At 67.1% G+C, this 54770-nt stretch carries 56 protein-coding genes and 1 tRNA gene (1 of these 57 cut by a window edge); 30 read left to right on the top strand and 27 right to left on the bottom strand.

What is annotated here, in order from left to right; translation table 11 throughout:
- Window positions 1-303: 303 nt before the first annotated feature.
- From ACFPN1_RS13240 to ACFPN1_RS13250, 3 genes are all read left to right on the top strand, one after another.
- The gene (locus tag ACFPN1_RS13240; protein WP_386755588.1) at window positions 304-555 is read left to right on the top strand and encodes a hypothetical protein; all 252 of its coding nucleotides are present in this window, start codon (window positions 304-306) and stop codon (window positions 553-555) included.
- A 68-nt stretch (window positions 556-623) separates the two neighbouring features.
- Window positions 624-1562: an ABC transporter ATP-binding protein gene (locus ACFPN1_RS13245; RefSeq protein ID WP_386755725.1), complete on the top strand. Its 939-nt coding sequence runs from the start codon at window positions 624-626 to the stop codon at window positions 1560-1562.
- Between the two features lie 2 nt (window positions 1563-1564).
- Window positions 1565-2326 carry an ABC transporter permease gene (locus tag ACFPN1_RS13250; protein WP_386755727.1) on the top strand — a complete coding sequence of 254 codons (762 nt, stop codon included), beginning with the start codon at window positions 1565-1567 and terminating at the stop codon, window positions 2324-2326.
- 24 nt (window positions 2327-2350) lie between these two features.
- On the opposite strand, the gene ACFPN1_RS13255 is transcribed toward ACFPN1_RS13250, so the two are convergent.
- Together ACFPN1_RS13255 and ACFPN1_RS13260 are read right to left on the bottom strand one after the other, a co-directional pair.
- Window positions 2351-2608: a DUF3297 family protein gene (locus ACFPN1_RS13255; protein WP_386755589.1), complete on the bottom strand. Its 258-nt coding sequence runs from the start codon at window positions 2606-2608 to the stop codon at window positions 2351-2353.
- Between the two features lie 166 nt (window positions 2609-2774).
- Window positions 2775-3059 (bottom strand): DUF4031 domain-containing protein, encoded by a 285-nt coding sequence (locus ACFPN1_RS13260; protein WP_386755591.1) that lies wholly within the window; start codon window positions 3057-3059, stop codon window positions 2775-2777.
- Window positions 3060-3117: 58 nt separating this feature from the next.
- Between ACFPN1_RS13260 and ACFPN1_RS13265 the strand changes: the two genes are divergently transcribed.
- On the top strand, window positions 3118-3906 hold the full coding sequence (locus ACFPN1_RS13265) for an NRDE family protein (RefSeq protein ID WP_386755592.1): 789 nt from the start codon (window positions 3118-3120) through the stop codon (window positions 3904-3906).
- A gap of 345 nt (window positions 3907-4251) precedes the next feature.
- Here the strand turns inward: ACFPN1_RS13265 and ACFPN1_RS13270 are convergent, their stop codons facing one another.
- From ACFPN1_RS13270 to ACFPN1_RS13295, 6 genes are all read right to left on the bottom strand, one after another.
- Window positions 4252-5475 carry an RtcB family protein gene (locus ACFPN1_RS13270; protein ID WP_386755593.1) on the bottom strand — a complete coding sequence of 408 codons (1224 nt, stop codon included), beginning with the start codon at window positions 5473-5475 and terminating at the stop codon, window positions 4252-4254.
- A 55-nt stretch (window positions 5476-5530) separates the two neighbouring features.
- Entirely contained in the window at window positions 5531-6655 is a 1125-nt protein-coding gene (locus ACFPN1_RS13275) for a slipin family protein (RefSeq protein WP_386755595.1), read from the bottom strand.
- A 480-nt stretch (window positions 6656-7135) separates the two neighbouring features.
- Window positions 7136-7203 (bottom strand) — tRNA-Gly (locus ACFPN1_RS13280).
- A 447-nt stretch (window positions 7204-7650) separates the two neighbouring features.
- Window positions 7651-7893: a hypothetical protein gene (locus tag ACFPN1_RS13285; protein ID WP_386755596.1), complete on the bottom strand. Its 243-nt coding sequence runs from the start codon at window positions 7891-7893 to the stop codon at window positions 7651-7653.
- 79 nt (window positions 7894-7972) lie between these two features.
- Entirely contained in the window at window positions 7973-9691 is a 1719-nt protein-coding gene (locus ACFPN1_RS13290) for a sialidase family protein (protein ID WP_386755597.1), read from the bottom strand.
- A gap of 96 nt (window positions 9692-9787) precedes the next feature.
- The gene (locus ACFPN1_RS13295; protein WP_386755599.1) at window positions 9788-10051 is read right to left on the bottom strand and encodes a hypothetical protein; all 264 of its coding nucleotides are present in this window, start codon (window positions 10049-10051) and stop codon (window positions 9788-9790) included.
- A 120-nt stretch (window positions 10052-10171) separates the two neighbouring features.
- Here ACFPN1_RS13295 and ACFPN1_RS13300 point away from each other — a divergent pair, with 120 nt between their 5' ends.
- Entirely contained in the window at window positions 10172-11215 is a 1044-nt protein-coding gene (locus ACFPN1_RS13300) for a class I SAM-dependent methyltransferase (RefSeq protein WP_386755600.1), read from the top strand.
- A gap of 58 nt (window positions 11216-11273) precedes the next feature.
- On the top strand, window positions 11274-11978 hold the full coding sequence (locus tag ACFPN1_RS13305; protein ID WP_386755601.1) for a pseudouridine synthase: 705 nt from the start codon (window positions 11274-11276) through the stop codon (window positions 11976-11978).
- A gap of 93 nt (window positions 11979-12071) precedes the next feature.
- On the opposite strand, the gene ACFPN1_RS13310 is transcribed toward ACFPN1_RS13305, so the two are convergent.
- Genes ACFPN1_RS13310 through ACFPN1_RS13320 form a run of 3 tightly spaced genes read right to left on the bottom strand, consistent with a single transcriptional unit; the run spans window position 12072 to window position 13530 of the window.
- Window positions 12072-12635 (bottom strand): DUF1415 domain-containing protein, encoded by a 564-nt coding sequence (locus ACFPN1_RS13310; protein ID WP_386755602.1) that lies wholly within the window; start codon window positions 12633-12635, stop codon window positions 12072-12074.
- Window positions 12632-13024 (bottom strand): VOC family protein, encoded by a 393-nt coding sequence (locus ACFPN1_RS13315; protein WP_386755603.1) that lies wholly within the window; start codon window positions 13022-13024, stop codon window positions 12632-12634. Before ACFPN1_RS13315 ends, ACFPN1_RS13310 begins: the two co-directional genes overlap by 4 nt.
- Before the next feature lie 23 nt (window positions 13025-13047).
- Entirely contained in the window at window positions 13048-13530 is a 483-nt protein-coding gene (locus ACFPN1_RS13320) for a YajQ family cyclic di-GMP-binding protein (RefSeq protein WP_386755604.1), read from the bottom strand.
- 110 nt (window positions 13531-13640) lie between these two features.
- Here ACFPN1_RS13320 and ACFPN1_RS13325 point away from each other — a divergent pair, with 110 nt between their 5' ends.
- The 4 genes from ACFPN1_RS13325 (at window position 13641) to ACFPN1_RS13340 (ending at window position 17173) form a co-directional block, all read left to right on the top strand.
- Entirely contained in the window at window positions 13641-14693 is a 1053-nt protein-coding gene (locus tag ACFPN1_RS13325; RefSeq protein ID WP_386755606.1) for an NAD(P)-dependent alcohol dehydrogenase, read from the top strand.
- A gap of 3 nt (window positions 14694-14696) precedes the next feature.
- A complete protein-coding gene (locus ACFPN1_RS13330) occupies window positions 14697-15221 on the top strand; it encodes a DUF1453 domain-containing protein (RefSeq protein WP_386755607.1) in 525 nt (174 codons plus the stop codon).
- 162 nt (window positions 15222-15383) lie between these two features.
- Complete coding sequence (locus ACFPN1_RS13335) at window positions 15384-16265, top strand: DMT family transporter (RefSeq protein ID WP_386755609.1); 882 nt, start codon at window positions 15384-15386, stop codon at window positions 16263-16265.
- Window positions 16266-16351: 86 nt separating this feature from the next.
- Window positions 16352-17173: a hypothetical protein gene (locus ACFPN1_RS13340; protein WP_386755610.1), complete on the top strand. Its 822-nt coding sequence runs from the start codon at window positions 16352-16354 to the stop codon at window positions 17171-17173.
- Between the two features lie 18 nt (window positions 17174-17191).
- Here ACFPN1_RS13340 and ACFPN1_RS13345 read toward each other — a convergent pair whose 3' ends face one another.
- Entirely contained in the window at window positions 17192-17926 is a 735-nt protein-coding gene (locus tag ACFPN1_RS13345; protein WP_386755611.1) for a DNA-formamidopyrimidine glycosylase family protein, read from the bottom strand.
- A 22-nt stretch (window positions 17927-17948) separates the two neighbouring features.
- Window positions 17949-18143, bottom strand: a complete 195-nt coding sequence (locus ACFPN1_RS13350; RefSeq protein ID WP_386755612.1) for a hypothetical protein — start codon at window positions 18141-18143, stop codon at window positions 17949-17951.
- Between the two features lie 254 nt (window positions 18144-18397).
- On the opposite strand from ACFPN1_RS13350, the gene ACFPN1_RS13355 reads away from it, so the two are divergent.
- The 12 genes from ACFPN1_RS13355 (at window position 18398) to ACFPN1_RS13410 (ending at window position 30264) form a co-directional block, all read left to right on the top strand.
- A complete protein-coding gene (locus ACFPN1_RS13355) occupies window positions 18398-19846 on the top strand; it encodes a dihydrolipoyllysine-residue acetyltransferase (RefSeq protein ID WP_386755614.1) in 1449 nt (482 codons plus the stop codon).
- The gene (locus tag ACFPN1_RS13360; RefSeq protein ID WP_386755615.1) at window positions 19846-20490 is read left to right on the top strand and encodes a hypothetical protein; all 645 of its coding nucleotides are present in this window, start codon (window positions 19846-19848) and stop codon (window positions 20488-20490) included. The genes ACFPN1_RS13355 and ACFPN1_RS13360 overlap by 1 nt, the downstream gene beginning before the upstream one ends.
- Window positions 20491-20545: 55 nt before the next feature.
- The gene (gene lpdA, locus ACFPN1_RS13365; protein ID WP_386755616.1) at window positions 20546-22348 is read left to right on the top strand and encodes a dihydrolipoyl dehydrogenase; all 1803 of its coding nucleotides are present in this window, start codon (window positions 20546-20548) and stop codon (window positions 22346-22348) included.
- Between the two features lie 556 nt (window positions 22349-22904).
- The gene (locus ACFPN1_RS13370; protein ID WP_386755617.1) at window positions 22905-23273 is read left to right on the top strand and encodes an ATP synthase subunit I; all 369 of its coding nucleotides are present in this window, start codon (window positions 22905-22907) and stop codon (window positions 23271-23273) included.
- Between the two features lie 10 nt (window positions 23274-23283).
- A complete protein-coding gene (gene atpB, locus ACFPN1_RS13375; RefSeq protein WP_386755618.1) occupies window positions 23284-24117 on the top strand; it encodes a F0F1 ATP synthase subunit A in 834 nt (277 codons plus the stop codon).
- Between the two features lie 67 nt (window positions 24118-24184).
- Window positions 24185-24460 carry a F0F1 ATP synthase subunit C gene (atpE, locus tag ACFPN1_RS13380; protein ID WP_187713084.1) on the top strand — a complete coding sequence of 92 codons (276 nt, stop codon included), beginning with the start codon at window positions 24185-24187 and terminating at the stop codon, window positions 24458-24460.
- 111 nt (window positions 24461-24571) lie between these two features.
- Window positions 24572-25030 (top strand): F0F1 ATP synthase subunit B, encoded by a 459-nt coding sequence (locus tag ACFPN1_RS13385; protein WP_386755619.1) that lies wholly within the window; start codon window positions 24572-24574, stop codon window positions 25028-25030.
- 5 nt (window positions 25031-25035) lie between these two features.
- On the top strand, window positions 25036-25563 hold the full coding sequence (locus ACFPN1_RS13390; RefSeq protein WP_386755620.1) for a F0F1 ATP synthase subunit delta: 528 nt from the start codon (window positions 25036-25038) through the stop codon (window positions 25561-25563).
- 82 nt (window positions 25564-25645) lie between these two features.
- Complete coding sequence (atpA, locus tag ACFPN1_RS13395) at window positions 25646-27196, top strand: F0F1 ATP synthase subunit alpha (protein ID WP_386755621.1); 1551 nt, start codon at window positions 25646-25648, stop codon at window positions 27194-27196.
- A gap of 144 nt (window positions 27197-27340) precedes the next feature.
- Complete coding sequence (gene atpG / locus ACFPN1_RS13400) at window positions 27341-28204, top strand: F0F1 ATP synthase subunit gamma (protein WP_386755622.1); 864 nt, start codon at window positions 27341-27343, stop codon at window positions 28202-28204.
- 59 nt (window positions 28205-28263) lie between these two features.
- On the top strand, window positions 28264-29664 hold the full coding sequence (gene atpD / locus ACFPN1_RS13405) for a F0F1 ATP synthase subunit beta (RefSeq protein WP_386755623.1): 1401 nt from the start codon (window positions 28264-28266) through the stop codon (window positions 29662-29664).
- A 174-nt stretch (window positions 29665-29838) separates the two neighbouring features.
- Window positions 29839-30264: a F0F1 ATP synthase subunit epsilon gene (locus ACFPN1_RS13410; RefSeq protein WP_386755624.1), complete on the top strand. Its 426-nt coding sequence runs from the start codon at window positions 29839-29841 to the stop codon at window positions 30262-30264.
- A gap of 96 nt (window positions 30265-30360) precedes the next feature.
- Here the strand turns inward: ACFPN1_RS13410 and ACFPN1_RS13415 are convergent, their stop codons facing one another.
- On the bottom strand, window positions 30361-30744 hold the full coding sequence (locus ACFPN1_RS13415; RefSeq protein ID WP_386755625.1) for a GtrA family protein: 384 nt from the start codon (window positions 30742-30744) through the stop codon (window positions 30361-30363).
- Window positions 30741-32747 carry a hypothetical protein gene (locus ACFPN1_RS13420; RefSeq protein WP_386755626.1) on the bottom strand — a complete coding sequence of 669 codons (2007 nt, stop codon included), beginning with the start codon at window positions 32745-32747 and terminating at the stop codon, window positions 30741-30743. The genes ACFPN1_RS13415 and ACFPN1_RS13420 overlap by 4 nt, the downstream gene beginning before the upstream one ends.
- An 82-nt stretch (window positions 32748-32829) precedes the next feature.
- Between ACFPN1_RS13420 and glmU the strand changes: the two genes are divergently transcribed.
- Window positions 32830-34203, top strand: a complete 1374-nt coding sequence (glmU, locus tag ACFPN1_RS13425) for a bifunctional UDP-N-acetylglucosamine diphosphorylase/glucosamine-1-phosphate N-acetyltransferase GlmU (RefSeq protein ID WP_386755627.1) — start codon at window positions 32830-32832, stop codon at window positions 34201-34203.
- A gap of 166 nt (window positions 34204-34369) precedes the next feature.
- Here the strand turns inward: glmU and ACFPN1_RS13430 are convergent, their stop codons facing one another.
- The 9 genes from ACFPN1_RS13430 to ACFPN1_RS13470 all read right to left on the bottom strand — a co-directional run bounded on the left by ACFPN1_RS13430 (window position 34370) and on the right by ACFPN1_RS13470 (window position 43118).
- The gene (locus ACFPN1_RS13430; RefSeq protein ID WP_386755628.1) at window positions 34370-35689 is read right to left on the bottom strand and encodes a sensor histidine kinase; all 1320 of its coding nucleotides are present in this window, start codon (window positions 35687-35689) and stop codon (window positions 34370-34372) included.
- 337 nt (window positions 35690-36026) lie between these two features.
- A complete protein-coding gene (locus tag ACFPN1_RS13435; RefSeq protein WP_386755629.1) occupies window positions 36027-37373 on the bottom strand; it encodes a sigma-54-dependent transcriptional regulator in 1347 nt (448 codons plus the stop codon).
- 67 nt (window positions 37374-37440) lie between these two features.
- A complete protein-coding gene (locus ACFPN1_RS13440) occupies window positions 37441-37851 on the bottom strand; it encodes a PDZ domain-containing protein (protein WP_386755630.1) in 411 nt (136 codons plus the stop codon).
- A gap of 53 nt (window positions 37852-37904) precedes the next feature.
- A complete protein-coding gene (locus tag ACFPN1_RS13445; RefSeq protein WP_386755631.1) occupies window positions 37905-39128 on the bottom strand; it encodes an ABC transporter permease in 1224 nt (407 codons plus the stop codon).
- 8 nt (window positions 39129-39136) lie between these two features.
- Window positions 39137-40450: an ABC transporter permease gene (locus ACFPN1_RS13450; protein ID WP_386755728.1), complete on the bottom strand. Its 1314-nt coding sequence runs from the start codon at window positions 40448-40450 to the stop codon at window positions 39137-39139.
- 19 nt (window positions 40451-40469) lie between these two features.
- Entirely contained in the window at window positions 40470-41192 is a 723-nt protein-coding gene (locus ACFPN1_RS13455) for an ABC transporter ATP-binding protein (RefSeq protein WP_386755632.1), read from the bottom strand.
- Window positions 41193-41350: 158 nt separating this feature from the next.
- Window positions 41351-41551 (bottom strand): hypothetical protein, encoded by a 201-nt coding sequence (locus ACFPN1_RS13460; protein ID WP_386755633.1) that lies wholly within the window; start codon window positions 41549-41551, stop codon window positions 41351-41353.
- A 32-nt stretch (window positions 41552-41583) separates the two neighbouring features.
- The gene (locus tag ACFPN1_RS13465; protein ID WP_386755634.1) at window positions 41584-41820 is read right to left on the bottom strand and encodes a hypothetical protein; all 237 of its coding nucleotides are present in this window, start codon (window positions 41818-41820) and stop codon (window positions 41584-41586) included.
- Between the two features lie 2 nt (window positions 41821-41822).
- On the bottom strand, window positions 41823-43118 hold the full coding sequence (locus tag ACFPN1_RS13470) for an efflux RND transporter periplasmic adaptor subunit (RefSeq protein WP_386755635.1): 1296 nt from the start codon (window positions 43116-43118) through the stop codon (window positions 41823-41825).
- A gap of 257 nt (window positions 43119-43375) precedes the next feature.
- Here ACFPN1_RS13470 and glmS point away from each other — a divergent pair, with 257 nt between their 5' ends.
- The 6 genes from glmS (at window position 43376) to ACFPN1_RS13500 (ending at window position 51805) form a co-directional block, all read left to right on the top strand.
- Complete coding sequence (gene glmS, locus ACFPN1_RS13475) at window positions 43376-45217, top strand: glutamine--fructose-6-phosphate transaminase (isomerizing) (RefSeq protein ID WP_386755636.1); 1842 nt, start codon at window positions 43376-43378, stop codon at window positions 45215-45217.
- A 579-nt stretch (window positions 45218-45796) separates the two neighbouring features.
- Entirely contained in the window at window positions 45797-46852 is a 1056-nt protein-coding gene (locus ACFPN1_RS13480; RefSeq protein WP_386755637.1) for a lysozyme inhibitor LprI family protein, read from the top strand.
- Window positions 46853-46917: 65 nt separating this feature from the next.
- Window positions 46918-48393, top strand: a complete 1476-nt coding sequence (locus ACFPN1_RS13485) for a hypothetical protein (RefSeq protein WP_386755638.1) — start codon at window positions 46918-46920, stop codon at window positions 48391-48393.
- An 849-nt stretch (window positions 48394-49242) separates the two neighbouring features.
- On the top strand, window positions 49243-49593 hold the full coding sequence (locus tag ACFPN1_RS13490; protein WP_386755639.1) for a hypothetical protein: 351 nt from the start codon (window positions 49243-49245) through the stop codon (window positions 49591-49593).
- Window positions 49594-49701: 108 nt separating this feature from the next.
- Complete coding sequence (locus ACFPN1_RS13495) at window positions 49702-51075, top strand: XVIPCD domain-containing protein (protein WP_386755640.1); 1374 nt, start codon at window positions 49702-49704, stop codon at window positions 51073-51075.
- Between the two features lie 262 nt (window positions 51076-51337).
- On the top strand, window positions 51338-51805 hold the full coding sequence (locus ACFPN1_RS13500) for a hypothetical protein (protein WP_386755641.1): 468 nt from the start codon (window positions 51338-51340) through the stop codon (window positions 51803-51805).
- A gap of 403 nt (window positions 51806-52208) precedes the next feature.
- Here the strand turns inward: ACFPN1_RS13500 and ACFPN1_RS13505 are convergent, their stop codons facing one another.
- From ACFPN1_RS13505 to ACFPN1_RS13515, 3 genes are read right to left on the bottom strand one after another with little or no spacing between them, the layout of a single operon-like run.
- On the bottom strand, window positions 52209-52937 hold the full coding sequence (locus ACFPN1_RS13505) for an abortive infection family protein (protein ID WP_386755642.1): 729 nt from the start codon (window positions 52935-52937) through the stop codon (window positions 52209-52211).
- Window positions 52938-52980: 43 nt separating this feature from the next.
- Window positions 52981-53901 (bottom strand): hypothetical protein, encoded by a 921-nt coding sequence (locus tag ACFPN1_RS13510; RefSeq protein ID WP_386755643.1) that lies wholly within the window; start codon window positions 53899-53901, stop codon window positions 52981-52983.
- Window positions 53902-53905: 4 nt separating this feature from the next.
- The gene (locus ACFPN1_RS13515) at window positions 53906-54235 is read right to left on the bottom strand and encodes a DUF2026 family protein (RefSeq protein WP_386755645.1); all 330 of its coding nucleotides are present in this window, start codon (window positions 54233-54235) and stop codon (window positions 53906-53908) included.
- A gap of 12 nt (window positions 54236-54247) precedes the next feature.
- On the opposite strand from ACFPN1_RS13515, the gene ACFPN1_RS13520 reads away from it, so the two are divergent.
- On the top strand, window positions 54248-54770 hold the 5' portion of the coding sequence (locus tag ACFPN1_RS13520; RefSeq protein ID WP_386755646.1) for a S1 family peptidase. It continues 272 nt past the right edge of the window; 523 of the gene's 795 nt are visible here — the first part of the coding sequence; it begins with the start codon at window positions 54248-54250; the stop codon falls past the right edge of the window.

Raw genomic sequence — 54770 nt, forward strand, 5'->3', positions numbered from 1 at the left:
CGTGAACGTGATGGATGCGGTGCGGCGGATGGTAGGTGGCCGGCCGCGCACGGTGGGGCGAAGTTCACCACGGACTTCGGGAAATTTGACCGGTTTCGCCGTTCCGCGCGCCGCGGGGTTGGCCCGTATTCATGCTGGCCGCGCGGTTCCCGCATTCCGGCGCGCATGGAACGCGCCGCCTGAACGGTTCGCGCGGATTGCCCCGTGCCCGGGACGATTCTTCCCTCGAATCGCGGCTTATCGGCGCCGCGGGCGATGGCTAGCCTGTACGCCTTCTTCCGCACACCTCGCACGGGACGCGCCATGCCCACGCCTCGCCACGCCGGATTCGCCTTCGTACCGCTGATGCCGATCGTCGCCCTCGGCGTGATCGGTCTGGCCTTCGCCGCGATCGGGTACACGGGTGGTACCGACCCCGCGCCGATCTGGCCAGGCGCCCGTAACGCGGCCCTGGTTGCCTTGCCGGTGGCGGTCACGCTGGTATTGCGCGGGCTGGCGCGGCGGACGGCGCGCGCGGCGGCGCGGCGCCGGCGTGGCCCGGGCGAAATGGGCTGATCGTGGCTCACGGCTTCGCCTCGCGCGTCGATTACGATGCGCCGGTTGCCCTGGTGGAAGAACTCCGCGTGGATGCCGTCGTTTCCATCCGCGACGTGAGCAAGACCTATGCGTCCGGCCACGTCGCGCTCAAGCACGTCGACCTCGACATCCGTCGCGGCGAGATCTTCGCCCTGCTCGGACCCAACGGCGCCGGCAAGACGACGCTGATCAGCATCGTCTGCGGCATCGTCAACGCCAGCACCGGCACCGTGCTCGCCGACGGCCACGACATCGTGCGCGACTACCGCGCCGCGCGCGCCCGGATCGGGCTGGTGCCGCAGGAACTGTCGACCGACGCCTTCGAGACCGTGTGGGCGACGGTGAGCTTCAGTCGCGGCCTGTTCGGCAAGGCGCCGGATCCCGCGTACCTGGAGAAGGTGCTGCGCGACCTGTCGCTGTGGGAGAAGAAGGACAGCAAGATCATGACGCTCTCCGGCGGCATGAAGCGGCGCGTGCTGATCGCCAAGGCGCTGGCGCACGAGCCGCGGATCCTGTTCCTGGACGAGCCCACCGCCGGCGTCGACGTCGAACTGCGTCGCGACATGTGGCAGCTGGTGCGCACGCTGCGCGAAAACGGCGTGACCATCATCCTGACCACGCACTACATCGAGGAAGCCGAGGAGATGGCCGATCGCATCGGCGTCATCAGCAACGGCGAGCTGATCGTGGTCGAGGACAAGCACGTGCTGATGCGCAAGCTCGGCAAGAAGCAGCTGACGCTGCAGTTGCAGGAACCGCTGGCCGCGGTGCCCGAGGCGCTGGCGTCCTTCGGTCTCGAACTGGCCGACGAGGGGCACGCCCTGGTCTACACCTTCGACACCCAGCGCGAACAAACCGGCATCGCCACGCTGATGCGCCGCCTCAACGAACAGGGCATCGACTTCAAGGACCTGCATTCCAGTGAAAGCTCGCTGGAAGAGATCTTCGTCAGCCTGGTGCATGGCAGCAACGGAGCACGCACATGAGCATGAACGTGCACGCGGTCCGTGCGATCTACCGCTTCGAAATGGCGCGCACCTTCCGCACCCTGCTGGAATCGATCCTCTCGCCGGTGCTGTCGACGTCGCTGTACTTCATCGTGTTCGGCGCGGCGATCGGTTCGCGCATGGGCGAGGTCGACGGCGTGGGCTACGGCGCCTTCATCATTCCCGGCCTGGTGATGCTGTCGCTGCTCAACGAGAGCGTGTCCAACGCCTCGTTCGGCATCTATCTGCCGAAATGGTCGGGCACGATCTACGAACTGCTGTCGGCACCGGTGTCGACCGTCGAGATCCTGCTGGGCTACGTCGGCGCGGCGGCGACCAAGTCGCTGATGCTCGGGACGCTGATCCTGGTGACCGCGCGCTTCTTCGTCCCCTACGAGATCGTCCATCCGTTCTGGATGGGCTGCTTCCTCGTGCTGACCGCGCTGAGCTTCAGCCTGTTCGGTTTCATCATCGGCATCTGGGCCGGCAGCTTCCAGCAACTCCAGGTCATCCCGCTGCTGGTGCTGACGCCGCTCACGTTCCTGGGCGGCGCGTTCTACTCGATCGGCATGCTGCCGCCGTTGTGGCAGAAGATCGCGCTGTTCAATCCGGTGGTCTACCTGATCAGCGGCATGCGCTGGAGCTTCTACGGTGTCAGCGACGTCGACATCGTGATCAGCACGGCGGCGATCCTCGGCTTCCTCGCCCTGTGCATGGCGCTGATCGCGTGGATCTTCCGCACCGGGTACAAGCTCAAGGCGTAGTGTGGGGCAAGCCCACCGCGCGCCTTACTCGCCGTCCTGCTGCGCCGGCGTCAGGAACCACGCCTCGACCGCGCCCTTCACCTTCATCGTCATCGGCTGGCCGTGGCGGTCGAGCGCCTTGCCCACGGGCAGCTTCACCCACCCTTCGCTGATGCAGTATTCCTCGACGTTGTGGCGCTCCACGCCGTTGAAGCGGATGCCGACGCCGCGCTCGAGCAGGGCTTCGTCGTAGAACTTGCTGCGCGGGTCGTTGGACAGGCGATCGGGAGGCGTATCGGACATGGCGGTCGTGCAGGTGGGAAACGAGGGCGCATTGTAGGCGCCCGCGCCGCCGCTTGCCTGCATCGCCCCGCTTTCACGCGGTGGCCTGATTGCAGGCGTCAAGGGCATCGGCGACCTCACCACGCTGCCGGCGCGGCAGCGGAACCGCCGGCGCCTTGATCCGGGCCTACGATGCCTCGCCGCGCCCCTGGGCCTTGGCGCGCGCAATCACCGCCTTCACCAGTTCACGTTCGCGATGCCGCGAGATGGGCACGGCGCCCAATGTGATGGCGCGTTCGCGCAGTTCCGCGGTGACGTCGTAGTGCGCGCCGCTGGTCTTGTTCTGGAACGCGCGGCGCGGAATATCCAGGCGCGCCGCCATCGCATGCAACTCGGCGAGCGTGTCCGCCATCAGGTGCGCCCAGCGCTGGCCGCGCCACGGATGCACGGCATCGTCGACATAGACCGTCATGGCCACAGTGTGCCACCGGCGGCACGCCGGCGCGGCAGCGCGCGCCTATCATGCGTGCATGTGTCTGATCGCGGTCGCCTGGCAACACCACCCGCGCTATGCATTGGCGCTGATCGCCAATCGCGACGAATTCCACGGGCGTCCGACCGCGCCCGCCGGTGTCGATCCGGAAGCGCGCGGCGTGTACGGCGGCCGCGACCTGCAGGCCGGCGGCAGCTGGTTGCAGGTGTCCACGCGGGGTCGCCTGGCGGCGGTGACCAACGTACGCGCGGGACGCAATCCCGAAACCGCACCGCGCTCGCGTGGCGCGCTGGTGCGCGATTTCGTCCGCGGCGAGAACGATGCTGCCGCGTACGCCGCGCGGCTCGCGCCGGTCGCGCCGGAACACGGCCGTTACAACCTGCTGACGTGGGATGGGCGGGCGCTGGTGTTCGCCACCAATTACCCGCAGGCCGGATCGCGGCCGGTCAGTCCGGGGATCCATGCGATGTCCAATGGCGCGTTCGACGCGCCCTGGCCGAAGAGCGGCCATGCCACACGGGCACTGCGCGCGTGGCTCGACTCGCCGGCGTCCGCGCGCGAGATCGACGCGGCCGCGCTGGAGCCGCTGTTCGCGGCGCTGGCCGACACGACGCCGGCGCCGGATGCGGCGCTGCCGGACACGGGCGTGGGCCTGGAAATGGAGCGCTGGCTGTCGCCGCCGTTCGTGCGTGGTGAGCGCTACGGCACGCGTTGCAGCACGGTGGTGCTGGTGGAAGCGGAGCGGATGCTGTTCGCCGAACGGCGCTTCGGGCCGGATGGGGTGCCGCAGGGGGAGAGTTTCCGTGTGCTGCAGCGCGCCGCCTGACCTCTTCTCCCCGCGTGCGGGGAGAAGATGCCCGAAGGGCAGATGAGGGGGAGCGAGCGCAGCGAGCTGCTTTTGCTTTCGTTCGGGAACAACCGCAACCGCAACAGCAAAAGCAGCTCGCTGCGCATCGCTCCCCCTCACCCGCCCCGTTGGGGCACCCTCTCCCCGCGCGCGGGGAGAGGGAACGCGTCGCTTCGGCTGTCAGTCGCGTCGGCCGCGTCAGTCGCTTCGGCTGCGTCGGCGGTGCCATCCATGGCGTAGCAACTCGGCTTCGGAGCGCCCGGCCCGGCCCTCGATGGCCGGGCGTTCGTCAGGACGCGCGCCATGGCGCGCAAGCCTCCTTCCTCACCCCTTGATGCACACCATCTGCCGCAGCGTGTGCACGATGTCGACCAGGTCGCGCTGCGCCGCCATCACCGCGTCGATGTCCTTGTACGCGGCCGGCGATTCGTCGATCACGCCCGCGTCCTTGCGGCATTCGACGTGCGCGGTGGCCTCGCGGTGCTGCTTCAGGGTGATCTGCGCGCGCGCGGCGGTACGGCTCATCACGCGACCGGCGCCGTGGCTGCAGCTGTGGAAGCTGTCCGCGTTGCCCTTGCCGCGCACGATGTAGCTGCGCGCACCCATGCTGCCCGGGATGATGCCGAGCTCGCCCTCGCGCGCGCTGACCGCGCCCTTGCGCGTGACCAGCAGCGACTGGCCGAAATGCTGCTCGCGTTGCACGTAGTTGTGGTGGCAGTTCACCGCTTCCTTGTCGAGCTGGAACTTCGGGAGGCGGTGGCGCATCTCGTGCAGCACCCGCGCCAGCATCGCCTCGCGGTTGACGCGGGCGTAGTCCTGCGCCCACGACACCGCTTCGACGTAGTCGGCGAACAGCGGCTCGTCTTCGAGGAAGAAGGCGAGGTCGCGGTCGGGCACGTGGAAGCCGAGCACGCGCGTTTCCAGTTGCCTGCGCGCCAGCTCGATGAAGTACGTGCCGATCAGGTTGCCGGTGCCGCGCGAGCCCGAGTGCAGCATCACCCACACCCGATCGCTCTCGTCGAGGCAGATCTCGATGAAGTGGTTGCCGCCGCCGAGCGTGCCGGCCTGCTTGTCGACCTTGTCGGGCCGGATCTTGGGGTGCTTGTCGCGGATGCGTGCGAGCCGCGCCATCAGTGCCGACTGCGCCAGCTTCGTCTCGATGCTGTCGGGAATGCGGCGGTGGTCGCCACCGGGGCCGTTGCCGACCGGAACGCCGCGCTCGATCGAGTTGCGCAGCTGCGCCAGATCGTCGGGCAGATCGCTCGCCGTCAGCGTGGTCCGCACCGCGGCCATGCCGCAGCCGATGTCGACGCCGACCGCGGCGGGAATGATCGCGCCGCGCGTGGGCACGACCGAACCGACCGTGGCGCCGATGCCCAGATGCACGTCGGGCATCACCGCGACCCAGGGGCCGACGAAGGGCAGGGCGGCGATGTTCTGCAACTGCTGCCGCGCCTTGTCCTCGACCGGCACGCCGTGCACCCAGCCCTTGATCGGCGTGGCCGCGTGCCCGGCGTGGAGCAATTCGTAGTGTTGTTGCGTACTCATGATTGGAATCCGTTCTGAAAGGCTCCGCGTGGCGAATCCGTTCGCCACGCGAAGGTTACTGCTTCAAGCTGACGAGCTGCTTCATGACGCCGTCCAGGCCGCCGAACACGGTCAGCTTGTCGATCTTCTCGGTGATCTTCTCCAGCGCCTCCAGCTCCTTGAGGCGCATGAGCACCGGGCTCTCCTCGATCAGCCTGGCGGTGTTGAGCAGGGAACGCGTGGCGTTCGCCTCCTCGCGACGACGGATCACGTTGGCCTGGGCCGCCTTCTCCGCCTGCACCACGCTGTTGAGGATGTCCTTCATCTCGCCCGGCAGGATCACGTCCTTCACGCCGACACCGAGCACCTCGATGCCGAGTTCGCCGACGCGGCCGCGCACGTAACCGAAGATGTCGGCGTCGAGCGAGACCTTGTCGCCGAGCAGCTCGTCCAGCGTCTTGGCGGCGATCGCCTTGCGCAGGCCGAACTGCAGCTCGCGGTACACGTAGTCGCCGTACCTGGCGACCCTGGTGCGCGCGGCCACCGGATCGGTGACGCGGATGCTCGCGGCCAGGTTCACACGCAGGCTCACCTTGTCGCGGGTCAGCAGTTCCTGGCCCGAGACCTCCATCGACTGCACGCGCAGTTCGACGGTCTCGACGCCGACGTTCTTCTGGAAGTTCCAGAAGGCGTAGGCGCCCGGCGCGAGCGTGCGCACCAGCTTGCCGTCGACGAACAGCAGGCCCGCGTTCTCTTCCGGCACGGTGACCGCGACGGCGATGCGCTCGAGCACGCCGAGCTGACGCAGACGCTTGCTCACGGCGGCCTCGAGCTCCAGGCCCTTGCCGAGCGACACCGCCTGCACCGCGACGGCCACCAGGCCCTTCCAGTACAGCTTGCGCGTGCCCGGCGCCAGAACGTCCTCGAGCTTGCCGTTCTTCAGCACCAGACCGACTTCGTCGGTGCCGAGGTTGGCGAGCACGAAGTACGCGTCGAGCCGCTCGCCCAGTGCAGCGATCAGCACGTCGGTGTCGTTGCCGGCGTATTCGGCCCTGGCGATGTTGTGCGTGTTCACCTCGATCCGACCCAGCGGGTCGAACCACCTGTACACGCCCGGCGCGAGCACGCCGGCGAATTGACGGTTGCGATACACCAGGCCGCGCTCGCCGTCACCGATCACGACCCTCTTGGTCCAGAACATGGGAACTTCTCCTTTGTTGGCTCTGGTGGTCCGACCCGCTTGGTATTGCGCGCGATGGATCGGTTGTCGCGCTTTTGCTGTGAAGCCCCTCTCCCGGAGAGGGGTTTGGGGCGAGGGTGCAGCGAAGCAGCAGACACCCGAGGGTCGACTGCCTTGCCGAAGTCGCCTCCGGCGCATCGCGCCACAGGGCCTTCTCCCGGAGGAAGCAGGCAAAAAAGGTGGAAGCACCCCTGACGCCAAAGCCGCGGAGCATTGCGCGCTCTGTGCACGGCGACGATCGCGTTACGCCAGCGACGGCGATGCATGCCCGTGCGCTGCCTTCGTGCGATCGCCGGTGTGCCTCGAGGGCGCAGGCCCGGCGACTCCACCGCTGCGGGGTTCCGTTGCACGCCGCACACACGATGCGGCGCCTGGCGAAACGCCGCACGGGGCGCTTCCTGGTGGGGCTTTCGCCCGTTGTAACGACGTGACAGGTCGTTGTTGGAGCGGGACTCGAACCCGCGACAGCCGAATTGGAAGTTCGGTGCTCTACCCGACTGAGCTATCCAGTGGTGACGTGCCGGACTCGAACCGGCATGGCGACCGTGAGGTCGTGCCTTACCTTTCAGCCAACGTCGCTTCGCGAAACACCTTCTCCCGATCCTCGGCATACGCCACGGCAGGGCCGCGCGCACCGGGCAGGAATGGGGAACCTGCGCCGCTGCGAACCGTTCGATCGATGTTCCGCATTGGCCTCTTGTCGAAAAGGCCAATCCGTGCGCGACTGCATCCGCTGCCGCCCGTGCCGAAGCATCCAGGCACAGCGCATGAAGCGCCTTCGCGGAAGTTCCCTGCCTCGGGCCAGCACGCCCGGATGCTTCGGGATGCGCGATGCAATCGCGATAAACCTCGGAAAAATCCCTTTGCGAACGCCAAAACAAAACGCCCCCGGGTGGGAACCCGAGGGCGTTCGCGTTGCCTCGGGAGATCGGGGTGACCGATCTCCGCGAGCGGGATCAGTCGTGTGGGACGAAGTCCTTGCGCGCGCGTTCGTCGCGCGGCAGGCCGCACGCGGCCGTGCCGTGGCGGTTGGGCCGCAGCGCAGTCGGGTTGGCGATGGAGAATGAGGACTTCATGGAAATACGGTTCTGCAAGTGATCGCCGCAACGGCGAAGGTCGCGCACCTTACGCGCGACGTAGCGGATGTGCAACCACCGTTCGTCGGGTATCGACGGCATGCGGTGCACGATGCGCCGCATCGTGGACGTTCCGATGCGCGCTGTCGCACGCAACGAAACGCGTCGGAACATCCCACTTCCGTTCGCAGCAGCAACGTCGTTACGGCGATGGCGGCGCCCGCATCGTGCGTTCGCCCCAGTGCGGAATGCGCCAGCGCAGGTTGCGTTCGAGGCGATCGCTGACGTCGCGGGCGAGCGCATCGGTCATGCGGAAATCCGCGGGCACGGCGCGCGATGCGATGTCGCGGCGCTGCTGCCGCCGCGCGAGCATCGCCTGCACCGCGGCGCGCAGGCTCGCCGGCGCCGCGGCGGTCACCGGCACCGACACCGCCGGTGCGGCGTAGACATCGGTGCGATTGGTGAGGTCGCCGCTGCTGGTCTTCACGAAGAACGGCACGAAGGTGTCGCCGCGGCTGGCAAGTGCCTGGTAGTCGCCGAGGAAATACGCGCCGCCGGCCGGCGGCGCGGTGGTCAGATCGAAGGACGCGGCGACGTGCGTTTCGCTCCAGCTGACGCCGCCGTCGGACGAGCGCGCCAGCCAGTAGTCGGTGAGCAGGCTCGCCGCGGCGGTGTTGTTGCGGAAGTCGTAGTAGGTGACGCCGACGTCGCCGTTGGGGCGCACGTGCACGGACGGCGTAAACGCAGGTACGCCCGCGGCGCTGACCCGCGTCGGCGCCGACCAGGTCGCGCCGTTGTCGGTCGAGCGCGAGAGAGCGATCGAATCGAACGTGCCGTTGTTGAAGCGCGCGTCCTGCCACACCACGAACAGGTGTCCGCTCGGCGCGACGGCGATCTGCGCGAGTTCGGAGCCGTCGCGCACCGGCACGTTGCTCTGCGGATCGCGCGTGCCCACCGCGAGCAGGTCGGCGATGCGCACCGGCGCGCTCCAGTTGACGCCGCGATCGGTCGAACGGATCACGGCGAGGTGCGCCTGCGTGGTGTTCGGCGCGACGCGGTCGATCTGCGTGAACAGGTTGACCAGCGTGCCGTTGGGCGCGACCACGATGACGTTGCCGAGCGTCTGGCTCGACGGACCCGGATCGTAGATGGCGCGCGCGGCCTCCCAGCTGGCGCCGCCGTTGCTGGTGCGCGTGAAGTATGTCGGCCCGCCGGCATCGCCGGCCACCAGCCGGTCCCAGGTCGCATAGACGAAGGAGGCGTCGAGGGGGTCGGCGGTGATGGTGTTCTTGTCGTTGAAGAAGCCGGCGCCGTCGCGGATCAGCGTGGTCGGCGCGCTCCAGCTCGCGCCGCGGTCGGTGGAGCGCACGACGAGCATGGCGTTGACCGAACCGGCTTCGAAGGAGCCGCCGGTGGTGACCAGACCCATCGCATAGGCCGTGCCGTCCGGCGCGAAAGTCACCCACGGATCGGTGGCGCGCGCGTAGTCGCCGCCGTTGGCGAAGGTGCCGCCGCCGCAGCGCGACACGGGCAGCGGCATGCGCGTCCAGGTCTGGCCGCCGTCGCCGGAGCGCGCGCTCATCAGTCCGCGCGCCGATCCGTTCGACCAGCGATCCTGCTGCCACACACCGATCAGGTTGGACGGGTTGGTCGGATCGACCGCGACGTACGGCTCGACTTCCGCGTTCTGGAAGAACGTGCCGCTGACGGGAACGCCGTCGCAGTTGGCGGTGAACGGCGAAGGCCCGGAGGCGCGGTACTGCGCATCCAGTCCCGGAGGCGGCGGTGGGGGAGGCGGCGGAGGCGGGGGAGGGGTGCCGCCGCCGGAGCCGCCACCGCCACCTCCGCAGGCGGCCAGGCCCAGCAGGAGCAACGGGACGGACACCAGCCGCATCGAACGCACCACTGCCTGCGCGCGCATCGCCGCTCTCCTTCGCAAGAGGTGGCCAAGTCTAGTCAGCGCGGCGCGGGCGCGGCGCCGCGCGCGGTCTTGCCGACAAGAAACGTCAGCCTGCGATCAGCGCGCCACCAGGGCCGGCGTGGCGTGGAAGCGGCGCGGGTAATTGCGCTCGTCGCTGATGGTGCTGACGACCTCGTCGGCGAGGTCGGGCGCCGCGTAGACGACGTAGGCGATGTCGCCTTCGTCGCGCACGCCGACGTGGTGCAGGCGATAGCGGGCGTGGCCGCCGCCGGTGTTCTCGGGGTAGTGCAGCGGCGGGCGGTCGGTTTCCAGATCCAGTTCGCTGTTGTCGACGGAACCGCCGACGAAGAGGGCGCGCATTCCAGCACTCCTGGCTTGAAGGGCGGGTCCCGGATGATGCGCGCGCCGGCGTTGGCCGCGCGTTAATGCGCGAGCGCGCCGCGTAGAATCCGCGCTGGTTCATGTCACTGAAGGCTGCGCGTGTCCGTCGAGGGTCCCGACTTCGCGCTCGAAACCCTGCTGCTGCCGCTGCTGGACGGCCCGCTGTCGTGGCCGCGCGAAGGCGGCGCGCTGTTCCTGCGCGCGCGCGATGGCTGGCCGCTGCACCAGCGCGCATGGCCCGGGCTGGTATGCGAACAGAGCTTCCGGCCCGCGGCCGATGCCCTGCAGCGCTCGGGCCTGACGCTCGTCGACGCGGCGGACGCGAGCCTGCATCCGCTGGTGCTGGTGTTGCCGCCGCGGCAACGCGACGAAGCGCGCGCGCTGTACGCCCGGGCCATCGCGCGCACGGCGCCCGGTGGCCGCGTGCTGGCCTGCGTGCGCAACGACGAAGGCGCGAAATCGGGTGAAGCCGACCTGGCCAGGCTCGCCGGACCGCTGGGCCAGTTGTCGAAGAACAAGTGCCGCGCGTTCTGGACCGCGCCGCTGCACGGCGCGATCGATCCGGCGCTGTTCGCGCAATGGCGCGAACTCGACGCGCCGCGCCCGATCGCCGACGGACGTTTCCTCAGCCGTCCCGGCGTGTTCGCCTGGGATCGCATCGATGCCGCTTCGGCATTGCTCGCCGCCCATCTGCCGACGGACCTGCGCGGGGCGGCGGCCGATCTGGGCGCGGGTTACGGGTATCTGTCGAGCGAGCTGCTGGCGCGTTGCCCGGGCATCGTGTCGCTGGACCTGTACGAAGCCGAGCATCGCGCGCTCGACCTCGCCCGCCTCAACCTCGCGTCGCAGGCGGCGCGCATCGCCATCGGCTGGCACTGGCACGATGTCACCGTCGGCCTGGACCGCCGCTACGACGTGATCGTCAGCAACCCGCCGTTCCACGCGCAGGGTCGCGCCGACCGTCCCGACATCGGCCGCCGCTTCATCGCCGTCGCCGCTGCGGCGCTGCACGCCGGCGGTCGCCTGTGGCTGGTCGCGAACCGTCACCTGCCGTACGAAGCCGAACTCGCCCGGCACTTCGCGCAGGTGCGCACGGTGGCGCAGGACCAGGGCTTCAAGGTGTTCGAGGCGATCCGCGGCTGACTTTCACCGCAACCCGCCGCATCGGCAACCGTCAAACCAACCGCTTTCCGGATTCTTCATGAAGCTCGTCAAACTCATCGCCAACCTCGGTTACGGCAGTCGCAAACAGGTGGCGGCGATGTTCCGCGCCGGGATGGTGACCGACGCGCAGGGCGAGGTGCTCTACGCCGACGACCAGGTCGCGCACGCGGACATCCGCATCGAGGGCGAGCCACTGGATCCGCCGGCGGGTCTGCTGCTGATGCTGCACAAGCCGGTCGGCTACACCTGTTCGACCAAGGATCCCGGTCGCATCGTCTACGACCTGCTGCCGCCGCGCTTCCGCCTGCGTTCGCCGATGTTGTCGACGGTGGGGCGGCTGGATCGCGACACCAGCGGCCTGCTGCTGATGACCGACGACGGCGCGCTGCTGCACCGCATCGTGTCGCCGAAGACGCACCTGCCGAAGGTGTACGAAGCCACGCTCGCGCACGAGCTGCGTGGCGACGAAGCGGGGGTCTTCGCCAGCGGCACGCTGCTGCTGGAATCGGAAACGACGCCGCTGGCGCCGGCGCAGCTGGAGGTCGTAAGCCCCCGCACGGCGCACCTGACCCTGACCGAAGGCCGCTACCACCAGGTGCGGCGCATGTTCGCCGCGGTCGGCAATCACGTCGAAAGCCTGCATCGCAGCCGCATCGGTGGCCTGGCGTTGGGCGAACTGGCGCCGGGGCAGTGGCGGCTGCTGGACGAGGCCGATCGCGAGCGCCTGTTCGCGCGCGATTAGCCGCTGCGGCGGGCTGCCGCGTCGCGTTACGCGCGGTTCTGCGACGGCTGCAGGAAAGCCAGGTCGGGATGCGGGCCGCCGAACGGCGCCGCGTTACTCGCCATCCGCCGACGGCGCAGTGCCCAGCAACCGCGCCCAGCCCGCGTGGCCCAGTTTCTCCAGCGTCGCGATGTTCCGCGCCACGATCGCATCCGGATCGGGAAACGCGGCGACCGCGCGCGCCACGCTGTCCTCGCGCAGCAGATGCAGCGTCGGCCAGGGCGAACGGTTCGTGCAGTTTTCGATCGCGTCCGGCGCCGTGCCGGCGAAACGGTAATCGGGATGGAAACTGGCGACCTGCAATTCGCCTTCCAGGCCGAGTTCGGCGATCAGCGTGTCGGCGAGATCGAGGAAGTCGTTGTACTCGAGGAAGTCGCCCAGCACGTGCGGATGCACGATCAGCGTCGTGTCGGTCTGCTGCGGATCGGCGGCGTGCAGCCACCGCAGTTCGTCGCGCAGCTGCTGCAACAGGTCCTGTGGATCGCGCGCGTCGCTGAGCACGAAGCGCACCTGCTGCTTGACGTACACCGCCTTCGCGAACGGGCACAGATTGAGCCCGATCACCGCGCGCTCCAGCCAGCGGCGGGTGTCGGCGATGGGGTCGTCGGTACGCGTCATGCCTGCGGCCGGCGCGCGTAGCTGACGGTGAGCAGTTCCCAGACGTGGCCGTCGGGGACGTTCCAGTAGACGAGGCGGCCGCCGTTCCACGTGCCGACCTGCATGTCGTCGGCGCCGTGCGGTGCGCCGCGGTAGGGAATGCCGGCCGCGCGGATGCGCCCGAGGATCGCGTCGAAGTCGTCGGCCGAGACGCGGAACGCGTAATGCTGAACCGGGAACTCCTCTTCGGCCTGGTCGAAGTCGAGCGTCAGGCCGTCGTTGACGTACACCGGGCAGAATGGGCCGACGCCGTGGTCCGACCACGGTACGCCGAGCAGTCCGGCGAGCTGTTTCGCGGCGGCGAAGCGATCGTGCGAGGGCACCAGCAGATGGTCGAGCTCGATGTCCATGGGCGATCCTCCGCCGCGGCGCGTCAGTCGCGGAAGTTGTCGAACTGCAGCGGGCGTTCGAAGTTGCCCGCGCGCAGCAGCGCGATCGCTTCCTGCAGGTCGTCGCGCTTCTTGCCGGTGACGCGCAGCTTGTCGCCGTTGATCTGGCTGTCGACCTTGAGCTTGGCGTCCTTGAGCGTGGCCTGGATCTTCTTCGCCAGGTCGCGCTCGATGCCCTGCTTGACGGTGATCTTCTGCCGCGCGCCGGCGAGGTTGGTTTCCACCGCGCCGAATTCCAGGCAGCGCACGTCGATGCCGCGCGCGATCAGGCGGGCGCGCAGGATGTCCTCCATCTGCTTGAGCTGGAAATCGCTCGGCGCCGACTGGCTGATCACCTGGTCCTCGAGCACGAATTTCGCGTCGACGCCCTTGAAGTCGAAGCGGTTGGACAACTCGCGGTTGGCCTGGTCGACCGCGTTGGTCAGCTCGTGCTGGTTGACTTCGGAGACGACGTCGAAGGAGGGCATGGGAACTCCGGGAAAAGCGGCGCGTTGCCTGTATGGGGGGCGCAAGGGTAGCGCATGCGGTGTGGGCGCTGGATAGACTGGCGGTCCGGATCGCCGTGGGAGAACGCGTCATGCTTCGTACGCCCGCCTACGCCGCCGCCACGGCCGGCGCGCCGCTGGCGCCATTCACCATCGAGCGTCGCGCGCCGCGTGCGCGCGAGGTGCTGATCGACATCCTCTACTGCGGGATCTGCCATTCCGACGTACATTCGGCGCGCGACGAATGGGGCGGCGGGCTGTTCCCGATGGTGCCGGGGCACGAGATCGTCGGCCGTATCGCCCGGATCGGTGCCGACGTGGCGAGCTTCGCGGTCGGCGATCTCGTCGGCGTCGGCTGCTTCGTCGATTCGTGCCGCCAGTGCGAACCCTGCCGCGCCGGCGAAGAACAGTACTGCGAGCGCGGCATGACCGCGACCTACAACTCGCGCGAACGCGACACGCAGCTGCCGACCTACGGCGGCTATTCCACCCGCATCACCGTCGATGCCGACTACGTGCTGCACATCCCCGACGGGCTGCCGCCGGATCGTGCTGCGCCGCTGCTGTGCGCGGGCATCACCACGTATTCGCCGCTCAAGCGCTTCGGCGCGGGCGACGGCCGCGAGGTCGCGGTGATCGGTCTGGGCGGCCTCGGTCACATCGCGGTGAAGATCGCCCGGGCGATGGGCGCGCGGGTGACGGTGCTGAGCAGTTCCGAGGCCAAGCGCGACGCCGCGCTGGCACTGGGCGCGCACGACTTCGCCGCCACGCGTGATGCGAGGACGTTCAAGCGGCTGGCGCGGCGCTTCGATCTCGTGCTCGACACCGTGTCCGCCGCGCACGACTACAACGCCTGCCTGGGCCTGCTGCGCCTGGACGGGACGATGGTGCTGCTGGGCATCCCCGAACGACCGGCGCCGCTGGCGGCCTACGTGCTGATCGGACGGCGCCGGCGCCTGACCGGCTCGCTGATCGGCGGGATCCGCGAAACCCAGGAAATGCTCGACTTCTGCGCCCGCCACGGCATCGCCGCCGACATCGAGCTGATCGACATCGCGCGCATCAACGAGGCCTACGACCGCATGGTGCGGTCCGACGTGCGCTATCGCTTCGTGATCGACATGGCCAGCCTGCGCGGCGGCTGAGCGATGCCGCTGCTCCTGCTGCTGCCGTTGCTGCTGCTGGCGATGCTCGTGCTGTGGCTGCTGTCGCTGCCGCTGGTGCTGTGGCAGCGCTATCGCGCCGGGCGTGCGCGGCGGCGCGCGGTGCCCTGGGTCATCGCGCTCAACGCGTGGACGCTGCTGGTCTCGGCCCTCGTGTTCGCCGGCAGTGCCTGGCTCAGCGGATTCTGGATCGACGCCGCGCTGCGCCACGCCGTCGCGGGTCTGGCGATCGGCGTTCTGCTGGGGATGCTGGGCCTGGCGCTGACGCGTTTCGAAACTACGGCGCAGGGACTGTTCTACACGCCGAACCGCTGGCTGGTGCTGGCCCTCACGCTGGTCGTTGCCGGGCGTCTCGGCTTCGGCGTCTACCGCCTGCAACAGGCGTGGACGGCCGGCGCGCACGCGGACTGGCTGGCGCAGCAGGGCAGCGTGCTGGCGGTGGGCGGCCTGCTGCTCGGGCATTACCTCGCCTATGCCTGGGGCCTGCGCCGGCGCGTGCGCGGGCGGTAAGCGGCGGCCGATGGCGTCGCGCTCCCGCTGGGGACGCTTCGTTCCAGTCGCTCTTCCCGGCGCCGGACATCGCGCTGGCAAACTCGCTGCCCGACGACCACCTCCCGCAGGTCCGGCGCGCGTCGGCGCGCCTCGACCGCCCTAGCCGCAAGGAACTCCGCCGTGAGCCCACCCCACGCACATCTGCGTGCCGTCGCCTACATGCTGGCCGCGGTGCTGATGTTCTGCCTGATGGATGCGGGCCTGAAGACGCTCAGTGCGCACTATCCGCCGTTCCAGGTGTCGGCGATCCGCGGCGCCTCGTCCTTGCCGCTGGTGCTGGTGTGGGCGCTGTGGACCGGCGGGGCGCGGACGCTGCTGCGCGTGCGCTGGTCCTTGCATCTGCTGCGCGGCGCGCTGGGCGTGATGATGATGGCGGGCTTCGTCTTCGCGCTGCGCACGCTGCCGCTGTCGGAGGCGTATTCGATCTTCTTCGTCGCGCCGCTGCTGATCACGGCGCTGTCGGTGCCCTTCCTTGGCGAACGGGTCGGTCCACGGCGCTGGACCGCGATCGGCATCGGCCTGCTGGGCGTGCTGGTGGTGCTGCGTCCCTCGGGCGAGGGCGTGCTGAGCCTGGCGGGGCTGGCGGTGCTCGTCGCCGCCTTCGGCTACGCGGTATCGGCGATCACGGTGCGCCTCATCGCGCGCACCGACAGCACCCAGGCGCTGATGGTGTGGCTGCTGTTCTTCATGGCCCTGGGCGCGGGCGTGCTCGCGATCCCGGACTGGCTGCCGGTGCGCGGTGTCGATGCCTGGGTCATCGCCGCCGTCGGCATCGCCGGGGCCCTGGGGCAATACGCGATCACCGAGGCCTTCCGCCTCGGCGAGGCCTCGCTGATCGCGCCGCTCGAATACACCGCGCTGCTGTGGGGCGTGCTGCTGGACGCGACCCTGTGGGGCGTGCTGCCCGATGCGGTGACCTGGCTCGGCGCCGGCATCATTGTGGCCAGCGGCCTGTACCTGCTGCGCCGCGAGCGCGTGCATGTCGAGGCCGAGCACCCCTGAGGCGCGGGCGTCCCCCGATCGGGTGACCCGTACCCGCGCGCGTTTGCGTAATACCCGGTGCCATCACGCCATAGGAGGCACCGGCAATGCGTTTGAACCCCTATCTGATCACCGCGGGCGCCATGGGTCTGGCACTCGCCGCGGTATTCGCCCAGGCACGGCAGGCACCGCCGCGGCCCGAGGCCATCGACAGCCACTCGGCCGATCTGGTCTCGCCGCAACTGCGGCGCGGCCTGAGCCTGAGCAAACCGCTGTCGCCGCGCGCGGACGCGGTCAGCGTCGAAGACGTCGGCGATGTCGACTCGTTCGGTCGCAACCTGCGCTGGCTGGGCGTGACCCAGGCGGACATCGCGCTGACCACGGACTGCTCGACCTGGACCGGTCCCGGTTGCCAGGTGATCACGCCCGGCGCGCTCACCAGCTTCAGCTTCACCGACCTCGGCCACATCCGCCTGCCGCCCAAGGCCAGCAAGTCGCTGCTGTGCTACTGGCTCTCGCCGCTGGTGACGGTGAGCTACGACAATCCGGGCGCGTCGATGGTCAACGGACTGGTGCGCTACAGCCCGACGCTGACCATCGAGAATTCCGTGCTCGACGATCCGGCGCTGATCAATCCGATGACGGGCCTGCCCTTCGCCGGCCGCCTGGACACCAGCATGACTTCCTCGGAGTTCTACGAGGTGCCGCTGCCGCCGGGCGCGGCGTTCACCCAGCGCAGCCGCGACTCGGCGGTGTGCATCGCCGGTTTCCTGAGCAAGCGCACGCTGGTCGACAGCTTCGGGCTGACCGAGGCCCAGGCCAATGCGTTCTTCCAGCAGGAAACGACGGTCCGCCTCAACGTGAGCGGCACCATCAATCACGTCAGCGATGCGAGCCTGATCTTCGGTCTGCGCATCATCGGCGACTGAGCACCCGGCGATAAGCCGTCAGCGATACAGCCGCTGGCAGTGCCCGCACCAGAAGGCGCGGCGCTGCCGGCGGCCCAGTTTCGCGCGGTAGGACAGGCGCGTCCCGTCGCGCGGGCAGTGGGTCTTCGCATGCACCTGCCAGTGCCTGCGCAGCACGAAGGCCTTCTTCCATGCGTAGAAGTCGAAGCTGTACTCGCGCGCCTGCTTCACCAGTTCGCCGCGCTTGCGCGGCGACAGCGCGCCGACTTTGCTTTCGGGATGCACCCGGATGCGGTGCAGCACTTCGTTCTTGATGATGTTGCCGCAGCCGGCGAACACGTCCTGGTCGAGCAGCACGTCGCAGGCCAGCGCCTCGGGCATGGCGCGCAGCTTGCGGTGGGCCGCGCGCGGGTTCCACTCCGGCGCCATCACGTCCGCGCTCCAGTCGTAGACGGCATCGAGGTCGCCCTCGATGTACTTGAGCGAGCAGGCGTAGAAATTCAGTTCGCCGCGCGCGAAGCGCAGGCTCAGGCGCGGATCGGCTTCGCGGCGCTCGTTGATGCGGTAGCTGCCGAACAGCATGAAGTGCACGCGCATCGCGAAGCCATCGAAGCACAGCAGGAAATGCTTGCCCCAGCTGCGCAGCGCGCGCAGGCGTCGATCGCGCATGCGGGTCAGGTCGAGCCGGCTGTTGCCGGCGACCTCGCGGACCACCTTGCCGGCGAAACCGGCCGCCTGCTCGCGGAGGATGACGATCGACGGGCCTTCGGGCACGGCTGGCGGCCCGGGTCGCGGATCAGCCGCCGGTGCTGGCGCCCAGGGCCGCGCTCAGTGCGGTGTCGCCGCTGATCAGGTCGCGCCAGCGCAGCTCCTGGCCGTTGCGCCGGCCCTTTTCCACGATCTTCAGGCCGTCGCCGTCGATGGTCAGGGTGTAGGGCTTCTCGTCGATTTCGATCTCGCGGCGGATGGGCTTGTCGAGCTTGGTGGTCATCGCGAAGGCTCCAGCGAAATGAAACGGCGCAGGCAGGCTAGCCCGCAGGCGGAAAGACTTTGTGAAATACGCATTCAGACACATGCGGCAAACCATGCGCGGGCGTACCGGGCGGCGAAGGGGCGTGGCGGTCGCCCCGCGCAGGGCAGTCGTACCGGGAATACGAAATCAGTACCGCTCCAGCGGCCGCGTTCCGGTTGGCGCATCCCCGCCCAGCGGACACAATAGGGACTTTCGCGCTTGCGGAGCCCTCCATGGCTGAGTTGAAGGAAGCACGCGTCCCCGACATCGGGGGCTACGACGACGTGCCCGTGATCGAACTGCTGGTCGCCGTGGGCGACACGGTGAAACCGGACCAGGGTCTGGTCACGCTGGAATCCGACAAGGCCACGATGGAGGTCCCCGCGCCGTTCGCCGGCGTGGTTCGCGAGCTCAAGGTCAAGGTCGGCGACAAGCTGTCCGAGGGCAGCGTGGTGGCGATGATCGAAGCCACCGACGACGCGCCCGCGGCGAAGGAAGAAGCGCCGCGCGCCCAGCCCGTCGCCCAGGCCGCCACGCCGGCGGCCGAGACCGCGACCCGGGTCGAACCCGTCGCCGTGCCGGCGCAGGCCGACCGCATCGCGCAGCAGTCCATGGTGCGTCAGCCCGCCTCGCCCGTGCCCACCGCACCGGCGGCCCTCGACAACCGCCCGGGCATCGACCCCGAAGCCGCGCCGCCGCGCACGCCGCCGGTGGCCTTCACCGCGGACGAACTGATGCCCGACAAGGTGCCGTACGCGAGTCCCGCGGTGCGCCTGTTCGCGCGCGAACTCGGCGTCGACCTGTCGCAGGTGCAGGGCAGCGAACGCGGCGGCCGCATCAGCAGGGAAGACGTGCAGAAGTTCGTCAAGTCGGTGATGACCGGCAGCGGCGTCGCCGCGGGCGCACCGGCGGCCGCGGCGGGTGGCGGCCTCAACCTGCTCCCCTGGCCCAAGGTCGACTTCGCCAGGTTCGGCGAGATCGAGACGCGCGAACTCTCGCGCATCCAGAAGATTTCCGGCGCCAACCTCGCGCGCAACTGGGCGATGATTCCGCACGTCACCCAGCACGACGACGCCGACATCACCGATCTGGAAGAGTTGCGCGTCGCGCTCAACAAGGAAAACGCCGCTCCTGATAAGGGCGGGGCCGGCATCAAGCTGACCATGCTCGCGTTCCTGATGAAGGCCTCGGTCGCCGCGCTGCAGAAGTACCCGACCTTCAATGCGTCGCTCGACGCCAGCGGCGAGAACCTCACGCTGAAGAAGTACTTCCACATCGGCTTCGCCGCCGACACGCCCAACGGCCTGGTCGTGCCGGTGGTGCGCGATTGCGACAAAAAGGGCGTGCTGCAGATCGCGCAGGAAACCGCCGAACTGGCGAAGAAGGCGCGCGACGGCAAGCTCGGCCCGGCCGACATGCAGGGCGGCTGTTTCTCGATCAGTTCGCTGGGCGGCATCGGCGGCACCAAGTTCACGCCGATCGTCAATGCACCGGAAGTCGCGATCCTGGGCGTGTCGAAGTCGGCGATCCGGCCCGTGTGGGACGGCAAGCAGTTCGCGCCGCGCCTGATCCTGCCGTTGTCGCTGAGCTACGACCATCGCGTGATCGACGGCGCGGCCGCGGCGCGCTTCACCGCGTATCTCGCGCAGTTGCTGGGCGACATGCGGCGGGTGCTGTTGTGATGCGCGCCGCCGCACTCGTGATGGCGCTGTTGCTGGCGCCGACCGCGCAGGCCGACGACGAATGCAAGCTCGCGCTGGGTCGCGGCTGGCCGCCGGCGACGGAGAACTACGGCGCGGCGGTGGAGCAGTTGTTCGCCGGTGGCGCGCAGCCGGGCTGGAGTTTCACCCTGCTGCCGACCGCGGGCGCCGAAAGCGGCGTGCTGCTGATTCCCGGCAGCGAGGGCGGCGACTGGACCCTGCGTCGCGCCGTCGCCGACGAGCGCGTCCACTTCTGGGGGCCGACCCGGCTCGAACTGCGCACCGCGCAGACGCCGGAACTCAACGAAGCCCCCATCCCTGCCGCCGTCGCCACGCGTCTGGTCGCGGACTGGCGCCGCGCGCTGTCGGCCGCCGCGCCCGAAGGCAGCACCGCGCCCTTCGCCGACCAGGACGCCTGGGTCTTCGCCATCGGCGACCTGCGCGTCAGCGGCCTGAAGCCGCAGTGCGAACTCGGCGCGCTGCTGCGCGACCAGATCGATCTGCTGGTCGAGGCCAGCGACGAGGGCGACGAGAAGCGCGCCAAGCGCTGGCGCCAGCTCGGCGAATCGCTGGACCGCATGCGCGACGTGCTCGACACCATGGGCGCGCCGTCGGCCGCGCCATAAAACCTTTCGCGCGCGGCGGGTCCGCACGCGCCCCACGCATTGAACGGAAGCGGTCATGGCCAACATCGAACTCAAGGTTCCCGATATCGGCGGTTACGACGACGTACCGGTGATCGAAGTGCTCGTCGCCGTCGGCGACGTCGTCAAGAAGGACCAGGGCCTGGTCACGCTCGAATCGGACAAGGCGACGATGGAAGTGCCCGCGTCCGCCGCGGGACGCATCGTCGAACTGAAGGTGAAGGTCGGCGACAAGCTGTCGGAAGGCAGCGTCGTGGCGATCCTCGAAAGCGAAGAGGCTGGCACCGCGCCGGCACCTGCCGCTGCACCGGCGCCGGCCGCCGCACCGCAGCCCGCGCCTGCCGCCGCATCGCCGGCTGCCGCGGCTGCACCCGCCAAGGCCCCGCAGCCCGCGGCGGCGAGCGGACGCAAGGCCGACGTCGAATGCCGCATGCTGGTGCTCGGTTCCGGCCCCGGCGGCTACACCGCCGCGTTCCGTTCCGCCGATCTCGGCCTGGACACCGTGCTGGTCGAACGCTACGCCTCGCTCGGCGGCGTCTGCCTCAACGTCGGCTGCATCCCGTCGAAGGCGCTGCTGCATGCGGCCGCCGTGATCGACGAAGCCGCGCACGCCAGCGACTACGGCATCGACTTCGGCAAGCCGAAGATCACGCTCGACAAGCTGCGCGAATACAAGGACAAGGTCGTCGGCCAGCTGACCAAGGGGCTGGCGGGCATGTCGAAGCAGCGCAAGGTGCGCGTGCTCGAAGGCGTGGGCACGTTCGTCTCGCCGAACGAGATCGAAGTGGCCGGCAAGAGCGGCACCCAGCTGGTGCGTTTCGAGCAATGCATCATCGCCGCCGGCTCGCAGGCGGTGAAGCTGCCGGGTTTCCCGTGGGACGACAAGCGCGTGATGGATTCGACCGACGCGCTGGAACTCGCCGACGTGCCGAAGAGGCTGCTCGTCGTCGGTGGCGGCATCATCGGCCTGGAAATGGCGACGGTGTATCGCGCGCTGGGTTCGGAAGTGACGGTCGTCGAGTTCATGGACCAGCTGATGCCGGGCGCGGATCCCGACCTGGTCAAGCCGCTCGCCGATCGCCTGAAGAAGCAGGGCGTCGCCGTGCACCTGCGCACCAAGGCGGCCGGCACCGAGGCGCAGAAGAATGGCCTGAAGGTGTCGTTCGAGAGTGCCGACGCCGGCAAGCCCGCGTCGATCGAAGCGCAGGTGTTCGATCGGGTGCTCGTCGCCGTGGGGCGCGCGCCGAACGGCAACAGGATCGACGCCGGCAAGGCCGGCGTGAACGTCGCCGATCGCGGTTTCATTCCGGTCGACCGGCAGATGCGCACCAACGTGCCGCACATCTTCGCCATCGGCGACATCGTCGGTAACCCGATGCTCGCGCACAAGGCGACGCACGAGGGCAGGCTCGCCGCCGAAGTCGCCGCCGGCGAGAAGAAGGAGTGGGTGGCGCGGGTGATTCCGTCGGTGGCGTATACCGATCCGGAAATCGCCTGGGTCGGCGTGACCGAAGCCGAGGCGAAGGCCAAGGGCCTGAAGGTCGGCGTGGGCAAGTTCCCGTGGGCCGCGTCGGGTCGCGCGATCGGCCTGGGGCGCACCGAAGGCTTCACCAAGCTCGTGTTCGACGAGGCCACGCACCGCATCGTCGGCGCCGGCATCGTCGGCGTTCACGCGGGCGATCTCATCGCCGAACTCGGACTGGCGATCGAGATGGGCTGCGAAGTCGCCGACATCGGCCACACCATCCATCCGCATCCGACCCTGAGCGAGTCGGTCGGCATGGCGGCCGAGGTCTACGACGGGACGATCACGGATCTCTACATCCCGAAGAAGAAGTAGGGCGGCGAAAGATACGCTCTTCTTCCTGCAACGCATCACGCAGCGAAAGATCCTCTCTTCTCCCCGCCTGCGGGGAGAAGATGCCCGAAGGGCAGATGAGGGGCGGCGAGCGCAGCGAGCCTGCTGTTGCTTTGCCCGCCACGAGACCCACAAGCCGCTCGCTTCGCTCGCCCTCATCCGGCGCTCCGCGCCACCTTCTCCCCGCAGGGCGTGAGAGGGAAACGGGTAGGCGGAAAAGGCGAAGCCCCGGCCTCGGAACCGGGGCTTCGCAGGCCTGCGTTGGGTCGACGAGGAAGAAGCAGGCCTATCGGGTCCGACCCGGGCCTCCCGCGAAGGTTCCGTGAACAGCCGGAGTGAATTTTCCGCCCGTTTCCCGGGCCCGAAACCGCCCCTTCCGGCCGCCCCCGGCAAGCCCGCCGACCCGGCGCGACCCCCCGTCTCCCCAGCCTTTCGCGGTTGCTGCCGAAAAGTTCCCGCTGCTATACTTCCGCGGCTTCGCAGGGCGCTTTTCTGCCCCTCTAGTCCATCCCAATGCTCTCCGTACGGAGCCTGTCGCGTGTCGAATCCAATCGCCGCGGGCCGGCGGCTGGCGCAGCGAGCGGTCGCCTGGCAGGCCATCGCCACCGTGCTGGTGGCGCTGGCCTTCCTCGTAAAAGGCCTGCCGTGGTTTCTGGCGGCGCTGGTCGGCGGTGGTGCGGTCACCCTGGCTGCCTGGGTTTCGGCGGCGGTGGCGCTGGGAGGCGGAGTGGGTCCTGCGGGTGTCGCGTTCGCGCGGCTGTTGATGGGGATGGCGTTGAAGTGGCTGCTGGTGCTGGTCGCGATCGTGATCGCGCTGGGGCTGTTCCGCCTCCCCGGAATACCCCTGATGGCCGGTGTCATTGCGGCCACGCTGGCCCTGGTGCTGGCCAATTCGATCAGACGATAGGTGTCGTTTCGTGAGTGAATCTAGTGGCGGCGGTTTGACCGGATACATCCAGCACCACCTGACCCACAATCAGGCGGTCCACGGTGCTCCGGCCGATCCTTCCAACTTCAACTGGGACTCCTGGGCCGTCGCACTCGGACTGGGCCTGCTGTTCGTCCTGTGGTTCGGCCGCGCCGCGCGCAAGGCCACGGCCGGCGTGCCGAGCAAGGCCCAGGCCTTCGTCGAGCTGATCGTCGAATTCGTCGACGGCCAGGTTCGCGACACCTTCCACGGCGACCGCCGCTCGGTCACGCCGCTGGCGCTCACCATCTTCATGTGGATCGTGTTCATGAACACCATGGACCTGATCCCGCTCGACCTGCCGGGGATGCTGGTCACCCTGGTCGGTGGCGAGGAAGCCGCGCACCACACCTTCTTCCGCATCGTCCCGACCGCCGATCTCAACACCACGCTCGGCATCTCCTCGTCGGTGTTCCTGATCCTGATCGGCCACGCCTGGTCGGCCAAGGGCGGCATGGGCTTCGGCAAGGAACTGCTGACCGCACCCTTCCACGCCCACGGCTTCGGCGCGATCGTGCTCGCCCCGGTCAACCTGGTGATGAACATCATCGAGTGGCTGGTCAAGCCGATTTCGCTGGCCATGCGACTGTTCGGCAACATGTACGGCGGCGAGCTCGTGTTCATGCTCATCGCCGGCCTGATGGCGGGCTGGGTGACCTTCCTGCCGGGCGTGATCGCCAACGCCGCGTGGGGCATCTTCCACATCCTGATCATCCTGCTGCAGGCCTTCATCTTCATGATCCTCACCGTCGTCTATATCGCCGGTGCGCGCGAAGGCCATTGACGCAATCCCGTAATCCCGTTTTTCCCTTCCACCGCTTCACCCCTTAGACAATCGCTGGAGAACCACCATGGAATTCATCGCTCACGTGCAGGGCCTGACCGCCGTCGCCATCGGCATCATCATCGGCCTCGGCGCCCTCGGCGCGTGCCTCGGCATCGCCATCATGGGTTCGAAGTTCCTCGAATCCGCTGCGCGCCAGCCGGAGCTGATCCCGGTGCTGCAGGGCCGCATGTTCCTGCTGGCCGGCCTGATCGACGCGGCGTTCATCATCGGCCTCGCCGTCGCCCTGTTCTTCGGCATCGCCAACCCGCTGCTCAGCGCGCTGCAGAACGCTGCTGCCTAAGCAGGCCGGAGGTGCTGCGCTTCGCAGGGAGCGCAGCACCGAAGTAGTTCCTGGTGCGGCGTTGCCGCACTGGTTTGAGAAATCCGTCGAGGACGCGTCGTGAATATCAACATGACTTTCTTCGGCCAGATGCTTTCCTTCGCGATCCTGGTCTGGTTCACGATGAAGTTCATCTGGCCGCCGCTGAATGCGGCGCTCGAAGAACGCCAAAAGAAAATCGCCGAAGGTCTGGCCGCGGCCGACAACAGCCAGCGCGCGCTCGCGCAGGCGCAGGAAACCGCCGAAGGCGAACTGCGCACGGCTCGCGCCAAGGCCAACGAGATCATCGAGCAGGCCCACCAGCGCGCCAACCAGATCATCGATCAGGCCAAGAACGACGCCATCGCCGAAGCCGCCCGCCAGAAGGCGGTGGCCGAAGCCGAAATCGTCGCTGCCGCCAACCGTGCCAAGGAAGACCTGCGCAAGCAGGTGTCCAGCCTGGCCGTGACCGGCGCCGAGAAGCTGCTGCGCCGTGAGATCGACGCCAACGCCCACAAGGCGCTGCTCGACGAACTCGCCGCCGAGATCTGAGACCGATGAGCCAGGCCCTCACCCTCGCACGTCCCTACGCCCGCGCCGCCTTCGGCATCGCGCGGGACGCCGGCGACTACGCTTCGTGGTCGAGCGCGCTCGCGTTCGCCGCGCGCGTCGCCGCCGATCCGCAGGTGGCCGAACTGCTCGGCAGCCCGCGCCTGACGCACGCCGACGCCGTGTCGCTGCTCGCCCTCGATGGCGCCAGCGACGCGCAGCGCAACTTCCTCGCCCTGCTGGCGGACAACCGCCGCCTCGCGCTGCTGCCGGAAATCGCCGGCCTGTTCGAGGAACTGCGCGCGGAAGCCGAGCGCGTGGTCAAGGCGCGCGTCACCTCCGCGACGGCGCTGGGCGACGGCGAGCTCGAGGGCATCAAGGCCGCGCTGAAGAAGCGCTTCGGCCGCGACGTGCAGATCGAGACGGCGGTCGACGCCTCGCTGATCGGCGGCGCCGTGATCGACGCTGGCGACGTGGTGATCGACGGCTCGCTCAAGGGCAAGCTCTCGCGCCTGCAGGGCGCACTCGCAAGTTGATTTGTGTAGGGCGGGTCTCCCGCCTCTGACGCGATTCGAAAAGCTAAACGGCGGGTCGAGACCCGCCCTACAGGAAACTCAGATGGCTACCACGCAGCTCAACCCGTCCGAAATCAGCGAACTGATCAAGACCCGCATCGAGAAGGTCAAGCTGGCCGCCGAAGCGCGCAACGAAGGCACCGTCACCTCGGTGTCCGACGGCATCGTGCGCATCCACGGCCTCGCCGACGTGATGCAGGGCGAAATGATCGAACTCCCCAACGCCACCTACGCGCTGGCGCTGAACCTGGAGCGCGACTCGGTCGGCGCCGTGGTCCTGGGCGACTACGAGCACCTGCGCGAAGGCGACGTCGCCAAGACCACCGGCCGCATCCTCGAAGTGCCGACCGGCCCGGAACTGCTCGGCCGCGTCGTCAACGCGCTGGGCGAAGCGATCGACGGCAAGGGCCCGATCGACGCCAAGGTCCATGCCCCGGTCGAGACCATCGCCCCGGGCGTGATCTGGCGCAAGTCGGTCGACCAGCCGGTGCAGACCGGCTACAAGTCGGTCGACTCGATGATCCCGATCGGCCGCGGCCAGCGCGAGCTGATCATCGGCGACCGCCAGACCGGCAAGACCGCGATGGCCATCGACGCGATCATCAACCAGAAGCACTCGGGCATTAAGTGCATCTACGTCGCGATCGGCCAGAAGAACTCGACCATCGCGAACATCGTGCGCAAGCTGGAAGAGCACGGCGCGATGGCTTACACCACCGTCGTCGCGGCTTCGGCTTCCGAATCGGCCGCGATGCAGTACATCGCCGCCTACTCGGGCTGCACCATGGGCGAGTACTTCCGTGATCGCGGCGAAGACGCGCTGATCATCTACGACGATCTGTCCAAGCAGGCCGTGGCCTACCGCCAGATCTCGCTGCTGCTGCGCCGTCCGCCGGGCCGCGAAGCCTACCCGGGTGACGTGTTCTACCTGCACTCCCGCCTGCTCGAGCGCGCTGCGCGCGTCTCCGAGGAGTACGTCGAGAAGTTCACCAACGGCGCGGTGAAGGGCAAGACCGGTTCGCTGACCGCGCTGCCGATCATCGAAACCCAGGCCGGCGACGTGTCCGCGTTCGTGCCGACCAACGTGATCTCGATCACCGACGGCCAGATCTTCCTGGAAACCGACCTGTTCAACGCCGGCATCCGCCCGGCCGTGAACGCCGGTATCTCGGTGTCGCGCGTCGGTGGCGCCGCCCAGACCAAGATCATCAAGAAGCTGTCGGGCGGCATCCGCATCGCGCTCGCCCAGTACCGTGAGCTGGCTGCGTTCGCGCAGTTCGCTTCGGACCTGGACGAAGCCACCCGCAAGCAGCTCGAGCGCGGCCAGCGCGTCACCGAGCTGATGAAGCAGAAGCAGTACGCGCCGATGTCGATCGCCGAACAGGCGCTGTCGATCTACGCCGTCGACAAGGGCTACATGGACGACGTCGCCGTCGCCAAGATCGGCTCCTTCGAAGCCGGCCTGCACGCGCACTTCGCCAATACCCAGGGCGCCCTGATGGCCGACATCGCCAGGACCGGCAACTGGAACGACGACATCGAAGGCAGCTTCAAGAAGGGCATCGAAGAGTTCAAGGCGACGGGGACCTGGTAAGGCAAATCGGAAAGCAAAGGCGGGAATAGGGAAAAGGGAACGAGAGCTCTACGCAGCGTCCAGATCGCAGCGACCTTACGTTCCCCATTCCCGCTTCATCATTCCCCATTCCCGGTTTTAACAGCGAGCAACGCGAGCAAAACAATGGCAGGCGGACGCGAAATCAAAACCAAGATCAAGAGCGTGCAGAACACCCGCAAGGTGACGCGCGCGCTCGAGATGGTCTCGGCCTCCAAGATCCGCAAGGCGCAGGATCGGATGAAGGCGTCGCGTCCGTACGCGCGCGCCATGAAGCAGGTGATCGGCCACCTCGCGCAGGCGAACACCGACTACCAGCATCCGTACCTGGTCGGGCGCAAGGACGTGAAGCGCGTCGGCTACCTGATCGTGTCGTCCGACCGCGGCCTGGCCGGCGGGCTCAACAACAACATGTTTCGCAAGCTGCTCGGCGAGATCCGCAAGTGGCAGGAACAGGGCGTCGAAGTCGACGTGGTCACCGTCGGCCAGAAGGCCTCGGTGTTCTTCCGCCGCGTGAAGGTCAACATGCTCGCCACGGTCACGCACCTAGGCGACACGCCGCGGCTGGAACAGCTGGTCGGTGTGATCAAGACCATCACCGACGCGTACAGCGAAGGCAAGGTCGACCAGGTCTTCCTGGCCTACAACGACTTCGTCAACACGATGGTCCAGCGCGCGACGTTCGACCAGTTGCTGCCGGTGCCGCCAGCGGAAGCGCAGGTCGCGCACCACGACTGGGACTACATCTACGAGCCGAACGAAAAGACCGTGCTCGACCATGTCCTGACCCGCTACATCGAGTCGGTCGTGTACCAGGCGGTGCTGGAGAACCTCGCCTCCGAGCACGCCGCGCGCATGGTCGCGATGAAGTCGGCGTCGGACAACGCCACCAAGCTGATCGGCACGCTGCAACTGGTCTACAACAAGGCCCGCCAGGCGGCGATCACCCAGGAAATCTCCGAAATCGTCGGCGGCGCGGCTGCGGTCTGACGACTGCGACTGCACGCGCCACCAACCAGTAATTCAAGAGTTATCAAGAGGCTATGGCAATGAACCAGGGCAAGATCGTTCAGATCATCGGCGCGGTCGTCGACGTCGAATTCCCGCGCGAGAGCGTGCCGAAGGTGTATGACGCACTGAAGGTGCAGAACACCGACATCACGCTCGAAGTCCAGCAGCAGCTGGGCGACGGCGTCGTGCGCACCATCGCCCTCGGTTCGACCGACGGCCTCAAGCGCAACCTGGTCGCCGACAACACCGGCCGCGCCATCTCGGTGCCGGTGGGCAAGGGCACGCTGGGCCGCATCATGGACGTGCTCGGCAACGCCATCGACGAAGCCGGCCCGGTGCAGGCCGACACCACGTGGGAAATTCACCGCGCGGCCCCGTCGTACGAAGACCAGTCCTCGGCCAACGAGCTGCTGGAAACCGGCATCAAGGTCATCGACCTGATGTGCCCGTTCGCCAAGGGCGGCAAGGTCGGCCTGTTCGGCGGCGCCGGCGTGGGCAAGACCGTCAACATGATGGAACTCATCAACAACATCGCCAAGGCGCACTCGGGCCTGTCCGTGTTCGCCGGCGTGGGCGAGCGTACCCGCGAGGGCAACGACTTCTACCACGAGATGAAGGACTCCAACGTCCTCGACAAGGTGGCGATGGTGTACGGCCAGATGAACGAGCCGCCGGGCAACCGCCTGCGCGTCGCGCTGACCGGCCTGACCATGGCCGAGTACTTCCGCGACGAGAAGGACGCGTCGGGCAAGGGCAAGGACGTGCTGCTGTTCGTCGACAACATCTACCGCTACACCCTGGCCGGTACCGAAGTGTCGGCGCTGCTCGGCCGCATGCCGTCGGCGGTGGGTTACCAGCCGACGCTCGCCGAGGAAATGGGCGTGCTGCAGGAGCGCATCACCTCGACCAAGACCGGTTCGATCACCTCGATCCAGGCCGTGTACGTGCCCGCGGACGACCTGACCGACCCGTCGCCGGCGACCACCTTCGCCCACCTCGACGCCACCGTGGTGCTGTCGCGCCAGATCGCCTCGCTCGGTATCTATCCGGCCGTGGACCCGCTCGACTCGACCTCGCGCCAGCTCGACCCGAACGTCATCGGCAACGAGCACTACGAGACCGCGCGCCGCGTGCAGGCCACGCTGCAGAAGTACAAGGAACTGAAGGACATCATCGCGATCCTGGGCATGGACGAGCTGTCTGAAGAAGACAAGCTGGCCGTGGCCCGCGCGCGCAAGATCGAGCGCTTCTTCAGCCAGCCGTTCCACGTCGCCGAAGTGTTCACCGGCTCGCCGGGCAAGTACGTGTCGCTGAAGGACACCATCCGCGGCTTCAAGGGAATTGTTGAGGGCGAATACGACCACCTGCCGGAGCAGGCGTTCTACATGGTCGGTTCGATCGAGGAAGCGGTCGAGAAGGCGAAGAAGATCGCGGCTTGAAGCAGGTAAAAGCGGGAATGGGGAATAGGGAAGTGGGAACGAAAGACTCCCGCTCCTGCCTCACTCCCGCTCCGGAAGGCGACCTACGCAAAGCCGTAGCAACGCGTCGTTCCCTCTTCCCCCTTCCCGCTACTCACTCCCGCCTTTCCATCCTGCAGTAACGAGTACACCGCCATGGCCACCACCTTCCGTTGCGACATCGTCAGCGCCGAAGACGAAATCTTCCACGGCGAAGCCGAACTCCTCGTCGCCACCGGCGAACTGGGCGAACTCGGCATCGCGCCGCGCCACGCGCCGCTGATCACGCGCCTGAAGCCGGGCAAGGTCGTCGTGACCCTGCCGGGCGGCGAACAGCTCGACTTCGCCGTGTCCGGCGGCATCCTCGAAGTGCAGCCGCAGGTGGTGACCGTGCTGGCCGACACCGCGATCCGCGCGCAGGACATCGACGAAGCCGCGGTGCGCAAGGCCAAGGAAGAAGCCGAGCGCATCCTCGCCAAGAAGGATCCGAAGATGAGCGCGCAGGAAGCCGAGGCCCAGCTGGCCATGAGCCTGGCACAGCTGCAGGCGCTGGAACGCCTGCGCAAGAACATGAAGCACTGAGCGCGAACGCCAACGAATTGCGCAGAAACGCCGGCCCCGTGCCGGCGTTTCCTTTTTGGCGCGCGCGCAATGTCGAACGCCCAACTCGCGCTGCGCTCAGCGGCGATAGACCCAATGCCGCGAGACGATGAAGCTGATGCCCGCCAGCAGCAGCTCGACGCCCGGCTTGGCGGCCCAGGCCCAGCGCAGTCCCGCGGCTGCTTCCACGCCGCCGATCGCCCACGTGCTCATTGCGGTCATCACCAGCCACAGCAGCACGAAGCGCCGCAGCTGCCGTGGACCGAGCGCACTGGCCGGATTCGCGAAGGTGATGCGGCCGTTGAGCCAGAACCCGAGGACCGCGCCGCTGACGCGGCCGGCGACATTCGCGAGCTCCACCGACAAACCGAAGTGGCTGAGCGTCACCATCACGCCCCAGTCCACGAGGTACTGCAGCAGGCCGATCGCCACGTAATGACTGCCCTGGCGCAGCAGGCTCATCGCAGGCCCTCCGCCGCGGGCAGATGCCACCACTGCACATCCCCCTCGCTGCCGCGCTGCACCGCACCCAGTCGCTCGAGGCCGGCACGCTGCGCGGGCGTCAGCCGCGCGGGTCGCACCAGGAGATCGCTGATGTCTTCGCGGCGGAGCAACGCGGCCCACGCCGCACCATCCGCCACTGCGTCCGCGTCGACGGCGCCGCGCTGCAGCGCGCGATCGAGGTAGGAGACGCTGCGCCCGCGCACGCCCAGTTCGGCGATGTACGGGCGCTCGGGATCCAGCGCGAGCACGTCGTGGTGCGGAGTGGCGCGGATCGCCGCGATCAGGTTGCGTTCGGGTACGTATTCGCGGAACAGCGGCGCGTCGTCTCCCGCGGACAACACCGCCATCTTCACCGCGCCCACGCGCAGCAGCCAGAAGCTGTTGGCCTGGAAGGCCAGGTTCAACACGCACACGCCGGCCAGCAGCCACGCGGCGCGTTTGGGATCGATGCGGAACGCGATGACCGCCAGCAACGGCAACGCCAGCACCAGCGCCGGAAAGACATAGCGCAGGTACTGCATCGGCAGCAGCAAGCCCGCGACGAGCAGCAATGTCGTCGCGGCCATCGCGGTCGTCTCGCGACGCCACAACGCCAGCAGCCACGCGCCCGCCAGCGCGACGAGGACGAAGCCGCCGCCGCCGGCAAACGCTTCGAGATAGCGTTCGGTGTGGAAGGTGAGGTTCCAGGGCAGCAAGGCATCGAAGCCGGCGTGCCAGCGCGGATCGTTGAAATTCACCGGAGCGGCGTACGGCGAGTGGAACCACGCGTTGAACAGCGGCAGGACCGGGTTGTGCGCGACGAATCCCGCGTACGCATAGCTGGAACCGCCGATCGCCATGACGATGGCGACGACCGCAACGACGGCGCGCAACGACGGCAGGCCACGCCGCCACAGCGCCCACGGCAGCAACAGCAACGCGAGCAGCGCCGCGGCGAGCTTGAGGCCCAGCAGGCCGCCGGCCAGCACGGCTGCAAGTGCGAGGAAGCGCGGATCGCGGCCGCGCGCCGCGACGATCATCCGTGCCAGCCACACCAGCAGGGCCGCAGTCGGCGTCTCGGTCTGCATGCTCCCGGCGAGCGCGGCGGTCAGCGGCAGGCACGCGTACAGGGCGACGGAATACCACGCCGCGCGCGCAGTGCCGTGCAGCGCGCCGGCGAGCTGCCACACGCCCGCGGCGGTGATCGCGATCCACAGCAGGTTGAGCGCGCCGCGTGCCTCCGCGCCGGCCATCACCTGCGGTACCGCCTGCAGCACGTCGCCCAGCCACGGCGCCATGGACCAGATGTGGAGGCCGGGATCGAGCGGATACCGGTGCGCTTGCAGCAACTGCCACGGCAGGCGCAGGTGGTAGGTGATGTCGTCCGCCTGCAGCGTCGGCAACCAGGCGCCGGTGCTGGCCAGGCCCAGCGCGAGGATTGCGAACGCGGCCGGGCGCGGTGCCGACGCCACCGCATCGCGCCAGCGTGCGGCGGCGTCCGATGCGGCGTCGCGCAGCCACCGCCGGCGTCCGGCGATCAATGCAACGCAGACGATGAGGTAGGCGGCGCGGTGATGCACGGGCAGCGGCAACAGCCAGCCGAGCAGGCCGCCGCACAGCGCGAGTCCGCCGGCCGTCTGCAGGGCGACCGGCACGCCCGGATGCACCAGCGCCCCGAGCGCGAGCGCGGCGAGCGCGAATGTCGCGACCGCGAGGAACGGGACGGGACCGGCGAAGCCCACGAGCGCGAGCAGCCACGCGATCGCGAGGCCGTTCGCCAGCGGCCAGCGCAGTGCGCGTCGCAACGCGGCGGCGATGCCGAGGCTCGCCAGCGCGAGGATCAGCAGTTCGGCGAAGCGCCCGGGGCGCCACTGCGCCGCGATGCCGGTGGTCGCCAGTCCGGTCACGCACAAGGGCGCACCGAGCCAGAGCAGGCCCCGTTCCCAAGGGCGAACGGCGGTTTCGCGGGCGGGCCCGTTCATGGGCAGCGATGCGTCGACAGTCATCGCGGCATGCTAGCAGTGCGGCCTAGAATGCTCGCCCGTCCCAACGCACGGAAATCCAATGCCGGCTCCCCTGCACGTCATCATCCTCGCTGCCGGCGAGGGCAAACGCATGAAGTCGCGCCTGCCCAAGGTGCTGCAGAACATCGCGGGCCGACCGATGCTGGCGCACGTGATCGACAGCGCGCGCTCGCTCGCGCCGGCCGGCATCCACGTCGTCTACGGCCATGGCGGCGATGCGGTGCGCGCGGCGTTCGCCGACCAGTCCGATCTGCTGTGGGCCGAACAGGCGCAACAACTGGGCACCGGCCACGCCGTGCAGCAGGCGATGCCCAACGTGCCCGTCGATGCGCGCGTGCTGGTGCTGTACGGCGACGTGCCGCTGATTACGCCCGACACGCTGCAGCGCCTGCTCGAAGCGCCGGGTCGCATCGCCGTGCTGGTTGCCGACCTCGAGGATCCCGCCGGTTACGGCCGCGTGCTGCGTGATCCCGAAGGCCGCGTCGGCCGCATCGTCGAGCACAAGGATGCCGACGAGGACCAGCGCGAAATCACCACCGTCAACACCGGCATCATCGTCGCCGACGGCGAACCGCTGCGGCGCTGGCTCGAACACCTGCGCAACGACAACGCGCAGGGCGAGTACTACCTCACCGACGTGTTCGCGCAGGCGTCGACGGAATTCGATGCGGCGGAAATGGTCTTCGTCGCCGATCCGATCGAGACCGAAGGCGCGAACGATCCGTGGCAGCTTGCGCAGCTCGAACGCGCGTTCCAGAAGCGCGCCGCACGTGCGCTGTGCCTGCAGGGCGCGCGCGTGGCCGATCCGGCGCGCCTGGACATCCGCGGTCGCGTCAGCGTCGGCATGGACGTGGAAATCGATGCCGACGTCGTCTTCGAAGGGGACGTGACGCTCGCCGACGGGGTGCGCATCGGTCCGTTCTGCCGGCTCAGGAACGTGACGCTCGGGCCCGGCACCGAAGTGCGCGCGCATTGCGACCTCGATGGCGTGGTGGTCGAAGGCGCGGCGATGATCGGCCCGTTCGCGCGCCTGCGCCCCGGCACCGTGCTCGCCGACGGCGTGCACGTGGGCAATTTCGTCGAGACCAAGAACGCGCGCCTCGGCGTGTCGAGCAAGGCCAACCACCTGACCTATCTCGGCGATGCCGTCGTCGGCAGTGGCGTCAACGTTGGCGCCGGCACGATCACCTGCAACTACGACGGCGTGAACAAGTCGACGACGACGATCGAGGACGGCGCGTTCATCGGTTCGAATTCGTCGCTGGTCGCACCGGTGACGATCGGTCGCAACGCGACGATCGGCGCGGGCTCAGTCATCACGAAGGATGCGCCCGCCGATCGGCTCAGCGTCGCGCGCGGTCGGCAGACGGCGATCGAGGGCTGGCAGCGGCCGGTGAAGAAGCCGAAGGCGTAACCGCAACGCAATGCCTTCAATACCTTTCCCCGCGAGGGAAAGGGCTTGGAAGCGCAGGCTGGGCTGGCTTCACCAACCCAGCCAAGGTGTCCGGATGGATGCTGGGTTGGCTGAATCCCCCAGCCATTGGCGCCCGTGGATGCTGGGTTGGTAAGGCCAACCCAGCCTACACCGGCAGCACCAGCGACACGCACAACCCGCCCCCCTCGCGGTTGAGCAGGGCGATGCGCCCGCCGTGAGCCTCGGCGATCTCGCGCGCGAGCGCCAGGCCGAGCCCGGTGCCGTGGCGCTTGGTCGAGTAGAACGGCAACAACGCATTGGCGAGCACCGCTTCGTTCATGCCGCTGCCGCGGTCGAGCACGTCGACGCGCCACGCTTCCGGCAGGCGGCGCAGCGACAGCGCGACGTCTTCCGGCTTCGATCCCGATTCGTGCGCGTTCTTGAGCAGGTTGATCAGCGCCTGCTCCAGCTGCGCCACGTCGATGCGCGCAATCGCGTCCGGCGATTCGGGCCCGTCGTAGACGAAATCGACCTGCGCGCGCAGCTGCGCGACGAAGCGCGGCCACGGCACCGACTCCAGCCGCGGCGCCGGCATCTTGGCGAAGCGTGCATAGTCGCGGATGAAGCCTTCCAGATGCCGCGCGCGCTCCTCGATCGTCGACAGCGCGGTGGGCAGGCGTTCGAGCTGGCCGCGGCGCAACAGCTCTGCACCCGAATGCGCGAGCGACGCGATCGGTGCCAGCGAGTTGTTGAGCTCGTGGCTGATCACCCGGATCACCTTCTTCCAGGTCTGCACTTCCTGGCGGCGCAGTTCGGCGGTGAGCTGGCGCAGCAGCACGAGTTCGTGGCGGCGCCCGTTGAGGCGGAACTGGCGGCGCGCGAGGTGGTAGATGTCCTCGCTGTCGATGTCGCCCACGGTGAACATGCCGTCGCCGCCGCGTTCGAATGCCTCGCGCATCGCGTCCGGCGCCCGCGCCATGAGCTCGTCGAAGGCGAGGCCTTCCAGACGCTTGCCTTCGCCCAGCAGCTTGCGTGCGGCGATGTTGCCCAGGACGATGCGACGCGCCGGATCCACCAGCAGCATCGCCACCGGCGTGTTCTGCACCATCGTGTCGAGCAGCAGTTCGCGCTGCACCAGCGCGAGGCGCTGCTCGCGCAGCGCGTCGCCCAAGGCGTTGTGACTGGCGACGAGCTGGCCGAGATCACCGCCGCCGCGCCAGGACAGGCCGAAGGCGAAATCGCCGTCGCGATAACTCGCGACCGTCCCGGCGAGCGCACGGAACAGCGAGTTCATCGGAGCGAAGGCACGGCGCACGTGGTAGATGAGCAGCGGCGCCAGCAACGCCACCGCGAGGCCGCCGCACAGCCAGGGATTGCCGAGCCAGCGCATCAGCAGCAGGGTGACAACGACCGCCAGCGCCATGTAGACCAGCGCGATCGCGCCGAACAGCAGACTCAGCGGAATGCGTTGCAGCCAGCGGGTCATGGCAGGAGGCCTCCGCTGCGTGCCGGACGGGCGAAGTTGGACGCGGACTCCGCGCCGTCGCGTTCCGTCACGCAGGCCTTATCGCCCGTCATCCGTGTGCCGCTTGTCATCCTTGTGCCGCTCGTCATCCCGGCGAAAGCCGGGATCCATTTCGATGTTGATTTCGCTTCTGCCGTTGTCGCGGGTAATGGCAAAGACAAGGTCCAAATGGATCCCAGCTTGCGCTGGGATGGCGAGCCAGGGTGGATGGATCCCTGCTTGCGCCGGGACGACGAGCAGAAGCGGGACATCGACACCCGCCGGAGCGGCGCAGGACTACGGCCGGTCGCACCCCGGCTCATGCGCGATCGATCCCCAAACGTTCCAGGCGCCGATACAGCGCCTGCCGCGACAGGCCCAGGTCGCTCGCGGCCTGCGCGACGACGCCGCCGGCGCGTGCCAGGGCGGCTTCGATCGTGGCGCGGTCGGGCTCGTCGCCGCCGTTGCCGGCCGCCGCCGCGCGTACCGGTGCCGCCGGCAGCCCGAGATCGGCGACGCCGATCCTCTCGCCGCGCGCGAGCAACGACGCGCGCTGGATCGTGTTGCGCAATTCGCGCACGTTGCCGGGCCACGCGTGCGCGAGCAGCGCCTGCTCGGCCTCGGCATCGAGTTGCTTGCCCGGCGGCAGGAAGTGGCGCGCCAGCGGCAGGATGTCGTCGGCGCGCTGCGCGAGCGGCGGCAGTCGCACTTCGATCGCATTGAGCCGGTAGTAAAGGTCCTCGCGGAACTGCCCCGCGGCGATCAGCGCGGGCAGGTCGGCATTGGTCGCGCTGATCACGCGCACCTTCACCGCGCGCTCGCGGTTGCCGCCAAGGCGTTCGAAACGGCCCGTCTCCAGCACGCGCAGCAGCTTCACCTGCCCGGCGAGCGGCAGCGTGCCGATCTCGTCGAGGAACAGCGTGCCGCCATCGGCGGCTTCGAACTTGCCTTCGCGCGCGCGGTTCGCACCGGTGTACGCGCCGGCCTCGGTGCCGAACAGTTCGGCCTCGATCAGTTCGCCCGGCAAGGCGCCGCAGTTGAGCGCGACGAACGGTCCCTGCTTCACCGCCGAATTGGCGTGGATGATCTCCGCGTACTTTTCCTTGCCCACGCCGTTGGGCCCGGTGATGAGCACGGGCAACTCGGAACGCGCGACCTGGCAGGCCAGCGACAGGGCCGCCTCGCTGGCGGGATCGGCATAGACCAGGCCACGCAGGTCGAATTCGCGTTCCAGCGCATCGCGGCGCCGACGGCCGCTGCTGCGGTGACGCGCGAGTTCCTGCTTCGCCTGCGACAGCTCCAGCAGGTTGTTCACCGTCGCCAGCAGCTTGCGGTCGTCCCACGGCTTGGCCAGGTAATCGGCGGCACCGGCCTTGACCAGGTCGACCGCGGATTCCAGGTGCGTCCACGCGGTGAGCAGGATCACCGGCAGGTCCGGATGCGCGGCGCGGATCTGCGCGAACAGTTCGACGCCTTCCTCGCCCGAGGTCGTGTCGGCATGGAAATTCATGTCCTGCACGACCAGGTCGAAGGACTCGCGCGCCAGCAGCGCCAGTCCGTCGGCCGGCGTGGTCACTGCGCGCGTGTCGATGTCGTGCAGCGAGAACAGCGTTTCCAGCGCGGTGGCAACGGACGGGTTGTCGTCGATGACGAGGACGGTCGGCATGCGGGCAGTCGGTGGCGTAGGCGCGGGCCGTTTCGGCTCGCGCCCATGATCGCAAAAAGCGGCGGGTTCAGTGGCGCGGCGGTTGCGGCGGCGCCGGCGGCATGGGTGGCGTGGGTGGTTTCGGCGGTGTCGGCAGCAGCGCGCGCACGTCCGCGGCGCTCCAGCGCACCAGCCGTTCCTTCCCGTCGCGCTGCACGCGCAGCGTGGCCGGCGATCGGCGATGGCGTTCCAGCGCGGCGGTGAATGCCTCGACGTCGGGCACCGCCTCGTCACCGACCGCGACGATGCGATCGCCCGCCTGCAGGCCATGCAGCGGCGCCGGCTTCGCGATGGTCACGGCGACGCCGTCGTCGCCGTTGCGCATGGCGAGCGTGCGGTCGTTGTTGACCCAGAGCAGGGTGGCCTCGCGGTCGCCGGCGCGGGCGGCGGACGCGGCCAGCAGCAGCAAAAGCATCAGCATTGGAGTCGTCGTACGCATGCAGCCTCCGAAAGAAGCGCGGCGCCGCCACCACGCGACGCGGCGGAACAGGTTCACACCGTGCGCGTGGCCACCGCCGGCGGCACCGCGGCGGCACGACGCGCGGGTCCCAGCACCGACAGCTGCCCCAGCGCCCACAGCACCAGCGCACCGACCGGCAGGTACAGCGCGGGCAGACGCGGCAGTTCGTAGGAGCTCATCAGCAACTGGTTGATGCCGTAGGCGCCGATCATGCCGATCACGATACCCACCGTGGCGAGCAGGAAGTTCTCGGTCTGGAAGTAGCGCAGGATCTGCCCCTTCGTCGCGCCCAGCGCACGACGCACGCCGATCTGCTTGGTGCGCTGCTGCACCCAGAAGCTGGCCAGGCCGACGATGCCGAGCGCCGTCACCACCAGCAGCGCGATGCACACCGCGATCAGCAGCCACACCATCGAGCGGTCCTGCTGGAAGAATTCGTCGCGCAGCTGCTCCTGCGTCTTCTGGTCGAGCACGATGCGGTTCGGGCTGTTCTTCTCCAGAACCTTGACCGCGTCCTTGAGCACGCGCTCGCGCTGGTCGGGCGTGGTGCGCAACACGTAGTAGCCGCCGACGTCGTAGGGCATGCGCACCGGCAGCACCACCGAGTGTTCGGGGAGCATGTCCTTCGGGCCGAAGTACGGCCGCACGAACGTGCCGACCACGCCGACGACGGTGAGCGGCTTGTTGTCGCCGAAGTAGAACGTCTGGCCCACCGCGTTCTTGCCGGGATACAGCTTGTCGGCGACGGCCTTGGTGATGATCACCGCGCCCGAGCCGGCGTTCTCGAAGCCCTTGTTCGCGTCGTAATCGCTGTACTCGTCCGGGACGAAGTTGCGGCCGGCGATCAGCTTGACGCCCAGGGCCTGCAGCAGTTCGCCGCTGTCCAGGTACGTGGTGGCGTTGAGCGAGGACTCCTTCTGTTCCGGGGTCAGGGTGATGCCGCTGTTCCAGGAGGAATTGCCGAACGGCACCTCGTTGGTCGCCGCCACTGCGCTCACGCCGGGGATGGTGCGCATCGCGGCGAGGTCCTCGCGGGTCAGCGCTGCCGAATTCTGGTCGGTGCCGATGCCGGTGAGGGTGATGACCACCGCCTCCTGCTCCGCCACGCCGCTGGGCATGTCGATGCGGGCGACGCGCTCGCGGATCAGGAACACGGCATTGCAGATGATGGCGCAGCTCAGCGCGATCTCGAGCACGATCAGCGCGGCCGCGGTCTTGTGCCGGCGCAGGGTCGAAAGAATGGGACGGAGTTCCATGACGGGCCTCACTGGGTCTTGAGCTGGATGGCGGGCGTGACCTGGCACGCGCGCCACGCGGGCAGGGCGCCGGCGAACACGCTGGCGACCAGGGCGAGGACGAAGGTGGTGGCGAGCATCACCGGATCGAGATGCGCGAGCGACGCGTGCTCCACCGGCTGCTGGCGCACCGCCCACAGGCCGAGCATCGCCAGGCCCAGGCCCAGCACGCCCCCGACCAGGCCGACGGACACCGCCTCGATCAGGCACTGCGCGAAGATCGCCCCGCGCGAGGCGCCCAGCGCGCGACGCACGCCGATTTCCGCCGAACGCCGCATGAACTTCGCCAGCAGCAGGCCCACGGTATTGAGCAGGCACACCAGCAGGAAGCCGAAGGCGAGCCACATCTGCAGGTTTACGTCATCGGGCACGACTTTCTGGTGGCGCAGGAAGCCCATCAAGTCGAGCAGCTTCACGTTGTTGGGACGCTGGAAGCGGCCGGCCGCGCGCTGCTGATCGGAGTAGTTCTCCAGGAACGCCTGGTAGGCCTTCGCCTTCGCTGGCGTATCCAGCTGCACCCAGAACTGGATCCACACGCAGGGCGCGCCGACGTCGGTGGCATTCACGCCATCGGCCCGGTTGTCGTAGCAGTTCATGTTGCCGTTGCGGCCCAGCTTGAGGTCGCGCGAGGTCGTGAACGGCAGGTACACCTGTTCGGTTTCGCCGTAGCCGTGACGGCTGGTGTTGAGGTCGTAGAACTTCGGCACCGGACGCCAGGCGTCGAGCACGCCGATGACGCGGAAGTCGGTGCCGTCCAGGCGCAGGGTCTTGCCCACGCTGTTGCCGCCGCCGAAGACTTTCTCATTGAGCGATCGGGAGATGACCGCGTCACGCGCATGCGCGTCGTCCGCGGCCGCGTTCCAGCTGCTGCCGTACAGGAACGGCACGTCGAACATCGGGAAGAAGTCGGCACTGGTGTAACGCGCATCCGCCGAGAATGGCAGCAGGTCCGCACGCTGCGGCTGCACCGCGACGCCGCCGCCGGTCATCATCGCCTGACGGTCGGCGCGCCGCGCTTTCAGAAGGTTCTCCGCGTCCAGACGGGTCAGCTGGTCCGGCGGTTCGTCGCCCGCGTGATAGCCGTCCGCGGTCTGCGGATCGATCTGCGGGTAGTACAGGTTCTGGCTCTTGCCCGGCAGCGGATCGCCGGAGAGCACGTGGTAGACGGTGAGCGTGGTCATCGCCGCGCCGATGCCCAGCGCGATCGCCAGCACCATCAGCGCGGTGAGCACCTTGTTGCGCCTGAAGCTGCGCAGGGCGAGGTTGAAGTAGTAGCCCAGCATGGTTGCCATGGTCGCGGCCTCAGTTCGATTCGATGGTGGCGGCCAGGTTGCGGGCGCGCAGCAGGCTCGACTCGACCGAGATGTCGGTCGCCATGCCGTCGACGATGTGCACGTTGCGTTGCGCGCGCGCGGCCAGTTCCGGATCGTGGGTCACCATCACGATGGTGGTGCCGGCGGCGTTGATCTCCTCCAGCAGTTCCATCACCCCGCGCGCCATCTGCGAGTCGAGGTTGCCGGTGGGTTCGTCGGCGAGCAGCAGGCGCGGCGTGCCGGCCAGCGCGCGCGCGATCGCGGCGCGCTGCTGCTGACCGCCGGAGAGTTCGGCGGGGTAGTGCTTCATGCGCGAGCCCAGGCCCACCTGCGTCAGCGCCTGTTCGATGCGCTGCTTGCGATCGGCGGCGTTGAAGCCGCGGTAGCGCAGAGGCACGTCGACGTTGTCGAACAGGTTGAGATCGGGGATCAGGTTGAAGCTCTGGAAGATGAAGCCGATCTTGTGATTGCGCAGCTTGCTGCGCGCGTCGTCGGACAGGCCGCGCACGTCCTGGCCATCGAGCGTGTAGGTCCCGCCGGTGAACTCTTCGAGCAGGCCGGCGATGTTGAGGAAGGTCGTCTTGCCCGAACCGGACGGACCGGTGACGGCGACGAACTCGCCTTCGCGCACGTGCAGGTCGAGCGAGCGCAGGGCGTGGGTTTCGACGAGTTCGGTGCGGTAGACCTTGGTGACGGCTTGCATGTGCAGCATGGCGGGGCCTCGATAGTGGGTTCTGCGGTTTGTTTTGCGTGTGGGTGTGTGCTTTGGCCCGTCATTCCCGCGAAGGCGGGAATCCAGCGACTTTCGCTTGTCTGATGCAACCTGAAGACACTGGATCCCCGCCTTCGCGGGGATGACGACAGAAGCGTTCAGCGCACGCGAAAATCAGTGAAGACCTCGCGCCGGCGCCAGTCGAACGCCCACGGCGACAGTGCGATGCCGTTGGCCGCATCGGCGCCGTCGAACGTCATCAGTACCGGCGCGAACAGTTCGGAGAGGCGGCGCGGAACGGCATCGGCCAGGTCCTGCGAGGACCAGTGCGGCTGCGGATGAAGCGACTGCGTATTCATGGTCATGCTCCGGAGAATGAAGTCCGCGCGCCTCAGCGCACGCGGACGAAGGCGGGCAGTTCGGCGCTGCGCAGGTAGCCGCGGCGCCAGTTGCGGGGAGCGGGCATCGCGAAGAGCGAGTTGGCGGCGCCGGTCGTGGTCGCAAATTCGACCAGCCCCAGGGTGATGCGCTCGGACAGCTTCAGCGGGACGGCGTCGGCGAGGTCCAGCGCGGACCAGTGGCGCGGGAAGCCATGCACCGGATAGGCGGAATGGGAGTGCGTGTTCATGCTCATTCTCCAGTGATGCGGACTTTTTCGGAGTCGCCGAAGCCGTCGGCGCCGGACACCACGATGCGATCCCCTTCCTTCGCGCCATCGAGGATCTCGACGGCCCCCAGGCTGCTCACGCCGGTGCGCACCGGGCGCTTCACCGCGCTGCTGCCCTCCATCACGTAGGCGCTGTTGCCGCCGCCCTGTTCGAGGAACGGCCCGCGTTCGACCGTCAGCACGTTGCGGCGCGTGTCGAGCAGGATGCGCACGCTCAGGCGCTGGTTCTGGCGCAGCGCGGGCGGCTGGCGATCCTTGAAGCGCAGGCGGCCAGTGACTTCGCCATTCACCACTTCCGGCGAGACCGCGGAAATTTCCGCCGGCAGCGTGCCGCTCGGGCCGGTGACCTGCGCGGGCATGCCGATGGCGAGGTCGCGGGCGAAGCTCTCGGGCACCTTGATCTCGACTTCGAACACCGACAGGTCGACGACGCTCAGCACCGGCGCGTTGATCGCGACGTTCTGGCGCTGCGCGACCATGACCTGGCCGACCTGGCCGTCGAACGGCGCGCGCAGGGTGAGCGCGTCGACCTGGCGCTGCAGTTCGCTCACCACCGCGCGCTGACGCTCGGCGAGCAGCTTCTTGTTGCGCATGTCCAGGCCGGCGCCCTGGCCGAGCAGCCCGAACTCGTTGCGGGCACTGGCCAGGCCGAGATCGGCCTTCTTCAGCGTGTCCTGCGCGCGGGCCACGTCGATCTGCGCGACGGCGCCGCCTTCGTACGCGCGGCGGTTGCGCTCGAGGTCGCGCTCGGCGGCCTGGCGATCGATTTCCGCCTGGTCGAGCAGCTTGCGCGCATTGGAGCGCGTGACCTGCGCATCGAGCGCGGCGCGGCTGGCCTCGGCCTCCAGTCCTGCGAGCGTGGCCTGTTCCTGCGCGAGCTTGCTGCGCAGTTCGGGGCTGTCGATCTCGGCCAGCGCCTGGTCCTTCTTCACCTTGTCGCCGGCCACCACCTGCAGCGTGACGGTGCCGCCGGCGATCGCGTACAGCGTCGGGCTGTTGGCGGCAATCACGCGGCCGTCGGCGGAGATGTCGCGCACCAGGTCGCCGCGGGTGACCGTGGCGATACGCAGGTGCGCGGCATCGAAGGAACGCGCGCCCGCGCTCCAGCCCGCCAGCAGCCAGCCGACCACCACGACCAGCCCGGCGACGCCCGCACCGGCCAGCAGCATCCGGCGGCGCTGCGGCGTCAGCGCCGCGGGCGCATGGGTGGAGGTGGCGTGAAGGGGCCGGTCCTGGGCGGAGGTGTCGCGGATGCTCATCGGAGGCGTCTGGAAAAAGGAAGCTGTCTTCCCTTAAGCAGGACGCGTGCCAACTTCAAGTTATTGATCAATAAGGCATTGATGGCCGACCAAGTGTCCGGACGGACAGGTCCGCCGTCCGTGCGGACAGCGGCGGACGGGGCGTCCGGACGTCCGCAACGTGTTCATCGACGTCGCCGCTGTGGTGCGGATCGGGCGTCCGGCCCGCGTGCGCGGGGACGTTAAACTGTCCGCCTTTCTGCAGCGGATTCCCCTTTATGTGCGGCATTGTCGGTGCGATCGCGAATCGCGACGTCGTTCCTGTCCTGATCGAAGGCCTCAAGCGCCTGGAATACCGCGGTTACGATTCCGCCGGCATCGCCGTGGTCAATGGCGAAGGCGCCGCCAGCGACGTGCGCCGCGTGCGCCGCACCGGCCGCGTCGCCGAGATGGAAAACGCCGCCCAGGCCGAACAGTTCACTGCCCGCCTGGGTATCGGCCACACCCGCTGGGCCACGCACGGCGGCGTCACCGAGGCCAACGCGCACCCGCACATCAGCCACGGCGTCGCGCTGGTGCACAACGGCATCATCGAGAACCACGAAGAGCAGCGCGAACGCCTGCGCCAGCTCGGCTACGTCTTCGAATCGCAGACCGACACCGAAGTCATCGCCCACCTGATCCACCATCACCTCAAGGGCGGCGACGACCTGCTCACGGCACTGCAGCACACCGTGCGCGAACTGCACGGCGCCTACGCGCTGGCCGTGGTGAGCCGGCAGGAACCCGGCCGCCTGGTCGCCGCGCGCATGGGTTGCCCGCTGCTGGTCGGCCTGGGCGAAGGCGAGAACTTCGTCGCCAGCGACGTGTCGGCGATCGTGCAGGCCACGCGCCGCGTGATCTTCCTCGAGGAAGGCGACACCGCCGAGGTCACCCGCGACAGCGTGCGCATCTTCGACGGCGAAGGCCGCGCGATCGAGCGCGACGTGCACGTCTCCGACGTGTCGCTGGCCTCGCTCGAACTCGGCCCATACCGCCACTTCATGCAGAAGGAAATCCACGAGCAGCCGCGCGCCATCGCCGACACCATCGAGGCGGTAATGGACAACGGCGGCTTCTCGGCTGAGCTGTTCGGCAAGGAGGCCGACGCGGTGCTGCGCGACATCGAAGGCGTGCAGATCATCGCCTGCGGCACCAGTTCCTACGCCGGCATGGCCGCGCGTTACTGGATCGAGGCGATCACCGGCCTGCCGTGCGCGGTCGACATCGCCAGCGAATACCGCTACCGCAGCGTCGTCGCCAACCCGAAGCAGCTGATCGTCACCATCTCGCAGTCGGGCGAAACGCTCGACACGATGGAAGCGCTCAAGTACGCCAAGTCGCTCGGTCACGACCGCACGCTGTCGATCTGCAACGTGCCCGAGAGCGCCATCCCGCGCGCCAGCCGCCTCGTCTACTACACCCGCGCCGGCGCCGAGATCGGCGTGGCCTCGACCAAGGCCTTCACCACCCAACTGGTCGCGCTGTTCACCCTGACCTGCACCCTGGCCAAGCTGCGCGGCCGGCTCAGCGCCGAGCAGGAAGCCGACTACCTCGAATGCTTGCGCCAGCTGCCCGGCAGCGTGCAGCACGCGCTGAACCTCGAGCCGCAGATCGTGTCGTGGTCCGAGCGCTTCGCGCCGAAGCAGCACGCGCTGTTCCTCGGCCGCGGCGTGCATTACCCGATCGCGCTGGAAGGCGCGCTCAAGCTCAAGGAAATCTCCTACATCCACGCCGAGGCCTATCCGGCCGGCGAACTCAAGCACGGCCCGCTCGCCCTGGTCGACAGCGAGATGCCGGTGGTGGTGATCGCCCCGAACGACAACCTGCTGGAAAAGGTGAAGTCCAATATCCAGGAAGTCCGCGCGCGCGGCGGCGAGATGTTCGTCTTCACCGATGCCGACAGCCACTTCGGCGAATCCGAACAGGTGCATGTGATCCGCACTCCGCGCCACGTCGGCGTCCTCTCGCCGATCGTGCACGCGATCCCAGTGCAACTGCTCGCCTACCACGCCGCCCTCGCGCGCGGCACCGACGTGGACAAGCCGCGAAATCTGGCGAAGTCGGTGACGGTGGAGTGAGGCTCCGTTGGAGCATGTAAACAAAAAAAGAGCCCGGCTTAGGCCGGGCTTTTTTGTGCAGCCTGGCAACGGATTTGGCTCCCTGGCTGCGCGCCCTGGCCTCGCAGCACGTCCTTCTCCCCGCCTGCGGGGAGAAGGTCGGAGCGGGCGATGGCCCGCGGAGGGAAGGGCGGATGAGGGGCGCTTTTGATCTCAAGCTCCATTACCGAGATCGAAATGACCATCCGGGCGTAGGGCGGGCTAAAGCCCGCCGCTGCCTGCCGCGGTTGGCGGGAAAAGGCCAGAGCAGACGAGAGCCCACGGAGGGTGGGCTTGGATGAGCGGCATCTCTTCGGCACTTTCGGACACGTTCACGATCCGCACGCCCCCAACTCGCGCGCCCGCGGCCGCAATGGCAAGATGCCCGGGCGCCGCCAAACAGGCGCACGAACGAGGAGTGGACATGGAACGGTCCTGCGGTCGCCTCCGGCGATCCTTCATGAGCCAATCGGACAGGCGAGCAGCTGAATCCATGAGCAAACGGTCAGCCGGTCTCCAGCAGGCTGCCGAATCCCCTTGCAGTCAAAAGGAGTTGAATTGATGAGTGTAAAAACAGTCTCGCCCCTGCTTGCAGTACTCCTGCTGGTCGCGTGCGATTCCGCTGCGATGGGCGCTCCGGCAACTGTTTCCGCCGATACGGCCAAGGCGGCCCCTGCGGAGGCAGCGACCGCACAACGCCAATCCGAACGCCCTGACGGTGGAAGCGCCATCGTCGCCACGGAGGCTGATGCGTTCTTGCGCGATTCCTACCACGAATGCGCCGCGCACACCGGTGGTTCGACCTGGGACGTGCAAGCCTGCATAGAAAAGGAGTTCGAGTACCAGGACGACAGGTTAAACGCCGCATACCGCAAGGTCATGGCAAAGCTCGTTGATCAGGAAAGGAGCCGACTGCGGAGTGAAGAGAGGCGGTGGATATCCGACCGCGATTCGACGTGCAGCTGGGACGCACACTCGGAAGGACAGGCCCAGCGGATCGAGGCCAATGTCTGTGCGTTGCAGAAGACAGCGAAGAGAGCGGCTGAATTGGAGGAAAGGGAAATTGCTGGCGCCAATGAGGCGGCAGCGGCTGGTAGTCAGGACGCACTTCAGCGAGCAGCAGTGATGGCCACCGAGCGCCTCGGCGGCGAACTGGCGCGCGTCGCTGTTTCAGGAGATGCCGCGCCCATGGCGGCGGTCATCCGCTACCGGGCGAAGGGCGTCAGCCGGGAGGTGCCGGCCTGTTCGCTCTCCATAGTTGAAGGATTGCCCGATCACCCCGTTGTGACAGCAGAAAACGATGCCCTTATCGCGTGTCCGTTGGCGTCCGATGCCGCGGCAGCAAGGGAGCAAACCACACTGACCTTCAAGGGGAATCGGATCCGCGTTTCGAATGATGCAGACAACGGCAACGACACGTTCGAACTTCAGCGGCTCGATGGCGCGTGGTACGTGACCGACGCGAGTTTCGCGCACCCGGTAGAAGATCCTGCGACCGGAGACATCGTTGTGGTCAACGAAAAGGCGGCGTATTCGCCGGAGTCATGGAAGATCAAGGTTTCCGACTATAGCTACGATGCGATTGAGCCCCATTTGGTAATTAGAACCATCGAATAGCGAAATCAGGGGCGAAGCCATGGCGGGGAGCCCCAATCCTTCGGTACGCCAAGGCTAAAGCCGGAATGACACTTCAATTATCGAAAGGATTCTCGATGATGCGGTTTGTAGGACTCGTGACACTGGCCACCGCGGCAACATTGATAGCCAGCACCGCATCTGCGGAAGCGGCTGCGGCAGCGACACCCAAACCAGCCCAGGAAGCGACGATCGCGTCGCGCGTTGGCAATCAGGCGACAGCCCTCGGCAATGTGCTGAACGTATTTGCGTCCGAGGCTGGCGGGGACTGGAAGGCATATGACGCACTGACAGGCGTCACCTGGTCCTTCGCTAAGCCTTCCGAATATGCCTCGGGCCGCTTCCAGCTAAGCGGCGACCTGTTGTTGACCGGCTTCGGCATGACCCGGCTGCCGAACGGAAAAGCAGGGTCGGATTACGCCACCATCGAAGACAACGAAGGAAAGTCCGGGCTGACACTAACCGGTGACGCGAGACATGTGCAGATGCTGAGCGTCAGGAAGTTCTACTTGAGCGATGACTACCAGCACATCCTGCAGGATCAGTTCGGTGCCAAGGATCAAGTTATCCCCGTGGCGCAGCATTGTTCCTCCGGCGAGGATTTTGCGAGCAATCCGGCCTTCTTCGAGATTGAGCTTCGGAATGGAAAGAAGGCCTATGTCGAGGCTTTCCAGGAGGAGGGCGGGAAATTCGCCCCGAGCTACACGGTCTTCGACTTCATGCGCGAGAAGCCGGTTGGTCGCATCAGGAAACTGAAATGCCTTGTCGCAGGCACGGCGAGGGTTTCGCTCCGCCAGGTAGCGGAGGGGCGTTCGGGGCAAAGCGGCGTGGGTCCGGAAACCAGCGAGCCGCCTGCCACCGCGGCTCTCAGCCAGAATCGAATTGACACCATCGTCGCCGAGGTGATGGACCAGCAATACGGAACCAGCCGCGACCCTGCCGGCCAGTGTTGGGAATACACCTACAGTGACGGCGATGTGGAAACCGACTACTGCATGCAGCCGGCGAAGGCGGATGTAATCAGAACGGCCAAGGGTGTCGCCATTTACCTGCGCGCATCAAACACGCCTAATGCAGAGGAGGGTTACGAAGCGGTGACGCCCGGACTGATGGGCGCATTCCAGGTAGCTGTTGGTGGAGATGGGCAGTGGCGGTACGTAGCCAAGTCGCCCGCGCTTCCGTTCGGAACAATGGGGTATTGCGGCTGCGACAAGGCCACCTTTGTGCGCCTGGGGCAGGAATTGTACGGATGGATGTTTACCAGTGGCGGCACCTGGCAGGGGGTAACTGTCGCGAATTATGAAATCGTCGCGCCGCGTGGCGATGTGTTTACCGATGTGAGTGACGTTCCTGAGATTCGGGAAGACGACCAAACGGCCAGCTATTCCGTTGAAGTGGTAGACGATGGCAGCGACATCTTTCCGCTCAAGGTGACCAGGATGGTTTCCGGGCACAGCGATGGCGAACGGATGGTGCCCTTCAACAGGGTGGCTTGGGCGTACCGGATGCCGCAGTCGCTCTAGACCCGAACTTCAGCCGATCTGGTCCGACGTGTTGATCATGCCAATGGCGAATCTATCGCGCGTTGAGTGCGCCCTGTTTCGTTTGAAAGGCCCGGCTGAGCCTGCATGGCAGGATAGGACCGCGAAAAACGCAATTTGTCCACGATTAGGAGGCAGTCGAATGTGCTACGGCTGGAAGCTTGGGTTCTTGGTCGTTATGGCCACAATGGCAATTTCGTGTCATGCGAGTGGTTCGGAAGGGGTTGAGTCGTCAAATGTCGAGGCGATGTCGCCAACAGCCAAAAGTTCCATGATTCCTTTGGGGAATCACGCTTCGTTTCGGGAGCTCGGTGAGGAAGTCGGCGTGCAATGCCAAGAGCCCGACAAGGGCGATGGCTGTGTAGCCCAAGATGACACGGATCCGCACGCCGCTGACTATTTCGACGTCGAATTGCATCCGGCATGTGATGAGAATGGGATATACGGAGGAGTGGTCGCAGGTCGGGGGGCGCAGCTCGCAAACAGACTTCCGCCCATGGACACCCAGGTCAATGCAACCTTGCCCAAGGGACAGTTCGTCTGCATACGTGCGATAGCCAGAATTGGCCAGTTCATTTCGCACTACTACGTGACCGCGGTCCCCGTTGCTGCGGTTGCAGAGTGCAAGGGCAACGATCTGTGTCACCTATACGGGGACAGACACATCCGGTTCGCAGTCCCGCCAGCGTCTCCTTGTCGCCTTGATTCCTCTGGGCTGCATGGCCACTGCGCATCCGGTTGGATGACCGAAGATGGCTTGGAGGTGTTCTCCTTGGGGCTGCGTGGAGAGGATGGCGAGTAGATAGAACAACACACTGACATGGAGGTCGCATGAGCGACGAAAAGATCAAAAGGCTTGTACGTGCAGAAGGCAAGACCAGAACGCTGGAGATGGAAGACGGACGCGTCATCGAGCGCGATGGGGGCAGTGCTTCCTGGCGGAACAACAATCCCGGAAACCTCAAATTTGCCTATGCTGGCAGTGCGGACCGGAAAGATCATGCAGTCCGCACGATGGGGCAGGCGTTACGGGATGCGCAGCAGCGCTATCAGGGCGTAGTTGGGCTTGACCAGTGGGGCAATGCTGTCTTTGAGAGCTATGAAGCCGGGCGCGCCGCAAAGATTCAGCTGCTGGAGCGAAAGTATGGCCAGAGCACTGTGGAAGAGATGCTCGGCAGCTAATCAACGCCGGACTACTCCGGTCAAACACATCATCGCGCCCAAGCCGACTACATTTTCAATGAGGGAGATAGGCAGGGATTCAATCTGCGTTCCAAGAAGATTGGAGCAATGAGCGCAGATGAGCTGGCCTCGTTAGCCGATGGAATAAGGGGGTTTGAAGGCTGGCGAGTCGGCGAAACGCGCGTAATTCGCTCTGCTTCGAGGCAAGTCGTCGCCGAACCCCAAGCGCCGGCTCCAGTCCCGCCTGGCGCTGCCATCTATGCCGAAGCCTACAAGCACTTCTTTGCCGAAGGGCAAAGTTATGAATACGGACGTCCCGATAGACCAAAACCAGGCCGAGATCCTAGCCGGCTGGAGCGGGATCTGGATGGTGACGGTCGCCTGGGCGTCGACTGCTCCGCATTTGTATGGCGAGGCCTGAAGAACGCGGGGTTTGACGTGCCTGGTGAGAGTGCTGCCAGCTTCACGACGCAAACTCTATTCAATGGCACGACTACCACCGCTTATGCAAGACAGCACTTTGATGTAGTGCCTGCCAGCGAAGCTCGCAAGCCGCGAGGTGGCCTAAGGCAAGGCGATATTCTTATGTTCGCTGGCAGCGGCGGACAGCACGTCGGCATCTTCAATGGTTATGACGCCAACGGCCATATCCAGTTCATCGGATCCCAAGGCAGCACCGGTCCCAAACAGGTAACCGTCGCGCCCGGCGGATATTGGGATGGTGCTACAACCCAAATAGTCGGTGCCCTGCGCGCGAAGGCCGAGTTTCAGGTTCGCACGCCTCTACATGCGGACAGCGTGCGACCAATTTCACCTGAAGTTGTCTCATCCTCGCCGAAGGGCGCGCGTGATGACGAGGCGGTCTTGGGTCGAGGCGACAAGAGCCCATCTGTAAGCCAGCTCCAACAGCAACTCCACCGCCTCGGCTACACCGGTCGCGACGACCACCCCCTCAAGATCGACGGCGATTTCGGCACCAACACCGAACACGCCGTCTGCGCCTTCCAGCGAGCCCACGGCCTGCACGTGGACGGCGACGTCGGTCCCGCCACGCGCGCGGCATTGGCAAAGGCCGAGCGCGCCCCGCTGCTGTCGGAGCAGACGCATCCGGACCACGCCTTGTTCCATCAGGCACAACAGGGCCTGCGGCAGCTGCCGGCGGGTACGTTCCATGGCGGCAGGGAGATCGACAACGTCGCCGCCGCACTGGCGCTCAAGGCCAGGGAGAGCGGCGTCACCCGAATCGACCACGTACTGATGAACACCCGCGGCGACGGCGTGTTCGCGGTGCAGGGCAACCCGCTCGATCCGGCGCGCCACCTGGTGCTGGTGAACAAGACGCAGGCGGCCGCGCAAACCGTCGCGCACAGCACCGAGCTGATGGCGACGCAGGACAACAGCCGTCTCCATGCCGCGCAGACGCAGGTGCAGCTGCAACACCAGGAACATCGCGCCGGCTTGTCGATGGTGATGCGGCCGTAATCCGGTTGCAGTGGCGGAAGACCCGAAGGCCTCGCACCCGCGAGGCCTTTTCATGCGACACCACACAACAGAGCGCGCAGTCGTGCACCGCGCAATCCCGAACGCACCCATTGCCTCCCGCGTCGCATCCGGTCAACACTCCCCACGCTCCCTCGCCGACCGTTCGGCATCGAGCCCCCGCACGGAACGCGGCGGAGCATGGACCGTCCGGCCCAGCCGTATCGGAAAGCCCGGACTCGCTAATGGACGTAAGGAATAGCCAATGCAGAATCTCGTTTCGCTCAACCTGTCGGCGCAGGACCTCGCCGATGTCGACGCCGCCATCTCCACGTTGCGCCGCGTCTTCGCCCAAATGATCGCGTTGCAACCCAGCCAGCGCCGCGACCTGTACAAGATGGGCGACAAGTCGGAAGCCTTCTGCCGGCAGACGCTGGCGGTGCTGGCGGCCAACCCGCAGATCATCCCGCCCAGCCTCAACCTCGCCGAGGCGCAGGCCGACCTCACCGCCCTCGACCAGCTGCGCCCGCGCCTGCAGCAACTGGAGCAACTGGTCGAACGCGCCGACGACACCGCCCTCGCGCTCGGCAGCGACATCATCACCGTCGCCCTGGAGGGCTACGGCCTGCTCAAGGTTTCGGGCAAGAACGAGGCGCTGAAGAGCGTCCGCAAGGACCTCTCGGCCCGCTTCTCCCACGGCAGCAAGGCGGCGCAGCCCGTCGCAGCGGCCTGAGACCGGCCGGAAGTAGCGTTTGAGTGATTGAGCCTGGCGGGCGAGGCCCCAAGCCTTGTCCGCCAGGCTTTTTGCTTCGTGCGCGAGGCGAATTGCGTCGCCGGCCGAAGCGCGGAGCCTCACGCGCGACAAGATTTACCTCGGCGGTCAGGCGTTTTGCCTGGGCGTCGAGGCTCTCAAGCCTCGCGCGCAAGGCTATTTACCTCGTTGGCGAGGTTGAAAGCGTCGGACAGCGAAGCAAAAAGCCTCGTCGATGAGGGTTATGGGCTCGCTCGTGATAGTTCTTTGGCTGCTTCCGGCCAGAAGCGGACTCTGGTTGACCATCCTCCGGAGCCACTCTTTCTTTCCTCCGGCTCACGCGCGCGGCGGCTCCGGGAAGCGCGCCGGGCCGACCACCGGCCCGCTACACCTTCGCGTTGAGGTAGTGGAACAGCGTGCGCGTGACGTTAACCATCAGCATCGCTTCCGCCTCATCCAGCAGATTGTCGTTGGGGTGCGCGACCGACGCATGATTCCGGATCGTGTTGAGCGCATCAACGACGTTGGAGAGCGAGTTAAGCACCCGCACAATGTCTTTGTCTTGGCTACCGAGGTGCTGGAACTTCGGGTGGCTGGCGCGCAGCAGCTTGAAGAGCTGAGTAAGGGACGCTTGGTCATCAACTGCTAGCCCGGCGCGAATAGCCAAGTCTTTCAAGTACCCGTGGAGCGCGGTGTGCAGGCGGTCGATGCAGCTGATGGGGCCGCTCTTCGCCAGCAGATGATCCGCGTCTGCCAGTGCGCGCTCCACAACTTGGGACGCTGTGATGCTGCCGGAGGGCATTGCCGGCACATGCGACTCGACCAGTCCCAACTCATGCAGCAATTCCGGAGCATCATTCTCCAACGCAAACCGAATCTTCATCCGCTTGAGAAGCACCTCAATGGCGGCCGGGTTGTGGTCTGTGAAGTATCGGAGCGCTTGGAAGACGCAAGAACCATAGTCCTCATCGCCAAAGTACAGGCTCCGCATGAGGCGCTGGTGCCCGGTGATGTAGTCGTGCTCGCCGGTTTCGTAGCCCAATTCTTCCCAATCGGTTTGAGTGAACTGGTCTGAAACCGCGCGTTGCAAGGCAAGCATCAGCTTGCCGGACATGCTGGGGTCTCGCAAAGCGTCGCGAATGTTCAAGATTAAGTGCTCAGTTGGGAAGGTCGCGCAAGAACGTCGCAAACAAGCGACTTTCCGCGCTACTGGTGGCGAATTGGGAGAGCTGTTGAACGTTCTGCTGCACTAGCAGTCGTTTACCGGCACCGATCACCGTGCGAAGACGCTCAAGATTGGGTTCCAGTTCGCTGCCTGCCTTGGATAGTTCGCGAAGTTGCTTGTCCGGCAAGTTGTCAATCTCAGCTTCGGAAAGCGTTGCCAGGAACGGCTCAATGGCCCCAAGAACGTCCCGGAGCCCATTGCCAGGCGCGAGGGCAGCGAATCCGTCGAGCTGCCCAACCTGCACCTCCACAAAGTCGCTGATGCGGTTTCGCCGTTCCAGACCTGTGACGTCTGCCGCTGCCGCAAGCGCTTCGCGCTCTTCCTTTGTTGCTGCGCGTTGGATCGTAAGTGCGCCGTCACCACGTCTAACCGCTTGGCGGACAGCGTTCACGATGGGCGTCGGCAAAGAGCCTGACTTGCCAGTGAGCTGATTGATTCGCGTATTGATCCACGCCGCGCCCCACTCGCCAGCCTTGAATGCAGCGACTTCCGCTGTGATGTTCGGAAGCCGATGTTTCAACTCCCCCAAAAACTCGCGATTCTGCTGCGCTCTAACAGCAGCAAGGAAGACGCGGCTCATCTGAGTGAACTCTACGTCGAAGTGCTTCTTGCCGCAGATGCGTCCGATATTTGTCACTCTGCCGTCTGCTGCCGCAACAAGGAATCCGTTGCCGTGCGGCTGATGACAGGTCGAAAGACCGCATGGGATCAAGGCATCGAACGTGTAGCTGCCAATGATCTCTTTGAGCTTGACCGTCTTGGGGTCAATGTCGGCCGTGAATCCGGGAACAGATTCGATGTCATCCCAAGAGGCAATGCGAACGAGACCCCGCTCACTGTTGAGTGTGATCATGCGCTTACCATGCCCCTGAAATCCGGGGCGCGCTCAAGGTCAGCTTGTGCACTTCGCCGAGGTCATTCAACAGACTCAGGTCATCCCACTTCTTTGGGTACTTCTTGAACCAACGATCAACTGCGCTCAGAAGAGCCACGTTTCCAGCTCGATCAAATAGTGAATCAACAAGTTCGTCAGTCAGCTCAATGTTGGGCATCGTGAAGTAGTCGCCGGGCGCGTGAAGTTCGTCGATGGACTCTGCTTCCGCAGACAACGGGCGCTGAAACATCTTACGCGGCACGCTGCTGGGATAGCCCTTGCCCTCAATGGATTCGTTGAAGATCGGCGCCATGAAGTCAATCACATGGGTTTCGGTCTGAACCCACATATGGAACCCATAGGCAGGAACGGCCAGCAAGCCGGCATCGATTTCGTCGCCCACAGCGGTGCGGATGCGCAGACCGTTCGCTTCGTGACCATGGACGAGCAGCCGACCGTGCGCGCCACTCTGCAAGGGGGCCTGGGCTATCTGCGCAATCCCGGCGACGGCTATCTCTACGCCTGCTCGATCGGCTTCAACGTCATGAAAGGCACGACACCCGGCTTCGTCAGTGCTGGCCATTGCGGCGATGCGGGCGAACCGGTGTATCTGGAAGGCTCGGCGGGAACGGGCCCGCAATGGACGCTCGGTCCGCAGATCGGCACGTTCCAAGGTTCCACCTTCCCGAATCCGGGCGGCACCGGTACCGACATGTCGTGGGTCCAGATGTCGTCGGGCCACACGCAGTCGGCGAGTGTGTATGGCTGGGGCAGCGCCAACGTCGCGGTGACAGGCAGCACCGAGGCTCCCGTCGGCGCCGCGATCTGCCGCTCCGGCCGCACTTCGG

The sequence above is a fragment of the Lysobacter yangpyeongensis genome (assembly GCF_042655745.1).
GTDB classification, from domain to species: domain Bacteria; phylum Pseudomonadota; class Gammaproteobacteria; order Xanthomonadales; family Xanthomonadaceae; genus Agrilutibacter; species Agrilutibacter yangpyeongensis.

Excerpts from the sequence above, each read along its gene's own strand:
- ACFPN1_RS13450 (WP_386755728.1), bottom strand. The coding sequence starts at position 40,450 with ATGCTGGGCTACTACTTCAACCTCGCCCTGCGCAGCTTCAGGCGCAAC.
- ACFPN1_RS13455 (WP_386755632.1), bottom strand. The coding sequence starts at position 41,192 with ATGCTGCACATGCAAGCCGTCACCAAGGTCTACCGCACCGAACTCGTC.
- glmU (WP_386755627.1), top strand. The coding sequence starts at position 32,830 with ATGCCGGCTCCCCTGCACGTCATCATCCTCGCTGCCGGCGAGGGCAAA.
- ACFPN1_RS13265 (WP_386755592.1), top strand. The coding sequence starts at position 3,118 with ATGTGTCTGATCGCGGTCGCCTGGCAACACCACCCGCGCTATGCATTG.
- ACFPN1_RS13240 (WP_386755588.1), top strand. The coding sequence starts at position 304 with ATGCCCACGCCTCGCCACGCCGGATTCGCCTTCGTACCGCTGATGCCG.
- ACFPN1_RS13440 (WP_386755630.1), bottom strand. The coding sequence starts at position 37,851 with ATGCGTACGACGACTCCAATGCTGATGCTTTTGCTGCTGCTGGCCGCG.
- ACFPN1_RS13290 (WP_386755597.1), bottom strand. The coding sequence starts at position 9,691 with ATGCGCGCGCAGGCAGTGGTGCGTTCGATGCGGCTGGTGTCCGTCCCG.
- atpA (WP_386755621.1), top strand. The coding sequence starts at position 25,646 with ATGGCTACCACGCAGCTCAACCCGTCCGAAATCAGCGAACTGATCAAG.
- ACFPN1_RS13385 (WP_386755619.1), top strand. The coding sequence starts at position 24,572 with ATGACTTTCTTCGGCCAGATGCTTTCCTTCGCGATCCTGGTCTGGTTC.
- ACFPN1_RS13465 (WP_386755634.1), bottom strand. The coding sequence starts at position 41,820 with ATGAACACGCACTCCCATTCCGCCTATCCGGTGCATGGCTTCCCGCGC.
- ACFPN1_RS13470 (WP_386755635.1), bottom strand. The coding sequence starts at position 43,118 with ATGAGCATCCGCGACACCTCCGCCCAGGACCGGCCCCTTCACGCCACC.
- ACFPN1_RS13415 (WP_386755625.1), bottom strand. The coding sequence starts at position 30,744 with ATGAGCCTGCTGCGCCAGGGCAGTCATTACGTGGCGATCGGCCTGCTG.
- ACFPN1_RS13480 (WP_386755637.1), top strand. The coding sequence starts at position 45,797 with ATGAGTGTAAAAACAGTCTCGCCCCTGCTTGCAGTACTCCTGCTGGTC.
- ACFPN1_RS13275 (WP_386755595.1), bottom strand. The coding sequence starts at position 6,655 with ATGTTCTGGACCAAGAGGGTCGTGATCGGTGACGGCGAGCGCGGCCTG.
- ACFPN1_RS13435 (WP_386755629.1), bottom strand. The coding sequence starts at position 37,373 with ATGCCGACCGTCCTCGTCATCGACGACAACCCGTCCGTTGCCACCGCG.
- ACFPN1_RS13270 (WP_386755593.1), bottom strand. The coding sequence starts at position 5,475 with ATGAGTACGCAACAACACTACGAATTGCTCCACGCCGGGCACGCGGCC.
- ACFPN1_RS13495 (WP_386755640.1), top strand. The coding sequence starts at position 49,702 with ATGAGCGCAGATGAGCTGGCCTCGTTAGCCGATGGAATAAGGGGGTTT.
- ACFPN1_RS13330 (WP_386755607.1), top strand. The coding sequence starts at position 14,697 with ATGCCGCTGCTCCTGCTGCTGCCGTTGCTGCTGCTGGCGATGCTCGTG.
- ACFPN1_RS13250 (WP_386755727.1), top strand. The coding sequence starts at position 1,565 with ATGAACGTGCACGCGGTCCGTGCGATCTACCGCTTCGAAATGGCGCGC.
- ACFPN1_RS13430 (WP_386755628.1), bottom strand. The coding sequence starts at position 35,689 with ATGACCCGCTGGCTGCAACGCATTCCGCTGAGTCTGCTGTTCGGCGCG.
- atpE (WP_187713084.1), top strand. The coding sequence starts at position 24,185 with ATGGAATTCATCGCTCACGTGCAGGGCCTGACCGCCGTCGCCATCGGC.
- ACFPN1_RS13355 (WP_386755614.1), top strand. The coding sequence starts at position 18,398 with ATGGCTGAGTTGAAGGAAGCACGCGTCCCCGACATCGGGGGCTACGAC.
- atpG (WP_386755622.1), top strand. The coding sequence starts at position 27,341 with ATGGCAGGCGGACGCGAAATCAAAACCAAGATCAAGAGCGTGCAGAAC.
- ACFPN1_RS13510 (WP_386755643.1), bottom strand. The coding sequence starts at position 53,901 with ATGATCACACTCAACAGTGAGCGGGGTCTCGTTCGCATTGCCTCTTGG.
- atpD (WP_386755623.1), top strand. The coding sequence starts at position 28,264 with ATGAACCAGGGCAAGATCGTTCAGATCATCGGCGCGGTCGTCGACGTC.
- ACFPN1_RS13295 (WP_386755599.1), bottom strand. The coding sequence starts at position 10,051 with ATGCGCGCCCTCTTCGTCGGCGGTTCCGTCGACAACAGCGAACTGGAT.
- glmS (WP_386755636.1), top strand. The coding sequence starts at position 43,376 with ATGTGCGGCATTGTCGGTGCGATCGCGAATCGCGACGTCGTTCCTGTC.
- ACFPN1_RS13340 (WP_386755610.1), top strand. The coding sequence starts at position 16,352 with ATGCGTTTGAACCCCTATCTGATCACCGCGGGCGCCATGGGTCTGGCA.
- ACFPN1_RS13390 (WP_386755620.1), top strand. The coding sequence starts at position 25,036 with ATGAGCCAGGCCCTCACCCTCGCACGTCCCTACGCCCGCGCCGCCTTC.
- ACFPN1_RS13325 (WP_386755606.1), top strand. The coding sequence starts at position 13,641 with ATGCTTCGTACGCCCGCCTACGCCGCCGCCACGGCCGGCGCGCCGCTG.
- ACFPN1_RS13490 (WP_386755639.1), top strand. The coding sequence starts at position 49,243 with ATGAGCGACGAAAAGATCAAAAGGCTTGTACGTGCAGAAGGCAAGACC.
- ACFPN1_RS13420 (WP_386755626.1), bottom strand. The coding sequence starts at position 32,747 with ATGAACGGGCCCGCCCGCGAAACCGCCGTTCGCCCTTGGGAACGGGGC.
- ACFPN1_RS13505 (WP_386755642.1), bottom strand. The coding sequence starts at position 52,937 with ATGTCCGGCAAGCTGATGCTTGCCTTGCAACGCGCGGTTTCAGACCAG.
- ACFPN1_RS13315 (WP_386755603.1), bottom strand. The coding sequence starts at position 13,024 with ATGGACATCGAGCTCGACCATCTGCTGGTGCCCTCGCACGATCGCTTC.
- ACFPN1_RS13360 (WP_386755615.1), top strand. The coding sequence starts at position 19,846 with ATGCGCGCCGCCGCACTCGTGATGGCGCTGTTGCTGGCGCCGACCGCG.
- ACFPN1_RS13500 (WP_386755641.1), top strand. The coding sequence starts at position 51,338 with ATGCAGAATCTCGTTTCGCTCAACCTGTCGGCGCAGGACCTCGCCGAT.
- ACFPN1_RS13255 (WP_386755589.1), bottom strand. The coding sequence starts at position 2,608 with ATGTCCGATACGCCTCCCGATCGCCTGTCCAACGACCCGCGCAGCAAG.
- ACFPN1_RS13460 (WP_386755633.1), bottom strand. The coding sequence starts at position 41,551 with ATGAATACGCAGTCGCTTCATCCGCAGCCGCACTGGTCCTCGCAGGAC.
- ACFPN1_RS13260 (WP_386755591.1), bottom strand. The coding sequence starts at position 3,059 with ATGACGGTCTATGTCGACGATGCCGTGCATCCGTGGCGCGGCCAGCGC.
- ACFPN1_RS13445 (WP_386755631.1), bottom strand. The coding sequence starts at position 39,128 with ATGGAACTCCGTCCCATTCTTTCGACCCTGCGCCGGCACAAGACCGCG.
- ACFPN1_RS13515 (WP_386755645.1), bottom strand. The coding sequence starts at position 54,235 with ATGGCGCCGATCTTCAACGAATCCATTGAGGGCAAGGGCTATCCCAGC.
- ACFPN1_RS13350 (WP_386755612.1), bottom strand. The coding sequence starts at position 18,143 with ATGACCACCAAGCTCGACAAGCCCATCCGCCGCGAGATCGAAATCGAC.
- ACFPN1_RS13410 (WP_386755624.1), top strand. The coding sequence starts at position 29,839 with ATGGCCACCACCTTCCGTTGCGACATCGTCAGCGCCGAAGACGAAATC.
- ACFPN1_RS13305 (WP_386755601.1), top strand. The coding sequence starts at position 11,274 with ATGAAGCTCGTCAAACTCATCGCCAACCTCGGTTACGGCAGTCGCAAA.
- ACFPN1_RS13320 (WP_386755604.1), bottom strand. The coding sequence starts at position 13,530 with ATGCCCTCCTTCGACGTCGTCTCCGAAGTCAACCAGCACGAGCTGACC.
- ACFPN1_RS13310 (WP_386755602.1), bottom strand. The coding sequence starts at position 12,635 with ATGACGCGTACCGACGACCCCATCGCCGACACCCGCCGCTGGCTGGAG.
- ACFPN1_RS13285 (WP_386755596.1), bottom strand. The coding sequence starts at position 7,893 with ATGCGGCGCATCGTGCACCGCATGCCGTCGATACCCGACGAACGGTGG.
- lpdA (WP_386755616.1), top strand. The coding sequence starts at position 20,546 with ATGGCCAACATCGAACTCAAGGTTCCCGATATCGGCGGTTACGACGAC.
- ACFPN1_RS13485 (WP_386755638.1), top strand. The coding sequence starts at position 46,918 with ATGACACTTCAATTATCGAAAGGATTCTCGATGATGCGGTTTGTAGGA.